Consider the following 47293-nt stretch of genomic DNA (forward strand, 5'->3'; position numbering starts at 1 on the left):
CGCGGCCCCGACTCGGGGATGACCGCCGAGGAGTCGGCGGAGGCCTACGCCGAGGAGCTGCGCCGCGCCGCCCGTCCCGAGGACCACGGGCCGGCGCCCGCGTTCGACCTGCTGATGCTCGGCATGGGCCCGGACGGGCACATCGCCTCGCTCTTCCCCGGCCTGCCCGCCCTGTACGACACCCGCTCGGTGGTCGCCGTGCACGGCTCTCCCAAACCGCCGCCCACCCGCATCTCGATGACCTTCCCGGTCGTCCAGGGCGCGAACGAGGTGTGGGTGGTCGCCGCCGGTGAGGAGAAGGCCGGGGCGGTCCGCCTGGCCCTGTCCGACTCCGGGCCCATGCAGGTGCCCGCCGCCGGCGCCCGGGGCCGCCGCACCCTCTTCCTCCTCGACCGGGCCGCCGCCTCGAAGATCCCCGCCTCGCTGGGCCGGGCCTCCTCTCCCTGACCCGCGGGCGTACGGGTCAGGCGGGCGTGACGGCGGCGGAGACGGCGGCGATCTCGTCCAGGACGGCCTTCCTGCTCTCGGAGTCGAGGCAGGACGCCTCGACCGCGTTGCGCGCCAGGGCGGCGAGGTCCTCCCTGCCCAGGCCCAGGTGGTGGGCCGCCACGCGGTACTCACCGGTCAGGGTGGTGGCGAACATCGGCGGGTCGTCGCTGTTGAGGGTGACGAACAGGCCCTCGGCCAGCAGCCGGGGCAGCGGGTGGTCCTCGATACGGGCGACCTGGCCGGTGCACACGTTGGAGGTGGGGCACACCTCCAGGGGGATCCGCCGCTCGCGCAGGTGGGCGACGAGGCGGGGATCGTCCAGGCAGGAGATGCCGTGGCCGACGCGCTCGGCGCCCAGGTGGTCGAGGACCTCCCAGATCGTCTCGGGGCCGGTCATCTCCCCCGCGTGGGGCAGGCTGCGCAGGCCCGCGGCCGTGGCGGCGCGGAAGGCGTCCCGGAAGGCGTCCCGGTGCTTCGGCCGCTCCTGCTCGATACCGGCCAGGCCGAAACCTACCAAATCATGGGGAGGTTCCTGGAGAGCGTGGTCCAGGGTGACCCGGGCGGCCTCGGCGCCGTACTCGCCCGGGATGTCGAAGATGTAGGCCACCCGCACCCCGTGCTCCTCGCGGGAGCGCCGGGCGGCCAGGTCCAGTGCCGCGGTGACCTCCCGTCTCGGCATGCCCACGACGTGGTGGGCGTACGGGGTGACGGTCAGCTCGACGTGGCGGCAGTTCTGCCGGGCGAGGTCGCGGGCCAGCCCCAGCACCAGGGTCGCCACGTCCTCGGGCTCGCGGACCAGGGCGTTGACCGCCCCGTAGACCCGGGCGAAGTGGGGGAAGTCGCGGAACCGGTAGAAGGCGCGCAGTTCCTCCTCGTCCACCGGCACGCCCCCGCCGGGGTGGCGGCGGGCGAGCTCCAGCACGGTCGGGACCGAGGCGGAGCCGATCAGGTGGACGTGGAGCTCGACTTTGGGCAGCGCGTCGATGAAGGCGTCGATGGTCATGCGGGCGACCCTACGCACGCCGTACCGGCTCCCGAAAGAGAATCCGATCGAATCTCACATCATTATGTAAGCTTTTCCCGCATGGTGGAGCGCGGGCCGCCGGGGCCTCCGGGTGGCCCGTGCGGCGCGGCGTCCTCGCGGGACCGACGCCCGGCGGGGCCCGGAGCATCTGCGCCTGCCCCCGCCGGGAGACGCAGAAAGAGCGGTCTCCCCGGTTCGCGATCCCTGAGCGATCCCGAACCGGGGAGACCACGTGATGGGTTCAACTCGGGGATGCCGTCGCCATCACGCCCACGGCCAGCCTGGCTTCCACCACGCCGGGGTCCTCGGTGTAGTTCAGGGTCGCGCCGAGCGAGACCAGGAGCCTGCGCATGCGCACGTTGTCGGAGAGCAGGGTGGCCCTGACCTCGGCGAACCCGAGGTCGCGGGCCTCGCGGACGAGGATCCGCGCCAGCGCGGTGCCCAGCCCCCTGCCCTGCCAGCGGTCCTCGACCAGGAAGGCGATCTCGGCGATGCCGGGGTCCGGGGTGAACATCAGGTTCGCCAGGGCGACCACCTGGCCGTCGTGCCCGGCGACGACGGAGTGGCCGCGGGTGCGGTCACAGAGCCGGTCGAAGACCTTGGGCGGCAGGATGGGCATCGAGGTGAAGTAGCGGAACCTGCGGGCCTCGGGCGAGCAGCGGTCGTGCAGGTCGCGGACCGCCTCACGGTAGAGCTGGGTGAGCGGCCGGATCTGGACCTCGGCGCCGTCGGAGAGCTTGAGGTCGCGGTCGGCGCCGGTCTGGTCGGCGGGCGGCTGCGCCAGCCGGACGAAGGAGGCGGCGCGGGCGGCCTCGGTCAGGGTGAAGGGCAGTTCGGCGCGGCGCACCCTGATCGCGCGGCGCGGGGCCACGGGCACGGTCAGCAGCGTCGGGTCGGGCAGGTCGCTCATCTCGGACCCGTAGACCCAGCGGGCGTCGTCGGCGCGCAGCAGCTCCGCCAGGAGCTCGGGCAGGCGCCAGGGCGACGTGCGCAGCCGGGAGGCCAGCAGGAGGACCCGCGTGGGCTCGTCGGTCAGCTCGTGGGCGGTGGCGGTGACCACCTGGACCCGCCGGCCACCCGCCGCCTCCAGCGCCTCGCGCACCGCCTCCGCCCCGGCGGGGATGTCCGTGACGAACTCGTCCACCGTGCCGTCGGCATCGGTCTGCACGCTCAGGCCCAGGATGTTGCCGCCCTTGGCCGCCAGGGCGGCGGCCAGCGAGGCCAGGCGACCCGGTCGCTCGTCGACAGTCGTACGAATCCTCAGAAACCCCATCAGAACGCTCCCTTTTGTCAGGGCATAGCCTTACCTGGCCCTGTTACGGAACTGCTACACATGAGTGAGCCCGTCGTTACACCTAGCAAGATCACTCATTACGCGGCAGGACGGCGGTTCTGCAACGGTTTCCGTGGCATGGTGCGCTCCGATACACGGATATAGCAGGATATGAGGCCATGAGTACGCGTGTTCCCCTGGCTGAGGATTTCGTCAACGGAGACGTCTCCTTCTGGTACCGCTCCCTCGGCATCCCCACCCCCGGCACTCCCCTCCCCGGCGACCGCGACGCCGACGTCGCCATCGTCGGGGCGGGCTACACCGGCCTGTGGACCGCCTACTACCTCAAGAAGGCCGACCCCGGCCTGCGGATCGTCATCCTGGAGAAGGAGTTCGCGGGCTACGGCGCGTCGGGCCGCAACGGCGGCTGGCTGGTCGGCGAACTCGCCGGCACCGCCGAGCGCTACGCGAAGACACACGGCGCGCCGGCCGCCAAGCGGCTCCAGCGGGTGATGTTCGAGTCGATCGACGAGGTCATCGCCACCGCCCGGGACGAGGCCATCGACGCCGACATCGTCAAGGGCGGGGTCACCACGGTCGCCACCAACGCCGCCCAGGACCGGCGGCTGCGCGAACTCCTGGCCCACGAGCGCCACTGGGGCTGGACCGAGGAGGACGTCCGGCTGCTGGAACCGGACGAGCGGGAGAGCCGGCTGCGGGTCGCGGGCGCGGTCAGCGCGATCTGGAGCCCGCACTGCGCCCGGATCCAGCCGGCCAAGCTGGCCCTCGGCCTGGCGAGGGCCGTACGGGACCTGGGGGTGGAGATCTTCGAGCGGACCCCGGTCACCGAGATCGTCCCGCACGAGGCCCGCACGCCGCGCGGGACGGTCCGCGCCGACTACGTCATCCGCGCGACCGAGGGCTTCACCGCCGAGCTGAAGCAGTACCACCGGGCGTGGCTGCCGATGAACAGCTCGATGATCGTCACCGAGCCGCTGGGCGACCTGTGGGACGAGATCGGCTGGGAGGGCTGCGAGCTGCTCGGCGACATGGCCCACTACTACATGTACGCCCAGCGCACCGCCGACGGCCGCATCGCGTTCGGCGGGCGCGGCAAGCCGTACCTGTACGGCTCACGCGTCGACGACCGCGGCCACACCCATGAGTGGACGGTCGAGGCGCTCTGGGAGCTGCTGACCGGGATGTTCCCCGCGGTGCGGGCGTCGAAGGTGGCGCACGCCTGGTCGGGGGTGCTGGGCGTGCCGCGCGACTGGTGCTCCACCGTCCACCTGGACCACGCCACCGGCATCGGCTGGGCGGGCGGCTACACCGGGCACGGGGTGACCACGACCAACCTCGCCGGCCGTACGCTGCGCGACCTCGTCCTGCGCCGGGACACGGAGCTGGTCTCGCTGCCCTGGGTCGGCCGCAGGGTGCGGGGCTGGGAGGTGGAACCGCTGCGCTGGATCGGCGTGCACACCATGTACGGCCTGTACCGCCGGGCCGACGCCCGGGAGAAGGCCGGACTGGGGCGGACCTCCGTGCTGGCCCGCGTCGCCGACACCATCACCGGACGCTGAGGAGACGAAGTGAGCGACATCCTGTTCCGCGGCGGGCGCGCCTTCCTCGCCGGCGGCGCCTTCGCCGAGGCGGTACTGGTCCGCGACGGCCGGATCGCGGCGGCCGGGCGGGAGTCCGACGTCGCCCGGCTGGCCTCCCCCGGCCACGAGACCGTCGACCTCGGCGGCGGCCTGCTGACCCCCGGCTTCACCGACGCGCACATCCACCCGGTCCAGGCGGGCCTGGAGCGGGCCAGGTGTGACCTGTCGGAGGTGTACGGGCTGGACGAGTACGTCGGGCGGATCGCCGCCTATGCCCGCGCCCACCCCGGCCGCGAGTGGATCGACGGCGGCGGCTGGGACATGTCCGCCTTCCCCGACGGGCTGCCGCACCGCTCGCAGATCGACTTCGTCGACCGCCCGGTCTACCTGCTCCAGCGCGACCACCACGCCGCCTGGGTGAACAGCAGGGCCCTGGAGCTCGCCGGGATCACCCGCGACACTCCCGATCCGGCCGACGGCCGGATCGAGCGCGACCCCGACGGCACACCGAGCGGGGTGCTGCACGAGGGCGCGATGGACCTGGTGGGCCTGCTGACTCCCCGCCCCACCGCCCGGGACCTGCACGACGCGCTGCTCGACGCCCAGAGCCACCTGTTCTCCCTGGGGATCACCGGCTGGCAGGACGCCGTCGTCGGCTCCTACGCGGGCTCCGACGACCAGCTGCCCACCTACGTCTCGGCCGCGGCCTCGGGCGCGCTCAAGGCCCGGGTGGTGGGCGCGCTGTGGTGGGACCGCACGCGCGGCGCCGAGCAGATCCCCGAGCTCGTGGAGCGGCGCGCGTCGGCCGCGGGCCTGGAGCGGTTCCGCGCCACCTCGGTCAAGATCATGCAGGACGGCATCACCGAGAACTTCACCGCCGCGGTGATCGAGCCCTACTGCCGCTGCGGCGGCACCGGCCTGTCGTACGTGGACCCGGAGCTGCTGAAGGGTTATGTCGCCGAGCTGGACCGGCACGGCTTCCAGGTGCACTTCCACGCGATCGGCGAGCGGGCCGTCCGCGAGGCGCTGGACAGCCTCCGGGGCAGCGACCCGGCCAACCGCCACCACATCGCGCACCTGCAGATCGTCGAGCCGTCCGATGTGCCGCGTTTCGCCGAACTCGGGGTGACGGCGAACCTGCAACCGCTCTGGGCCACCCACCACGCCCAGATGGACGAGCTGACCATCCCGTTCCTGGGCGAGGAGCGGTCGGCGTGGCAGTACCCGTTCGCCGACCTGCGGCGCGCCGGCGCCCGCTTCTGCGCCGGCAGCGACTGGCCCGTCTCCAACGCCGACCCGCTCCAGGGCATGCACGTGGCGGTGAACCGCACCGAACCGGGCAGCTCGGTGCACGCCGGCTACCCGACGGCGCAGACCCCGTTCCTGCCCGGCCAGCGGCTCGACCTGGCCACCGCGCTGACGGCCTACACCGCGGGCTCGGCCTGGATCAACCACGACGACGACGCGGGGACCATCGCCCCCGGCAACCGCGCCGACCTCGTCGTCCTGGACCGCGACCCGTTCACCGAGCCCCAGGCCGACATCTGGCGGACGGAGGTGGCCATGACCTTCGTCGGCGGCGAGCTCGTCCACCGGCGCTGACTCCCGGGTTCGTGCCGGGGCCGGTCGGGAGGGAACGCGGCCGCCGTTCCCCGCCTCCCGGGAGGGCCGCTACCCTCCTGGGAGGAGCCCGGGCGATCCGGAAGCCGGACGGGTTCCCGCCGGGTCCCGCGCCCCGCGCCGGGGGCGGGCACCCGTCCCCAGGGAGGACACCGTGAACGATCTGCCCATCTGCGTGACCTGCGGGGTCCAGTACGGCGGCCCACGCGAGAACTGCCCGATCTGCGAGGACGAGCGGCAGTACGTCGGCTGGGAGGGCCAGCGATGGACCTCCCTGAACGAGCTGCGCCGGGCCGGGCACCGGCCGAGGATCGCCCCGGAGGGCGACGGGGTGGTGGGGGTCGGCGTCGACCCCGCCACGGCCATCGGACAGCGCGCCCTGCTGGTGCGCACCCCCGCCGGCAACGTGCTGTGGGACATGGTCACCCACCTCGACGACGACGTGATCAAGCAGGTCACGGAGCTCGGCGGGATCGACGCCATCGCGATCAGCCACCCGCACTTCTACGGTTCGATGGTCGAGTGGGCGCACGTCTTCGACGCGCCGGTGTACGTCCACGCGGCCGACCGGCGCTGGGTGGCCCGCCCCGACGACTCCGTGGTCTTCTGGGAGGGCGACGCGCTGGAGATCCGCGAAGGGCTGACCCTGGTCAACGCGGGCGTGCACTTCGACGGCGGCCAGGTGCTGCACTGGCGTGACAGCGAGCAAGGGCACGGCGCCCTGTTCTCCGGCGACATCCTCCAGGTGGTGCCCGACCGCCGCTGGGTCAGCTTCATGTACAGCTACCCCAACCTCATCCCCGAGCGCCCCCGGACGGTCCGCCGCGCCCTGTCGCTGCTGGAGCCGTACCGCTTCGAGCGCGTCTACGGCGGCTGGTGGGGGCGGGTCGTGCACACCGACGGCGCCGAGGCCGTCCGCCGCTCCGCCGACCGCTACCTGCGCTTCGCCCTGGACGACGACCGGGAGTGAGGATCCCGGCGCCCGGGACGGGCGCCGGAGCGGCTCCCGCGCCGACCGCCGGGGCCGACGGCCGGGAAAGAGCGGGACAGCCCTCGCTCACCGCGGGATGAGGAACAGATCGCTCTCGCCGGGGGTGAACTCCAGCCGCATCGACTTGTCCTCGCGGAGCTCGATGACACGGTCACCGGCGTCGATGCCGTCGTCACGCGACCAGGTCGCCGGAAGCACGAGCACCCCCTTGCCGGTCCGCACCAGGAGCCTGAGCCCCTCGCAGCGGTAGCGGAAGGCGACGCGCTTGCCCTTCAGCGCGGTGCAGCGCACGCCGGGTGGGAACACGGGATCCTTGTCCGCGTAGACGACCACGCCCCTGCGACCTTCGAGCCGCGCCGCGGTCAGGCGCGCCTCCCGCGTCCCGACGTGCTCGGCGTACTCGTCGGTGGCCGCGAAGACTCCGACGGCCACGAGGAGCGCGACGAGCACCACCGAGAGCGTCCGCAGCCACAGCGGCGCCTGGACGGCGGCCCGTGCCGGGTGACCCGCCCGCCACTCCTGCCGCCCCAGCAGGCCGCAGTAGACGAGCAGGGCGACACCGCAGGACAGAGCGGTGTCGCGGGTCAGGAGGGGAGACGTCCGCACCGGCGTGTCACCGGCGACGGCCAGCGCGTCGAGCACGAGGAGGGCGCTCACGGACGTCACGGTCACCACGCCGGCGCGGAGGATCCTCCGGCCCCGCAGAATCCTTTCGCGGTCGGCGGGGCCGCAGCGGCGACGGCCTCCGATCCTCCGCCGGGCGAGCAGGAGCGCCGCGCCCCCGAGCAGGGCGACGCCTGCCGCGAAACCCGCCTGCGCGATCGCCGGGACTCTCCCCGCCGACCGGTTCAGCGGGGCGTCCGCCCAGATCAGCAGGGCCAGGACGGCGAACGCCGTGAGCGCGGCGGTCGCCGCCCGGACGGCGAGGCGCCCCCGGGGCAGCCGCTGCCCGTGCAGGATCAGCCGGTGTGCTCCGAGGACGAGGAGACAGAGCAGGACCAGGCCGAGCACGACGGTGTAGACGGAGGTGGAACTGCGCAGCAGATATTCCTGAATGCTGAAACCCAGCATGCTGTTGTCGATGCCGAAATAGACGGCGTAGGTCTGAGTGCGTTTCCACCCGAAGTAGAACCCCAACGCGGTGAGAAGGGTGGCCGGCGCGGCGATCAGCCCGATGGCCTCCACCACGTCACGGATCATGAGTGACCCGTCCGCCTGCCCTGGTTCCCCGGCTGATTCAGCCGTATTTGAGGCTGTCGACATCAATGCCCAGAATTCTGATCCACGGCACGAGCTCGGGCGGCGGTGTGTCCGCCTCGCACAGCGGCTGCGTTATCCGCCCGACTCCCGAATTATTGACCTCGTCCACCTCCGCCTGGGCCGCGATGCAGCGCCGTATCCATTCCTTCTGCGCATCGACCCACGCCCTGACCGCCGCCGCGATCTCCTGCGGGACGAAAGAACGGCCCAGTTGCGCCCCCTTGACCGGAGACGTCGAGGGGGGCGGATCGGCGGGCTGCCCCGGATCGGTGGGCGATGCCGGAGGAGAGACGTCTCCCGAAGGGGACGGCGAGGGGTCGGGCGGCGGGGCACTCGGCGTCGGCGTGCCGGTGGGGACGGGGACGTCCTCCACCACGTCGATGGCCTCGCGCTCCAGCTCGTCGCGCTCCTCCTCCGCCTTCTCGGCCTCCCGGTAAGCCTGCCGCACGTGCGACGGCGCGTCTTCGGGAAGCGTGAGCCCCGCCGACGTTCCGTCACCCCCGCAACCGGCGACGAGAAAGGCGGCGCACAGAAAGGCGACGATGGATCGCGACCCCGCGGCACTGCATCCACGCATGCTCTCTCCCACCAGGAAAGCCGGAAAATGCGGTTTCATCCACGACAGAGGGAAAACGTTGGAAAAGCACGGTGTGACACCGGAACAGCGCCGACACGGGTTTCGAACCCCTCAACGGGCCCGCTCTCCCGCCGGAAGCGCCCCACGCCGGCAAAACAAGAGTAATCAGCCGGTCGCATCGGGTAAACCGCTTTATTCCTCACCATCCGACCGCGTGCGCCGGACCGGCGCGGTCCTTCCCCGCGCCGTGGACACCGCATGGAGGACGCACGGGTCGTCGAAGGCGCGAGGCCGGGCGGCCGAGGTGCCGGAGCCGCCCACCCGGGCCGCGTCGCACCCGGCACGGGAGCCTACGCCCGGCACGAGGACTCGCACTCGGCACGCGAAAGGCCTCCGCGGGGGTTCCGCGGAGGCCTTTCACGTACGGCACCGGCCGGGCGCCGCCGGGTGACCCGGGCGGCGGGCGATGCCGGTGGAGGCGGTGCTAGTAGATCGGGCGCGAGGAGGAGCGCAGCCGCTCCAGCGCCTCGGCCAGGATCTGGGCGCCGTCCTTGTCGCTGCGACGCTCCTTCACGTACGCGAGATGCGTCTTGTAAGGCTCGTTGCGCGGCGGCGCGGGCGGATTGGCCTCGTCCTGACCGGCCGGGAGGCCGCACCGGGGGCAGTCCCAGAACTCGGGGATGGCCGCGTCGCTGGCGAAGCTGGGACGCGTCTCATGCATGTTGGCGCACCAGAAGGGGACCCTTACACGGGGAGCCGCCTCGCCGCGCTCCGCCTCCCCCATCGGGCCGGCGCCGACACGGCTGCCACGGATCGCGTTGCCACTACCCACGGATGAACTCCTCGCTCGATGGCCCCGGCACGTAGAGTGCGGGGCACTGAACCACTGTCACGCCTGTCGAGAGCCAGGTCAGGGCTTCAGAAGCAGACCCAGCGCGATGATGCAGACGAACCAGACCACACCGGTGATGATGGTGAGCCTGTCGAGGTTGCGCTCGACCACCGAAGAACCTCCGAACGACGACGAGAAACCGCCACCGAACAGATCCGAGAGACCACCGCCCTTGCCCTTGTGGAGCAGGACGAGCAGCACCATCAGCAAGCTCGACAGGATGAGGGCGATGGAGATTCCGATTGTCACCGTTGACCTGTTCCCTATGTGCGCGTGGCCCGCGTCCGGGCACGACCCTTGTGTGACGCCTGAGGCGTGACGATTCAAACCTGCTCTAAGAGGGTATGACCTGCTGTCAAGTCGTACCCCCCGAATGGCTCAGTCAGCCGGACATTTCACCGAAACGGCATAGTTTAACGAACTCCCCCGGATCGAGGCTCGCGCCACCGACCAGGGCGCCGTCGACATCGGGCTGGGCCATGATGCCGGCGATGTTGTCAGACTTGACCGACCCACCGTAAAGGATACGGACACCCGCGGCCACCTCGGCGTCGTACAGCTCGGCGAGTCGGGCCCGCAGAGCCCCGCAGACCTCCTGAGCGTCCTCGGGAGTGGCCACCTCGCCGGTGCCGATCGCCCACACCGGCTCATAGGCGAGCACAACGGACGCGACCTGCTCGGCGGTGACCTTGCGCAGTGCCCCGTCGAGCTGCGAGACGCTGAAGGCCACCTGCTCACCCGCCTGGCGGACCGGCAGGCCCTCCCCCACGCACAGGATGGGGGTGAGCCCGTGCCGGTAGGCGGCCAGCACCTTGGCGTTGACGACGTCGTCGTCCTCACCGTGGTACTGGCGCCGCTCCGAGTGGCCGATCGTGACGAACGTGCAGCCGAGCTTGGCGAGCATGGCCCCGGAGATCTCACCGGTGTAGGCGCCGCCGTCGTGCTGCGACAGGTCCTGCGCGCCGTAGACGATGCGCAGCTTGTCGCCGTCCACGAGGGTCTGCACGCTGCGCAGATCCGTGAACGGCGGGAGCACGGCGACGTCGACCTTGTCGAAGTCCTTGTCGTTCAGCGCGAACGCCAGCTTCTGGGTGTGCGCGATGGCCTCAAGGTGGTTGAGGTTCATCTTCCAGTTGCCGGCGATGAGCGGCTTGCGGGCTGTGGCGCTCATCGCTCGCTCACGACTCCTCGGTCACCGGTCCGGATCAATTGTCCTCCTCCAGGGCGACGAGACCGGGCAGGGTCTTGCCCTCAAGATATTCCAGGCTGGCGCCGCCACCGGTGGAGATGTGGGAGAACCCGTCCTCCGGGAGACCGAGCCGGCGCACCGCGGCCGCGGAGTCTCCACCGCCGACGACCGTGAAGGCGTCCGACCGTACCAACGCCTCGGCCACCGCGCGGGTTCCGCCGGAGAACGCCTCGAACTCGAAGACGCCCATCGGGCCGTTCCAGAACACGGTGCGCGCGTCGGCCAGCTTGCCCGCGAACAGCTCACGGGTGCGCGGGCCGATGTCGAGGCCCTGCCGGTCGGCCGGGATCGCGGTGACGTCGACCACCTCGTACTCGGCGTCCTCGGCGAACTCCGCGGCCGCCAGCACGTCGACCGGGAGGACGAGCTCCACGCCTCGCTTGGCCGCCTCGTCGAGGAAGCCGCGTACCTGGTCGAGCTGGTCCTCCTGGAGCAGCGACCGGCCCACCTCGTAGCCCTGGGCCTTCAGGAAGGTGTAGGCCATGCCGCCGCCGATGAGAAGCCGGTCGACCTTGGTGAGCAGGTTGCCGATGACACCGAGCTTGTCGGAGACCTTGGCACCGCCCAGCACCACGGCGTACGGCCGGTCGGGGGCCTCGGTCAGCTTCTCCAGCACCTTGACCTCGGCCAGCACCAGACGGCCGGCCGCGTGCGGGAGCAGCCTCGGCACGTCGTAGACGCTGGCGTGCTTACGGTGGACCGCGCCGAAGCCGTCGCCCACGTACAGGTCGGCGAAGGCCGCCAGCCGCTCGGCGAACGCCGCGCGCTCGGCGTCGTCCTTGGACTCCTCGCCGGGCTCGAAGCGCAGGTTCTCCAGGAGGGCCACCTGCCCGTCCTGGAGGGCCTCCACGGTGCCCCGGGCCGACTCCCCGACCACATCGGCGGCGAAGGCGACGTCGGTGCCCAGAAGCTCGCCCAGGCGCCTCGCGACCGGGGCCAGCGAGTACTCCGGGGTGGGCCGGCCCTTGGGACGGCCGAGGTGCGCGGTGACGATCACGCGCGCGCCCTTGCCGGTGAGCTCCCTGAGCGTCGGCACCGAGGCGCGGATGCGGCCGTCGTCGGTGATGACGTCCCCGTCGAGGGGGACGTTGAGGTCGGCACGGACGAGAACGCGCCGACCCGCCACGTCGAACTCGGACAGATCCTTCATCAGAGGTCGCGACCGACCAGCTCGATGAGGTCCGCGAGACGGTTGGAGTAGCCCCACTCGTTGTCGTACCAGCCGACGACCTTGACCTGGTTGCCGATCACCTTGGTGAGGCCGGCGTCCAGGATGCAGGACGACGGGTCGGTGACGATGTCGCTGGAGACGATCGGGTCCTCGGTGTAGGTGAGGTAGCCCTTGAGCTCGCCCTCGGCCGCCGCCTTGAGCGCGGCGTTGACCTCCTCGACGGTGGTCTCGCGGCCGACGTCGACGGTGAGGTCGGTGGCCGAGCCGGTGGGGATCGGCACGCGCAGCGCGTAGCCGTCGAGCTTGCCCTTGAGCTCGGGCAGCACCAGGCCGATGGCCTTGGCCGCGCCGGTCGAGGTCGGCACGATGTTCAGCGCGGCGGCGCGGGCGCGGCGCAGGTCCTTGTGCGGGCCGTCCTGCAGGTTCTGGTCCTGCGTGTAGGCGTGGATGGTGGTCATCAGGCCCTTCTCGATGCCGAAGGTGTCGTTGATGACCTTGGCCATCGGGGCCAGGCAGTTGGTGGTGCAGGACGCGTTGGAGATGATCGTGTGCTTGGCCGGGTCGTACTTGTCGTGGTTGACGCCCATCACGATCGTGACGTCCTCGTTCTTGGCCGGAGCCGAGATGATGACCTTCTTGGCGCCGTTGTCGGCGTGCACCTTGGCCTTGGTGGCGTCGGTGAACAGGCCGGTGGACTCCACGACGACGTCCACACCCAGGTCGCCCCAGGGCAGCTTGGCCGGGTCGCGCTCGGCGAAGGCCTTGATCGCCTTGCCGTCCACGATGATCTCGTCGGCGGTGCTCTTCACCTCGTAAGGCAGCCGGCCGAGAATGCTGTCGTACTTGAGCAGATGGGCGAGCGTAGCGTTGTCGGTCAGGTCGTTGACCGCAACGATCTCGATGTCCTTGCCGCTGGCAGCGACCGCACGCCAGAAGTTGCGGCCGATGCGGCCGAATCCGTTGACCCCTACGCGGATGCTCACGGTGCAGATCTCCTCGTACGTCGGTGCGCCGGTCGGTGGGACCGGCGGCTTGGGGCGGGCTGAAATCTCAACCACGAACCCTATCGGACCCAAATTGGTTTAGACCACTGGTGGGGTGGGCTCTGTTGTTCCTGAACCCATGAACAGGTATCGCCCTGTTCAAGTAAAGTGCCCGACTCGTCACTCCCAACACCTTCACCCCCTGTAGGACCTGCTATGAACGACAACGATCGGCCTTCGGCCGGCGGGCTCATGAGGGGCGCCGCCGCCGGTCTCGCGGGCGCCGTCGCCGGTGCCGCCGGCTACGGCGCGCTCCTCGGCGCCGCCGGGTACGGGGCCGGCTTCGCCGCCGTCGGGGTCGGCCTCCTCACCGGTCTCGCCGCGGCGGCGACCCGCCCCCGAAGCCCGGCGCTGCCGCCGCTGTGCGCCCTGCTCTCCCTCGCGGGCGCGGCGGCCGGGCAGTTCGCCGGACACGTCGTCATCTGGGCGGGCGCGGCGGGCGAGAAGTACGGCACAGCCCTCGCCCAGGTGCTCGACGCCTTCCCCCGCGCACTCAAGGAGGAGCCGGTCTCCTTCCTGTTCTGGGCGGCCGCCGCCTGCGCCGGCTTCGCCGTCGCGCACCGGGGCACCGGATCTGCCCGCGCCGTCTCGACCGTCCCGCAGCCGGACGAGGCGGACCACGCGGGCACCGCCGCCCCCGACCGGCGGCCCTGAGCCGCCCGCCTCCCGTACGACGGCCAGCCCTCCGCCCGGCACGGCCCGCCCTTTCGTCCGTCTGCCCCGGCCGTCCCCCGAACCGCGACCGCCGCCCCGGGACGGCCGGGGCGGTCGGGCCGACGGTCACCGGGCGATCAGGCTGGTCGGGGCGGCCCACGCGGGCCTGTACCGGGCGCCACCCGCCGGACCGGCGGACCCCCGCCGGTCGGGCGCGCCCTCGTCGGCGTCGGCGGGACGCGCGGTCCCTCGCCGGGCCTGCCGCCCGCGGTGGGCGCCTAGGGGGCCAGCATGTCGACGGTGAGGTTGGCCTCGGTGTTGGGGATGCCGATGTCCTGGGCGCGCTTGTCGGCCATGGCCAGCAGGCGGCGGATCCGGCCCGCGATGGCGTCCTTGGTCAGCGGCGGGTCGGCGAGCTGACCCAGCTCCTCCAGAGACGCCTGCTTGTGCTCCACACGCAGACGTCCGGCGATCACCAGGTGCTCGGGGGCGTCCTCACCGAGGATCTCCAGGGCGCGCTGGACCCTGGCGCCCGCGGCGACCGCCGCACGGGCCGAGCGGCGCAGGTTGGCGTCGTCGAAGTTGGCCAGCCGGTTGGCCGTCGCCCGGACCTCACGGCGCATCCGCCGCTCCTCCCAGGCCAGCACGCTGTCATGGGCGCCCAGCCGGGTCAGCAGCGCGCCGATGGCGTCACCGTCGCGAACCACGACCCGATCGACACCGCGGACCTCACGGGCCTTGGCGTGGATCTTCAGCCGCCTGGCCGAACCGACCAGCGCGAGCGCGGCCTCCGGCCCGGGGCAGGTGACCTCCAGCGACATGGAGCGCCCCGGCTCGGTCAACGAGCCGTGCGCGAGAAACGCCCCACGCCAGGCGGCCTCGGCGTCGCAGGTCGCTCCGGCGACGACCTGGCGCGGCAGACCGCGAACCGGACGGCCGTGGTTGTCGATCAGACCGGTCTGGCGGGCGAGCGCCTCGCCGTCGCGGTAGACCCGGACGAGGTAGCGCGAGCCCTTGCGCAGCCCGGCCGGGGCCAGCACGAGCACCTCCGCCTTGTGCCCGAAGACCTCGCCGATGTCCTTGATGAGCCGCCGGGCGGTGACGTTGGTGTCGAGCTCGGCCTCGATCACGATCCGGCCGCTCACCAGGTGCAACCCGCTTGCGAACCGCAGGAGCGTCGACACCTCGGCCTTACGGCAGCAGGGCTTCAGAACCGGCAGCCTGCTCAGCTCGTCCTTGACCACACCCGTCATCGCCATGTGCGTTCGTCCTCCCCCATACAGACCCCATGCGGCCCGAGATACATCAGGCTCACAGAAGTTTCTCGCACTCCTGAGCACCGCTGACCAGGATCAACGCTTCTCACGGAAAATCTCGTCCAGGACGGAGGCAAGACGTTGCGCATCGTGTCGCGGCGACCCGTCCTGTTCGGCGACGGAGGCCAGGACCAGCCGCCCGCCGAACCCGGCGGCGGCCTTCTCCAGCTCCTCCCGGTCGTCGGCCACCCCGGCGTCGGCGAGAACCACGTCGACTTCCAGGGAGGGCGCGTGCTCGCGCAGCACCTCCAGATGCTTCTGCGGGGAGAACCCGTCGGTCTCCCCGGGCTGGGGTGCCAGGTTCAGCGCGACCAGCCGGCGGGCACGCGTGCCGTGCAGCGCCTCGGACAGTTCCGGCACCATCAAATGGGGCAGCACGCTGGTGAACCAGGACCCCGGCCCGAAGATCACCCAGTCGGCGGCGAGGATCGCCTCGACGGCCTCGGGGCACGCCGGCGGATCCGTGGGAACCAGCGAGATGGCCCGGACCCGGCCCGGGGTGAGCGCGCAGGCCACCTGGCCGCGCACCGTGCTCACCCGGCCGTCCAGCTCCACCTCGGCGACGATGTCGAGCGGTACGGACGACATCGGCAGCACCCGCCCGTGCGCGCCGAGCAGCCGTCCGACCCAGTCGAGCCCGGCGACCGTGTCGCCCAGGCGCTCCCATAGGGCCACGATCAGCAGGTTGCCGATCGCGTGACCGTGCAGCTCGCCTTCACTGCGGAAACGGTGCTGGACGACCTCGCTCCAGGTGCGGCCCCACTCGTCGTCGCCGCACAGCGCGGCCAGGGCCATCCTCAGGTCACCGGGGGGCAGCACGCCGAGCTCCCGGCGGAGCCGGCCGCTCGATCCCCCGTCGTCGGCCACCGTGACCACCGCGGTCAGCTGTGAAGTGACCCGCCGTAACGCCGACAGCGAGGCGTACAGCCCGTGCCCGCCCCCCAGCGCGACGACCTTGGGCCCCTCGTTCACTCCCGGCTCGCGCCTGTGCCCTTCACGCACTCCCGGCTCGTACTCGGGCCCCTCGCCCACACCCGGCCCGCACCTGTGCCCTTCACGCACTCCCGGCTCGTACTCGGGCCCCTCGCCCACACCCGGCCCGTACTTGAGACCTTCACTCACTCCCGGCCCACATCCCGATGACTCACCTGCACGTCCATCCCACCCCGGTCCCGCAGCCGCGCGGCGATCTGCTCGGCCATGGCGACGCTGCGATGCTTGCCGCCGGTGCAGCCGACGGCGAGCGTGGCGTAGCTCTTGCCCTCGCGGGTGTAACCGGAGGCGATGATGCCCAGCACCTCCTCGTAAGCGTCGAGGAGCTCCTTCGCACCCGCTTGGTTGAGAACGTACTCCCGTACGGGGGCATCGAGGCCATTCATCGGACGGAGTTCGGGAACCCAGTGAGGATTGGGCAGGAAGCGGCAGTCGACGACCAGGTCGGCGTCGACCGGAAGGCCGTACTTGTAGCCGAAGGAGACCACGTTGACACGGAGCCCGGGCCGGTTCTCGCCGCCGAAGAAGGCGACGATCTTGCCCCGGAGCTCGTGAACGTTGAGGTTGGAGGTGTCGATCACCAGATCGGCGTTCGCTCGGACCTCGCGCAGGATGCCGCGCTCACGCGCGATCCCGTCGACCAGGCGGCCGTCTCCCTGAAGCGGGTGGGGGCGGCGGACGTTCTCGAACCTGCGGACCAGTTCCTCGTCACTGGCCTCCAGGAACACCACGCGCACACCGACACCGCGGCCCTCCAGCTCCTCGATCGCGGTGTTGAGGTCGGTGGTGAAGGCCAGGCTCCGCACGTCGACGACCGCGGCCACCTTGTCGGCGGCGAGCTTGACCCGCCCCGCCTCCTCCGCCATGGCGAACAGCAGGCCCGGCGGCAGGTTGTCGATGACGAACCAGCCCAGGTCCTCCAAGGCCTTGGCGGCGGTGCTCCGCCCCGCCCCGGACATTCCGGTGACGACGACGAAGGCTGTGTCTGTCTCGCTCATGGATTTCGCCCCTTCAAGGCCGACACGATCGTCTCGGCCGTCGAGGGGCCGATCCCTGGGACCTCGCAGATCTGCGCCGCGGTCGCCTCCCGCAGCCGCTTGACCGATCCGAAATGCTTGATCAGCGCCTGCCTGCGGGCCGGGCCGAGGCCGGGGACCTCGTCCAGAGCGCTCTCCTTCACGCTCTTCGACCGCTTGGATCGATGGTAGGTGATGGCGAAGCGATGGGCCTCGTCACGTACTCGCTGCAGCAGGTAAAGGGCCTCGCTGGAACGGGGCAGGATCACCGGCAGGTCCTCGCCGGGAAGCCAGACCTCCTCCAGCCGCTTGGCCAGGCCGCAGACCGCCACGTCGTCCACGCCCAGCTCGTCGAGAGCTCTGCGGGCGGCGGCCGCCTGGGCGGGACCGCCGTCGACGACGACCAGGTGGGGAGGGTAGGCGAACTTGCGCGGCTTGCCGGTCTCCGGATCGATGCCCGGGGTCGCCGTGCCGTCACCGGGCTCCGCCCCGGCGTCGGCGTCGAGGTCACCGGTGGCGGAGCGCTCCTCCAGGTAGCGCTTGAACCGACGTGAGATCACCTCGTGCATGGAGGCGACGTCACCTTCGGTGGACCGCACGGAGAATCTGCGGTACTCGCTCTTGCGAGCCAGGCCGTCCTCGAACACCACCATCGAGGCCACCACGTTGGTGCCCTGGATGTGGGAGACGTCGTAGCACTCGATACGCAGCGGCACCTGGTCGAGGCCGAGGGCGTCGGCGACCTCCTGCAGCGCCCTGCTCCGCGAGGTCAGGTCACTGGCCCGCTTGAGCTTGTGCTGGTTGAGGGCCTCCTTGGCGTTGCGTTCGACGGTCTCCAGCAGTGACCTCTTGTCGCCGCGCTGCGGGACCCTGATCTCCACTCGTGCCCCGCGGTGCTCGCCCAGCAGCTCCGCCACCGCCTCGGCGTCGGGAGGCAGGGCGGGGACCAGCACCTCCCTGGGCAGCGACTCGGCGGCCGCGTCGCCGTACATCTGCAGCAGGAACTGCTCGACCAGTTCGCCGGGGCCCGCCTCCTCGACCTTGTCGACCACCCAGCCGCGCTGGCCCCTGATGCGCCCGCCGCGGACGTAGAACACCTGGACCGCGGCCTCCAGCGGATCCTCCGCCAGGGCGATCACGTCGCAGTCGGTGTTGTCGCCGAGCACCACGGCCTGCTTCTCCATCGCCCGCTGGAGCGCCTGGATGTCGTCGCGCAGCCGGGCGGCCCGCTCGTACTCCTGTTCGGCGGCGGCCTCGCGCATCTCGCGCTCCAGCCGCCTGATGAACCGGCCGGTGGCACCGGCCATGAAGTCGCAGAAGTCTTCGGCCAGCTCGCGGTGCTCCTCGACGGTGACCCTGCCGACGCAAGGCGCGGAGCACTTGTCGATGTAACCCAGCAGGCAGGGGCGGCCGACCTGCCCCGCCCGCCGGAAGACGCCCGTCGAGCAGCTCCTGATCGGGAAGACCCGGAGCAGCAGGTCGACGGTCTCCCGGATCGCCCAGGCGTGGGAGTAGGGGCCGAAGTATCGGGTGCCCTTGCGCTTGGCCCCGCGCATCACCTGGACGCGGGGGAACTCCTCGCCCATGGTGACCGCGAGGTAGGGGTAGGACTTGTCGTCGCGGTATTTGACGTTGAACCGCGGGTCGTACTCCTTGATCCAGGAGTATTCGAGCTGGAGGGCCTCGACCTCGGTGCCGACGACCGTCCAGTCGACGCCGGCAGCGGTCGTGAGCATGGTCTGGGTGCGCGGGTGCAGGCCCGCGAAGTCTGCGAAATAGGAGTTGAGCCGCTGGCGGAGGCTCTTGGCCTTGCCCACGTAGATGACCCGGCCTTCGGCGTCTTTGAACCGGTAGACACCGGGGGACTCGGGAATCGACCCCGGCTTCGGCCGGAAACCCGCCGGACCGTTCACAGATCTCGCCACACGGAAAGCCTATCGGCCCTCACCGACAGGATTCCTGCCCTCGCGACCCCCAGCCGGGACCCCGCCGGGAGATCCCGGGCTCGGCTCCCGCCATGGCGCCGGGGCGGGGTTCCGGAACGCGCGGGCGTGGCCCGATGGCACGCACAGGGCCGAGCGAGATACGCAAGATCCAGCGAAGCATGCAAGAGACGGGTGAAAACCGCGAGACCCGACCACCGAGGCGGTCCCCGGCGGCCGGGTCTCGCCGGTGCTCAGGCGAGGGTGATGGAGTCTCCCTCGACCTTGATCTGCTTCTCCTCCAGCGGCTTCGTCGCCGGACCGTTCGACACGGAGCCATCCTGGATCTTGAACTTGCTGTTGTGGCACGGGCAGACGATCGCGCCGTCCGCGACGCTGTCCACGTCACACCCCTGGTGGGTGCAGACGGAGCTGAAAGCCTTGAACTGCCCGGCCGCGGGCTGGGTGATAACGATCTTCTGGTCCTTGAAGACCTTGCCGCCCCCCTCGGGGATGTCGGAGGTCTTGGCCAGTGCCTGTGCCCCGGAACCGCCCGACTCGGCGCTGGAACCGGCCTCCGGCGCCGACGACGTGCTGGCGGAGGTGTCACCACCCGCGGCCGACTCACCGTACCCCGAGCACGCCGTCAGCACCGCGGTCACACCGGCACCTCCGGCGCCCAGTATCACCGCACGGCGCGTGGTCTCTGTCATGGTCACCTTCCCAGGATCGTCATCATCTTCAGGTACGGCCCGGAGCCGATGACGGTTCAGCATGCCGTACGCCGTGTCAGAAAACTGTGAAGAAATGCACGCACAGCGCATCTTCTGGAACGGTGAGCAGTCGTTCCGGAGGCTTCCCCGGCCGCGGTTCCGGACCGCCCGTCCCCTCACCTGGGAAGACTCTTGCCCGGCCCGGCGCGGCCGCGTCCAGCGGTGAGATCTCGTTCGTCGGGAAGGCCGCGCCCGGCGGTGACCGGCGACGTCAGACCATGACGATCCCGTCGCCGTCGACGCGCAGCGCGAACTCCGCCAGCGGGGCCTCCGCCGGGCCCTTGAGGCACTTGCCGGAGTCGGCGGCGAACTCGCTGCCGTGGCAGGGGCAGCGGATGACGCCGTCACCGACGCGCCCCACCGCGCACCCCCGGTGCGGGCAGCTCGCGGTGAACGCCTTGAACACCCCCGAGGTCGGCTGGGTTATCACGATCTTCCACTTGGTGATCACCTTGCCGCCGCCCACGGGGATGTCCGCGGTCTGGGCGATGACCTTCCCCTTGATCCCCGGCGGCACGATGGCCGGCGCCGGCTCGCCGCTCCCGCACCCGGTCAGCACCGCTCCGCACGCGGCGACCCCCGCGGCGCCGATCACATGCCTGCGCGTGGGCATGGTGGAAACGTCATCACTGCTCATTGCGGCCCTTCTCGCCTGATGTCCCCGCCCTGACGTCCCCGTCGGAACCGAACTCCCGCACCAAGGGTATTGACGGGGGAGCCCGGTCCCGCATCCGGCCTCAGGTGCCCAGGATCTTCCGCAGGAAACGGCCGGTGTGGCTCTCCTCCACCAGGGCGACCTCCTCGGGCGTGCCGGTGGCGATCACGGTGCCTCCCCGGGAGCCGCCCTCCGGGCCCATGTCGATCAGCCAGTCGGCGGTCTTGATCACGTCGAGGTTGTGCTCGATGACGATGACCGTGTTACCGCCGTCGACGAGCCTGCCGAGCACGCCGAGCAGCCGCCGGATGTCCTCGAAGTGCAGGCCGGTGGTGGGCTCGTCCAGCACGTAGATCGTCCGGCCGGTGGAGCGGCGCTGCAGCTCGGCGGCGAGCTTGACGCGCTGGGCTTCACCGCCGGACAGGGTCGTGGCGGGCTGGCCGAGCCGGACGTACCCCAGGCCGACGTCGTTGAGCGTCTGCAGGTAACGCTTGATCGCCGGAATGGAGTCGAAGAAGCCCAGGGCCTCCTCGATCGGCATGTCGAGCACCTCGGCGATCGTCTTGCCCTTGTAGTGGACCTCCAGGGTCTCCCGGTTGTAGCGGGCCCCGTGGCACACCTCGCAGGGCACGTAGACGTCCGGCAGGAAGTTCATCTCGATCTTGAGGGTGCCGTCTCCGGAGCACGCCTCGCACCGGCCGCCCTTGACGTTGAAGCTGAAGCGGCCCTTCTGGTAACCCCGGACCTTGGCCTCGGTGGTCTGCGCGAACAGGTCGCGGACCTTGTCGAAGACGCCCGTGTAGGTCGCCGGGTTGGAGCGGGGGGTGCGGCCGATGGGCGACTGGTCGACGTGCACGACCTTGTCGACCAGGTCCATCCCGGTGACCCGCGAGTGGCGGCCCGGCACGGTGCGCGCGCCGTTGAGCTCCTTGGCCAGCGCGTTGTAGAGGATGTCGTTGACCAGCGTGGACTTGCCGGACCCGGAGACGCCGGTGACCGCGGTGAACACGCCCAGGGGGAACTCGACGTCGACGCCCTTGAGGTTGTGCTCGCGGGCGCCCTTCACCGTGATCTGCCGCTTCCTGTCGCGCTTGCGGCGGGCGGCGGGGATGGCGATGCTCCTGCGCCCCGACAGGTAGGCGCCGGTCATCGAGTCCTCGCAGGCCAGCAGCTCGGAAACCGGACCGGAGACGACGACCTGGCCGCCGTGCTCACCGGCGCCCGGACCGATGTCGACCACCCAGTCGGCGGCGGCGATCGTGTCCTCGTCGTGCTCGACCACGATCAGCGTGTTGCCCATGTCACGGAGCCTGAGCAGGGTCTCCAGCAGGCGCTGGTTGTCGCGCTGGTGAAGACCGATGGACGGCTCGTCCAGGACGTACAGCACCCCGACCAGGCCGGAGCCGATCTGGGTGGCCAGCCGGATGCGCTGGGCCTCCCCACCGGCGAGAGTGCCGGAGGCCCGGTCCATCGTCAGGTAGTCGAGGCCGACGTCGAGCAGGAAGCCCATTCGGGCGTTGATCTCCTTGACCACCCGCTCGGCGATGTGCATGTCGCGCTCGGAGAGCTTCAGCCCCGCCAGGAACTTCGCGCACTCGCCGATCGACAGGGCGGAGACCTCGGCGATCGAACGGCCGTCGACCGTGACGGCCAGGGAGACGGGCTTGAGCCTGGCCCCCTTGCAGGCCGGGCACGGGATCTCCCGCATGTAGCCCTCGTACTTCTCCCGCATGCCGTCGCTGTCGGACTCGGCGTGGCGGCGCTGCACCCAGGGGATCGCCCCCTCGAAGGTGGTGTAGTAGGAGCGCTGGCGGCCGTAGCGGTTGCTGTAGCGGACGTGGACCTGCTCGTCGTGGCCGTTCAGCAGGGCCTTCTGCGCCTTCTTGGGCAGCCGCTCCCACGGGGTGTCGAGATTGAATCCCATGGCCAGGCCGAGCGCCTCGACGAGGCGGACGAAGTAGTCGCTGGTGTGGCCACCGGCCCACGGGGAGATCGCGCCCTCGCCCAGGGTCTTCTCCGGGTCGGGCACGATCAGCTCGGGATCGACCTCCATCCGGACGCCCAGGCCGGTGCACTCCGGGCAGGCCCCGAAGGGCGAGTTGAAGGAGAACGAGCGGGGCTCGAGCTCCTCGAACGACAGGTCGTCGTAGGGGCAGTAGAGGTGCTCCGAGTAGAAGCGCTCGCGGTTGGGATCGTCGTCGGGGAGGTCGACGAACTCCAGCGTGATCGTGCCGCCCGACAGCTGCAGGGCGGTCTCCACCGACCCGGTCAGGCGGCTGCTCGCCCCTTCCTTGACCGCGAGACGGTCGACGATCACCTCGATGTCGTGCTTCTCCTGCTTCTTCAGCGTCGGCGGCTGGTCCAGCCGGACCACCGTGCCGTCGACGCGCGCGCGGGCGAAGCCCTTGGCCTGTAGCTGACTGAACAGCTCGGCGTACTCGCCCTTGCGGCCGCGGACCACCGGGGCGAGCACCTGGAAACGGGTGCCCTCCGGAAGCTCCATCACCCGGTCGACGATCTGCTCCGGGCTCTGCCGGGCGATCGGGCGGCCGCACTGCGGGCAGTGCGGCTTGCCGATGCGCGCCCACAGCAGGCGCAGGTAGTCGTAGACCTCGGTGATCGTGCCGACGGTCGAGCGGGGGTTGCGGCTGGTCGACTTCTGGTCGATCGACACCGCGGGTGAGAGGCCTTCGATGAAGTCGACGTCGGGCTTGTCCATCTGCCCGAGGAACTGGCGCGCGTACGCCGAGAGCGATTCGACATAGCGGCGCTGGCCTTCGGCGAAGATGGTGTCGAAGGCCAGGCTGGACTTGCCCGACCCGGACAGTCCGGTGAAGACGATCAGAGAGTCTCGCGGCAGGTCCAGCGAGACGTCCTTGAGGTTGTGTTCACGTGCGCCACGCACGATGAGGCGGTCAGCCACAGCAGTCCCGACGTCGGTGTTGAAGGGTCAAGAGCGGTCGCGGGAAGACTAGCGAGCGGGTCCGACAATTTTGCGGACCGGCGTCCGGGGGGCGTGGGGTTCCCCGCCCTCCCCAGGGTACGGCCTTCTCCTGCGTCCTAGGGGTCTCTTGTCGTTTCAACCGCGCGAGCACCCCCCGTTATGCCCCCGGCGGCGCCGAGACGGAATGATGAAGGGTGGGGCGGGCCGCGCCCGCTCTGTGCCTTCCCGCGACCCCGTCCGAGGAGAAACCGTGACATACACCGGTGACGTACAGGTCGGCGGCCCCGCCGACGTGCGTGAACTGCCCGCCCTGACGATCTCCAAGCTGGCCGTCGGCCCGTTCGACAACAACGCCTATCTGGTGCGGTGCACCGAGACCGGTGACGGCGTGCTCGTCGACGCCGCCGCCGAGCCCGAGCGGCTGCTGGACCTCATCGGCGACATGCCGATCAGCAAGATCGTCACAACTCACCGGCACGGCGACCACTGGCAGGCCCTGGAGGAGGTCGCGAGGGCGACCGGCGCCTCGGTGGTCGCCCACCCGCTCGACGCGCCCGCGCTGCCGGTCCCGGTCGACCTGGAGGTGGAGCACGGCGACCGGGTCACCGTCGGGGTGGTGAGCCTGGAGGTGATCCACCTGCGCGGCCACACGCCGGGATCGATCGCCCTGTACTACCCGGGTCACCTGTTCACCGGCGACTCGCTCTTCCCCGGCGGGGTCGGCAACACCAACAAGGATCCCGAGCGGTTCACGCAGCTCTTCACCGACGTGTCGGAGCGGATCTTCGACCGGCTGCCCGACGACACCTGGGTCTATCCCGGCCACGGCAGGGACACCACGCTGGGCGCCGAACGCCCCTCACTGCCCGAGTGGCGCGAACGCGGCTGGTGAAACGGACCGCCGCCCGTCCGGGCGGGCGGTCCTCCGCGCCGCCGCACCGCTCGAACGGTGCGGGCGGCCCCGCCCCGGACGGGCGATGAGATGTCAACCGCCCGTCCGCCCGCCGAAGACCCGGAGGATCCGATCCGCCGCGGCGGACGGATCCTCCACCCGTTCCACAAGATCTCCCCAGGACCAGCGGTAGAACCAGCCCGCGGGCAGCGGGACGCAGTCGACGGTCTCGCTGAACATCGCCGTGTCGGGGTCGGTGACCCGCAGCGACGGCGGGCTCCGCCTGAGCGTCGCGTTCATCCCCCTCGCCTCCAGCTCCCGGGCGAGCATGCCGAGGAAGTAGGTGCGGGTGTGCTCACGTGGCTCGGCTGCCATGAGACCATCATGCCCGGCGAGGGGGGGTGCCGGGCCTTCCCGGGGAAACGCGTCTCCGCCGTCCCGCGGCAGTGCCACCGCGCTCCGGGGCGCTCCGGGACGCTCCGTGGCGGTCCGAGCGGGCCGGGACGGCACACGACGGCCCGTACGGGGCGGATAGTGTGCCGGGTACGCGGCACGGCCGGCGCGAACCCACACCGTACGCGCGGGCGGTCGGCGGAGTTCGTGGGTCGCCCGCCCGGCGCGGCCGGCCACGTCACCCGTGACCGGCCGGCGCGTACGATCCGGGCCCGGACCTCGCGGGGTCAGCCGACCCCGGCGGCCGCCTTGCGCTCCTTGCGCTTCTCCCGCTTGAACATCAGGACCCGCAACGGGATGGCCGCCACGATGGCCATCTGCATGACGGCCCCGACCTTGATGAGGGTGTCGCCCCCGGCCAGGCCCGCGGCCCAGATGGTGAGGCAGGCCACGTTGATCATCATCCAGGCGAGCACCACGGCCGCCAGGTTGCCCTTGGGCTTGGGGTATTCGATCCGGCTCACCATGAGGTAGGCCACGCCGAAGATGGGCAGGACCGTCGCGACCGACGGGGGGAACAGCAGCACGACCGAGACCACGGTCATGGCGCCCATGGGGATGGGAAGGCCCATGAAGTCGCCGCTCTTGGTCTTCACGCAGGCGAAGCGCGCGAGCCGGATGACGCCGGCCAGGAGGACGGACGCCGCCGCGGCCATGACCATCATGAACGGGATCCGCTGGTTGAACCCCGCCCAGATGACCACCATGAAGGCGGGCGCGAAGCCGAAACTGATGACGTCGGCGAGGTTGTCCAGCTCGGCGCCCATGGCCGAGGCGCGGAACTTGCGGGCCACCAGGCCGTCGAACAGGTCGCAGGTGGCGCCGATCAGCAGGAGCACCACGGCGGTGCCGAAGAACCGGGGGTCGGCGGCGAAGGGCTTGCCTTCCTGCAGCGAGCTGATGGCCGACCAGGCGAGCACGCAGACGGCGAGGAAGCCGCACAGGGCGTTACCGAGGGAGAGGGAGTCGGCGGCGGACAGACGGAACGCCTTGCCCACGGGACCTCGTGGCTCGTCGTCCGTCTCGTCCATCGGCCAGCTCGCGTCAGCCGTGGTCAAGACTCGTCACCCCCGCGACGGTGCGCTCACCTACGGAGACAGCGGGCGAGATCCCCTCCGGAAGGTAGACGTCGACCCGCGAACCGAGCCTGATCAGCCCGATCCGCTCCCCCTTGGCGACCTTCGCCCCCTCGGCCACGTAGGGCACGATGCGACGTGCGACGGCACCCGCGATCTGGACGAACTCGATGTCGCCGAGGGCGGTGTCCAGATGCCACACGACGCGCTCGTTGGTGTCGCTGTCCTTGTTGAACGCGGGCAGGTACCCCCCGGCCACATGCTCCACCGAGGTGACCGTACCCGCCAGCGGCGCCCGGTTGACGTGCACGTCGAGCGGGCTCATGAAGATCGCAACCCTGGTGCGGCCGTCCGGCCACGGATCGATGCTCTGCACCACGCCGTCGGCCGGCGACAGGATCCGCCCGGAGCCGGGCGTGCGCTCGGGGTCGCGGAAGAACCAGAGCATCCCGCCGGTGAGCGCGGTCAGCGGCACCGCCGCCAGGGCCCAGCGCCGGTCACGGCCGCCGAGGAGAGATGTCACGGCGGCGGCCGCCGCAGTCGGGAGCAACCACGGGGAGACGCCACGTGCCAGGCCCATCCGGCGGCCTGGCTGGTGGCTTGCTGAATCGTGGGACACAGGGAACCTTTTGTAATGTCATGCGGCATTAGACCGGTATGTCTACCCGCCCTGGGGCAGGATGCTACCCATCTCTCAGCCCTTATACGGCGCAACGAGACAAGCAAAGCGCCTTGCACGCCAATTCGCTAGCCCCGCTCGACACTCGCCGGGGTGGTGTTTTCCTTGCCCTCCCGGATGTCACGCCGGGACTTCATCAGGCTGGCCACGGTGGTGATCACCATGGTGACGACGATGACCGACAGCGACAGCCAGATCGGGATCGCCGGTGCCCAGGCGAAACCGCTGCCGTGCAACGCCTCGAGGATCAGCTTAACCCCGATGAATCCGAGGATGAACGCGAGACCGTAGCTCAGGTAGACCAGGCGCTGCAGGAGGCCGCCCAGCAGGAAGTAGAGCTGGCGCAGGCCCATCAGGGCGAAGGCGTTCGCGGTGAAGACGATGAAGGCGTCGGTGGTCAGGCCGAAGATGGCCGGAATGGAGTCGAGCGCGAACAGCAGGTCGGTGGTGCCGATGGCGATCATGACGATCAGCAGCGGGGTGACCATGCGCCTGCCGTCGACCTTGACGACGACCTTGGAGCCCACGTAGTCGTCGGTGTGCGGCAGCACGCGGCGCGCCCAGCGCAGGACCGCGTTCTCGGAGACCCCCTCCTCCTCGTCGTGGCCGTGCTGGCGGACCAGCTGCACCGCGGTGTAGATGAGGAACAGGCCGAAGACGTAGAACAGCCAGCTGAAGCTGTTGAGCGCGGCGGCGCCGATGGCGATGAAGATGCCGCGCATGACCAGCGCCATCAGGATGCCCACCAGCAGCACCTTGTGCTGGTACGCCTTCGGCACCGCGAAGCGGCTCATGATGATGTAGAAAACGAAGAGGTTGTCGACGCTCAGGCTGTACTCGGTGAGATAGCCGGCGAAGAACTGGCCCGCGGGGGTCGGACCCGCGAGGATCCACATCCCTATCCCGAAGATCACCGCCAGGGTGACGTAGAAGCCGACCCAGAACCCAGCCTGCTTGAAGGAGAACTCACGAGGCTCACCCCGGTCGACCACCCAGAGGTCGAAGGCCAGGACGACCAGCAGACCTCCGATGACGGCGATCCATGCCCAGACAGGAACAGTCACAACTGATAAACCTCCGGCGGCGCGCACGACAGACTGCCGGAGGTCTCTCCCGCCCGGTTGAAACACAGCCAACGGAACGGACCGACAGCCCCGGGGGCCTCGTGGGGTGAGACAACACCGTGATGACGAGACTGTCGCGAAGGGATACTCCCCCCCTAACCACGCCAGTATAGGTGTACGGCCTGGTGTCACCTAATCCAACAGGGCGCCACAGCCCGTTGTTCCCGGCGCTCCGCCTCCGGCGTCCGGAGCCTCGTCCCGGCCGGCGGAGCCTTGTCCCGGCCGGTGACGCCCGGGAGACCTTCGCCCCTCCGACGTCCGAGACATCACCCGTCCAGAGCCGGGCCATTCACCCTTCCGGGCCCGGGAGCACCCGCCCCTCCGAATTCAGGGGCGCCCGTGCCTCCCGGGCCCGGGGACGCTCACCCTCTCCGCGGGAGAGTCCCGTACACCGCCAGCACCGCCTCCAGCGCCTCCCGCTCCCCGGGCAGCTCACGACCTCGCCCCGCGGCGGCCTCCGCCAGCCGGGTCACGAGGCCGTCGTCGGTGAGGACCCGCGCGACCGCGCCGCGCATCGCGGCGACGTCACCGTACGGCACCAGCAGCCCGGCTTTCCCCAGCATCGCCGGAACACCTCCCACGGCGGTGGCGACGACCGGGGTCCCGGCCCGCAGCGCCTCCTGCACGGTGAGCGGCTGTCCCTCCCAGCGGCTCGGCACCAGCAGAGCCCTGGCCACCCGGAGCAGGTCCCCGACGTCGTCCCGGTTGCCGAGCAGCCGCACCGGCAGGCCCTCCCGGTCGATCCGCCGCTGCAACTCCGCCCGGAGCGGCCCCTCCCCCGCGATCAGGAACACCACCTCACGCGCGGCCGTTCCGTCGCCGCCCTCCGGCACGATCCGCCCGGTCTCCGCGCCCTCCCCGGCCCCTCCGGCGGAGCCTTTCGCGGGCTCCTGCGGCGTACCACCGAACACGGGCGCCCCGATGTCGCGCTCGTCCGCGAGATGCGCGGCTCCCGTCACGGCCCCGGACGCGAAGACCTTCGCCACGTCGAGGAGGGTCTCCAGGCCCTTCTGCTGGGCGAGCCTGGCGACCGTCAGGATGACCGCCGCGTCGCCCGTGCCGAGTTCCGCCCGGATCGCCCCGGGCCGGCGCCCCGAGGAGGGCAGCGCGGGCGCGGGGACGACGGCGGTCTCGACGTACCGGGCGCCGAGACGGGTCATCCGCTCTCCCAGATCGGGAGAGACCACCAGGATCCGGTCGGCGCGGTGTGCCGTGATCCGCTCCAGAATTCCGTAAATCGCACCGATCGCGCCCCCCGCGGTGGCGGCGTTGTGCAGGGTCACCACCAGGCCGGTCCCGGTGCCGGCCAGGGCGAGCGCGGCCAGCGCCCCGGCCCGCAGCCCGTGGGCGTGCACCGCGTGTGCCCCGCGCAGGGCCCTGAGCATCCGGATCGCCCGCAGGTCGTTGCGCGGATGGGGCCGGTCGGAGATCGGCACGGGGACGAACCGGGCGCCGAGCGCGGTGAACCCGAAGGTCTCCTCGGTGCTCGGCGGCCCGGCCACGACCACCCGCCTGCCGGCGCGGGTCAGGCCCGCCGCCAGCATCGCCACGTGCCGCCCGACCCCGCCGGCGCTCGTGCCCAGCACGAACGCCACCCGTTCCGCCCCGTCAGCCGGCGAAACTCCGTACGTCACCGGAACAGCCCTCTCCACGGAGACATCCCCTTTCCGCATCGCACCCCGGCCACCGCCGTCGCCCGGCCACCGCCGTCGCCCGGCCACCGCCGTCGCCCGGCCCGGCCGCCGCGACGGCCCGCTCACGGCACGCACCCGGACACCTGCTCCGGTCCTCGTGCGGGCCCGCCCTCTCACCTCAACCACCGGCACGAATGCTCAACCACCGGCACGGACGCCCGCGCGGCCCTCTCAACGGATCCCCGCACCGGCTCTCCTTCCCGGCCACCGGCACGGACTCCCGCCCGAGCCCGTCCCCGGACCAGGGCTCCGGGTCCTCGCGCCGATCCGGCGTCTCAGCCATCGACCGGGGCTCCCTCCCGCGTGGGCTCCCGGCGGAACCTGGCGAGCAAGGACCGGGCATCCGGCCGATCGATCACGACCGCCACGACCGTGAACGCCACCCCCCCGGCCAGCGCGGCGACCACCCCGACCGCCACCGACGCCCACTTGGAGACCTCGCCGAAGGCCGCGACGCACGCCGCCCCGGCACCCCAGGCCGCGCCACCGCCGGCCAGGGCGGCGAGGAGGGCCCGCCACACACCGTCCAGCGAGGCCGCGCCCCTGGCCCGGAGCACGGCGAGGGCCAGCAGCAGGCCGCCCACGGTCATGCCGACCGTGCTGCCGAGCGCCAGCCGTCCGACCACGTCGGCGGGCTCATCCGCGGCCCGGGCGAGCAGGATCTGCGCGACCAGCGCGACCGCCCACCCGGCCGACGAGGCGGCGGCCGCCACCCGTCCCCGGCCGCAGGCGTACAGTACCCGGGCGAGGTGCAGCATGAGCGCGTACCCGACCAGACCGGGCGCGAACAGCGCGACCGCCGCGGCCATCTCGGGCTCGGCCGCCGCCCCGCCGGGAGTGTCCACGAGGAAGACCCGCGTCACCGGTGCGGCGACCGCCGCCATCACCCCGGCGGCGAGCCCCGTCACCAGCAGGATGACCCGCGTGGTGGACGATGTCAGCGCGTCGAACCCGGGCAGGTCCCCCTCGGCGGCCCGGGTGGACAGCACCGGGAACGAACTGGTCGCGATCGGCACCACGAGCACGGCGTAGGGCAGCTGGTACAGCGCCCAGGCGTAGGTGTAGACGCCGATGGCCCCCTTGCCGCCGAGGTCGTTGGACAGAAGGACCGCGACGACGAGCGCGACCTGCTGCGCGACCAGCACGGCGAGCCCCGCGGTGGCGAGTCTGCGCGCCTGGGCCGCGACACCCGGGGGGAAGGACAGCGAGGGCCGCAGCCGGAGCCGGAGCCGGGCCACCGGCCCGATCACGGTGAGCACCATCGCCGCGGCGGCGACGGTCGCGCCCAGGGCGAGGGTCAGCTCCCCGGCCCCGGACAGGTCCGCCAGGTCCTCGGCGCCGCCATCGCCGACCTGCTCGAACGCCAGGTAGGAGGCGACGATGAGCAGGCTGGAGACCAGCGGCGCCAGAGCCGGGCCCATGAATCGCCGGTGCGCCTGGAGGACGCCGTACAGCACCACGGCGAGCCCGAAGAAGATCATCCGAGGGGCGAACAGGACGAGCATGTCCGTGCCGACCTCGACGACCCGGGCCATGTCGCACTCGGGAAGGTTCCCGACGAGCAGGGTCACGATCGGCCCCGCGAACGCGACGATCAGCAGGGTCAGCGGCACCATGACCAGCGTGACCCAGGTGAGCAGCGCCGAGGTGATCCTGCCGACCTCCGCCCTGGCCTCGGGGTCCGCCTCCGCCCGGGAGGCCGCCGAGGCCAGCACCGGCACCACCATCCCGGCCAGCGCACCACCCGCCACCAGCTCGAAAACGATGTTCGGCACGTAGTTGGCGGTGTTGTACGCGCTGCTCAGGCAGAGGTTCCCGACGCTCTGCGACTGGAAGAGGTAGCGGCCGAACCCCACGGCCCGGGCCAGGACGGTCACGACTCCGATGAGGATCGCCGCTCCCGCGACCCCCTGGCCGATCCTTCTGATCATCGGTTGGCGGGGGGCTGCTCCACGGGGCGGCGGCCGAGCATGTCGATGCGGTTGAGAACGGGGTTGCCCGCGATCACCTTGGTGAAGCTGACCTTCTCGGAGGCGGCGGTCAGCGCGACGACGGTGCCGAGCACGGCCAGGCGGCCGGGGCGGCCGAGGGTGACCGAGGCGGCCAGGCCCAGGAGCGCGCCCAGCGCGTTGGCGCCGGCGTCACCCAGCATGGCCCGCTCGCCGAGATCCTCGGGGAGCAGCGCAGCGGCGGCTCCCATGGGGATGGCGGCCAGCGCGGCCGGGACGGGGTCGTCGCGGCGCAGGCCCGTGGCGAGCAGGGACGCGCCGGTGAGGAGACCGACCTTGACGGCACGGCCCGGACGCAGGTCGAAGAGGTTGGCCAGGTTGGCGGAGCCCGCGATCAGCGCGGCGTCGACCGGGACGTCGAGGGGCGAGCGAGCGGTCACCGCGGCGGCGGCCAGGCCGGTCACGCCGATACCGAGGAGCTTCACAGCCCCGCTGGTGACCTCACCCTTGGCCAGGGCGCTCAGGTGCCCCTTGAACCCCTTGGAGGACGTCGCACCGTACAGGTCGTCGTAGGCGCCGAGGCCGCCGCTGCCCGCCACGGCCAGCAGCGCGGCCGCGCGGACCCTGCCGGGCAGGCCGGGGAGCGCCGCCGCCGCGGCCCCCGCGCCCGCGACGAACGCCGGACCCTCCAAGAGGGTGATGGGCTCACCGCGGTGGTTCGTGCGGGCCCAGGTCTCCGCGTCGCCGACCGGGGGCCTGCGGGTGAAGGCGGCGTACGCGGCGCGCGCGGCGACCGCACCGAGAACCGCGCCGGCGAGGGCGCCGAGAAAAGCGCGACGAGCCATCGGATCATCCTCCGGAGGTGGCCGTGGTGGCCGTGGTGGCCGAGGGGGTGGGCGACGGGCTGGGCGCGACGCCCGCGACGCCGGGGCCTATGCCGTACTGCCCGGCGATCCCGGACAGTTGCTCTCGGAGAGCGTAGACCACCACGACCCGTCCCATGGGCATATCGGCGGTGTCGACGGTGGAGACCTTCTCCGTGAAGGCGGCGTCCTCCCGGAGCGCGGCGATGACCCCGCCGGCGGCGGTGGCGGTCTGCGTGCCGGCGAGCACCGTACCCAGAGAGGCGTCGTCGAGGCCGAGCGCCGTCGCCACGATCGCACCGGCCTGCTCGCCTGCGGTGTCCCCGGTGTACGGCTCCGCGGGGGCGGTCAGCACGGCCAGCTCGGCGCGCTTGGCGGGCTCGTCGGCGACGGTGAGCAGGCCGCCGCGCTGGAAGGCGTCGAGGATGCCGGGACCGGCCGGGTGCTCCTTGCCGACCTGGGCGGGATCGTTGGTCACGATCGCCTCGGCGAGCACCTCGGCGGCCTTGCCGTGGGCCGTCGCTCCGGCGGGGAAGACCGTCTCGGCGGGCTTGGCCCCGGTGGCCAGCTTGTCGACGAAGACCGACTGGGTGGGGTCGACGTACCGCTCGGTGAGGGTCACCCGGCCGGTCACGGTCGCCCCGGCCTCGCCGATCACCTGCTGCACCGCGTCACGTGTGCTCGCCGTGGTGCCCGGAGCCTCGACGATCACCACGGTCTTGCCCGCGAGCGCATCCTTGACGAGCCGGGCGGAGTCGGCGGCCACGAAGGCGTCGTTGCCCGCCTCGCGCTTCTGCAGGGCCTCCACCTGGGCGCGGAGCTCGTCGTTGCCCTCGCGGAGCTGGTTGGCGAGAGACTCGCTCGCCTTGATGACGGGGTCTTCGAGCAGGGTGGTGCCCAGGACGATGCCGACCGAGAGCGCGAGGAAGATCGCGACGATGGAGACGAGGTGATAGCGGAAATCGATCACGAGAAGAGTCCGACCAGCCAGAAGATGAAGCCGTTCCAGACGTCGCGGACGCTGTCCAGCCAGATCTTGCCCACCGGGGAGACGACGATCGCCACCCCCATGGTGATCAGCGCGGTGGCGACGAGCAGGAGCAGGGACGGAGTGGAGATCCGGCTGCGGTAGAGCCGGCTGACGCCCTTGGCGTCGATGAGCTTGCTGCCCACCCGCAGGCGGGTGAGGAAGGTGCTGGCCATGCCCGACCGCCCCTTGTCGAGGAACTCCACCAGGGTCGCGTGCGTGCCGACGGCGACGATCAGGTCGGCGCCCTTGTCGTCGGCGAGCAGCATCGCGATGTCCTCGCTGGTGCCGATCGCCGGGAAGAGCACGGCGGTGCGGCCGAGCTGCTGCACCCGTTCCAGGCCCGGTGCCCTGCCGTCGCGGTAGGCGTGCACGACCAGCTCGGCGCCGGACGTGAGCGCCTTGGTGGAGACCGAGTCGAAGTCGCCCACGATGATGTCGGGCAGGTATCCGGCCTCCAGCAGCGCGTCGGCGCCGCCGTCCACCCCGATCATGACCGGGCGATATTCGCGGATGTAGGGGCGGAGGGCGGCGATGTCCTCCTTGTAGTGGTAGCCGCGGACCACGATGAGGACATGCTTGCCCTCCATCTCGGTCCGGATGTCGGGCACGCCGACCCCGTCGATGAGCAGGTCGCGCTCGCGGCGGACGTACTCCATGGTGTTGGCCGCGAACGCCTCGATCTGCACGGTCAGCCCGGCCCGCGCCTCAGTCATCGCGGACTCGACGGACTCGGGCGTCTGCACGTCACCCTTGCCGACCACCTCGTCGTCGAGATAGACGACGCCCTCGTGGAGCCGGATCAGGTCACCATCCTTGATCCGCTCGAACAGCTCGGGGCTGGCGTTGTCGATGAACGGCACCCCGGCATCGACGATGATCTGCGGGCCCAGGTTGGGATAGCGGCCGCTGATGCCCGCGGCAACGTTGACCACGCCTGCCGCGCCGCACGCGACAAGCGCCTCCGCGCTCACCCGGTCAACGTCGACGTGATCGATAATCGCGATTTCCCCGGGCCTGAGGCGCTTGGTCAGCCTCTTGGTCCGCCGATCGATTCTCGCCACTGCCGTCACCCCGGGAAGGTCCGTGACCTTCCTGCGGCGGAGGTACCCGGTGAGCTTGTTCTGAAGCCCGTCAATCGGCACCTTCATCACGACCATCCTGCCAGAGCGAACGACCGGGCGAGCCAAACAGACGACGGCGTGTCAGATTCGTCATCGGAGATCACCCGGAGCCCCAGCTCCCCCGGGGCAGCGGGATTAATCCTGCCAAGGCTTGCCGGAAGAGGACGACCAAACCTTCCCTCCGGCGCTCGGACGGCCCGCGCGGCCTCTCCGAGCGCCACCGGGAAGGACCGTCTTCACCTGCGGAAACGGCCGCCTCCCCGCGGCGGCGGCGACCGGCGTCACCGCCGGGAGGAGGCCGCGCCCACCGGGGAAGGTGATCGATCTCACCTGCGGAAGCGGCCTCTCCTCGACGGCGCCTTCCGCACCGGCGGCACAGACCTCACGGCGAGGCGGATCACACCTTGTCGGCCGCGGCGATCGCGAGCAGCTCTTCCGCGTGCGCGCGGCCCAGCTCCGAATCCTCGAGGCCGGCGAGCATGCGGGACAGTTCCCGTGCCCGGCCGTCCTTGTCGAGTGCGATCACGCCACTGCGCACCACGCTGCCGTCGTCGGACTTCTCCACGACCAGGTGCTGGTCGGCGAAGGCCGCGACCTGCGGCAGGTGGGTGACGACGATCACCTGGGAGGTGCGGGCCAGACGCGCCAGCCTGCGGCCGATCTCCACCGCGGCCTTGCCGCCCACACCCGCGTCGACCTCGTCGAACACGAACGTCGGGACCGGGTCGGCACCGGCGAAGACCACCTCGATGGCGAGCATCACCCGGCTGAGCTCGCCACCGGAAGCGCCCTTGTTCAACGGCAGGGGCGGCGAGGCGGGATGCGGCGACAGGCGTAGCTCGACCTCGTCGACGCCGTACGGGCCGAACTCTCCGGAGACGGTCAACGAGACCACCACCCGGGCGTGCGGCATCGCCAGCGCGGTCAGCTCTTCGGTGACGGCCTGCCCGAACCGCTCGGCGGCGGCGGTCCTGATACGGGTCAGCTCGGCGGCCAGCTCGGTGAGGCGCCCGGTCAGCTCCTCGTGCTCGCGGGTCAGCTCGGTGACGCGGTCGTCGTCGCCCTCCAGCTCGGCGACGCGGGCCGCGGCCCGCGCGGCCCAGGCAAGCACCTCGGCGGTGTCGGCGCCGTACCTGCGGATCAGGTGGGTGAGCACGGCACGCCGCTCCTGCACGGCCGCGAGCCTTCCCGGGTCGGCCTCGACCGACTCGGCGTACGCGGCCAGTTCGGTGGCGACGTCGGCGATCAGGTAGCCCGCCTCGGCGAGCCGGTCGGCGATGCCGCCCAGAGCCGGGTCGAAGTCGCGGACCGACTCGACGGCCGTACGGGCCTCGCCGACCAGCGCGATGGCGTCCGGCAGGTCCTGCTCGCCGGACATCGGATCGCCGAGCAGCGCCCGGTGCGCCGTCTCGGCCGCGTTCCTGAGGGCATCGGCGTGGGCGAGCCGTTCCTCCTCCTCGCGGAGCTCGGCCTCCTCACCGGCCTTGGGATCGGCCCTCTCCACCTCCTCGAGGCCGAACCTGAGCTGGTCGGCCTCCTGGGCGCGTTCTCTGGCCCGGGTGGTGATCTCGGCCAGCTCCTCGGCCACCTGCCGGTGGCGTCTGTAGGCCTGCTCGTAGGCACGCAGCGGCTTGACCAGTTCCTCGCCCGCGTAGCGGTCGAGGGCGGCGCGCTGGCGACCCGGCTGGAGCAGCCGCTGCTGGTCCATCTGACCGTGCACGGCCACCAGGTCGTCGGCCAGGTAGGTGAGCGTGCCGACCGGCACGCTGCGCCCGCCCAGCCAGGCGCGGCTGCGCCCCTCGGCGGAGACCGTGCGCGCGATGATCAGCTCACCGTCCTCGATCTCGCCGCCCAGATCCTGGACCTGCTGGGCGACCCGGCCCGCCGGGTCGATGACGAGGGTGCCCTCGATGGTCGCCTTGTCGGAGCCCGGACGGACCCGTGCGGGGTCGGCCCGGCCGCCGAACAGCAGCCCCAAGCCGGTCACCACCATGGTCTTGCCCGCACCCGTCTCGCCCGTGACCACGGTGAATCCAGGCGATAGCACCAGGACGGCCTCGTCGATCACACCGAGCCCCTGGATGCGGACCTCCTCGACTCTGGGTCGCACTGGTCCCTCCCGTCACATCGAATTCACCGAACATCAGTGCGGTGCGCGGGCACGATCCTACGCTCTTGGGGCGACGATCGCCCGAACGAGCTACGGCCTCACGCGGCCGCGCCAGCCCTGTACCGGCAGGTCGAACTTGGCGACCAGCCGATCGGTGAACGGCGCCCCGGAATCTTCCAGACCGTGCAGCCGCGCGAGCCGTACGGGCTGTTCCGCCCGGCGCAACTCGATCCGTGTCCCGGCGGGCAGATCGAACCTGCGGCGCCCGTCGCACCACAGCACCGCTCCGGCCGCCTCGATTTGGACCTCCAGCGCCAGCCGGGAGCGGGGCGAGACCACCAGCGGCCTGGCGAACAGTGCGTGGGCGCTGATGGGGACGAGTAACAGCGCCTCCACCTCCGGCCAGACGACCGGTCCACCGGCCGAGAAGGCGTACGCGGTGGAGCCGGTCGGGGTCGCGCAGATCACCCCGTCGCATCCCCAGCGCGACAACGGTCTGCCGTCGATCTCGGCGACCACCTCCAGCATGCGCTCGCTCTTCTCCACGGTCGCCTCGTTGAGCGCCCACGTGTCGGCCAGCACCGTGCCGTTGAGGCGGGCGGTGACCTCGATGGTCATCCGTTCCTCGACGTCGTACCGCCCCTGCACCACGCAGTCGACCGCCCCCGCCAGATCCTCCACCTCGGCCTCCGCCAGGAATCCGACGTGGCCGAGGTTCACACCCAGCAGCGGCACCCCGGCCGGACGGGCGAGCTCGGCGGCCCGCAGGAGGCTGCCGTCGCCACCGAGGACGATCATCATCTCGGCGTCCTCGACCGCCGCCGAACCCGCGGGCACCACATCCGCGCCCGCGCACGCGATCTCCTCGGCTTCGGCGTTCAGGACACGCACGGTCAGCCCGGCGTCCACCAGCCTCCGGATCACCAGGCGAGCGCTGTCGACGGCCGCCTCCCGCCCGGTGTGCGCGGTGACCAGCACGGTGCGCTTGGCAGTCATGTATCACTCTCTCGCTTGACGTGCTCGCCACCCTGGAAGAGATGGCGGTTCTCGTCCGTGCCGCATGGGTTCATGTGGCGTCTCGATGGCTTCCTGCTTCACCGCCGTGTGCCTGGACGCGTCCAGGTCTTACCTCGGCCTCACAGGCGTTTTCCGTCTCCGCCCGCCCGGCGGCGACCGTCACGCTGTGTCCACCGTGACGCTTCGGAGCCTCCGGGCTCACCCCTTGCCCCGCACATCGAACACGTTACCGAGCGGTGACGCAACGCGCGGCGGAAAGCGGCGGATTCACGCCGGCGCCCTCGTGCCCCGCAGGGCGCGTACACGTGTCGGCCATCACCCCAGGCACGAAGCCCCGAGCACGGACCGGCATGCCCCCCGGCCCGCTACCGGGGGCCCTCCGCCACCGCTCGCTCGATCTCGGCGCCGAGGTCGGCCACCGGCGGGGCGCCTTCGCCCTTGCCCAGCCAGATGACGTACTCGACGTTCCCCGACGGCCCGGGCAGCGGGCTCGCGGTGACGCCTCGCACGGTCAGGCCGAGTGATCGCGCGGCTTCGGCCACATCACGCACGGCCTGCGCCCGCAGTGCGGGGTCGCGGACCACGCCACCCGCGCCGACCCGCTCCTTCCCGACCTCGAACTGGGGCTTGACCAGCATGGCGAAGTCGGCGCGCTCGGCGGCGCACAGGACCAGGGCGGGCAGCACCAGGCGCAGGGAGATGAAGGAGAGGTCACCGACGATCAATGTGGGAGCCTCACCGACCATGTCGGGGGTCAGGTCCCTGACATTGACCCGCTCCATGACGGTGACCCTGTCATCGGTCCGCAGCGACCATGCGAGCTGGCCGTAACCGACGTCGACGGCGAGGACGTGCGCCGCGCCGTTGCGCAGCAGCACGTCGGTGAAGCCCCCGGTCGAGGCCCCCGCGTCGAGGCAGCGGCGCCCCGCGACGGTGAGGCCGCGCGGCCCGAAGACCTCCAGGGCGCCCAGGAGCTTGTGCGCTCCCCGGGACACGTAGTCGGGCCCCTCCACGCTCTCCGCGACCACGATCGCCGAGGCCGTGTCGACCTGGGTCGCGGGCTTGGCCGCCACCCGCCCGCCGACGCTGACCCGGCCGGCCTCGATGAGCTGGGCGGCCTGCTCCCTGGACCGGGCCAGTCCGCGCCGGACGAGTTCGCTGTCGAGGCGCGCGCGGCGGGTCACCGGGGCTGGTCCGGAGTGTCGTCCACCACGGCGAGCGCCTGCTCCAGCCCGGTGAACACCTCCTCGAAGACGTCCACATGCGCCGAGACGGGCAACTCGCCGAGACGGGCCAGCCCGCCCAGCGCGGCGTCCGCCCGCTCGTCACCCGTCTCCTCCAGTAGATCTGTCATGCGCTCCCTCCGGAACCGTTCCTGACCATCTCGGCCGACCTGGTCGCCGTGCCCGTCTCGGTGGGCTTGGCGACCTCGGTGGTCCTGGCCGTCGCGGCCGCCCTGGCCGCACCGGCGGTGTCGACCGTCTTCCCGCCGCTGCCGCCTCCCCCGCGGGCGCGGCTCGCGCGCCACCTTGCCCGCGGCTCCCCTGACCGTATCGGAAGCCGCGGCCCCCGTCGCCTCGGCACCGCTTCTCCGCGCCCTCCGCCGGGTCCCTCCCCCGCTCCCTGCCCCGCCCGGGTAGCCCCTCGAACCGCCGGCGCCTCCGTGAAGGCTCCTCCCACGGCGGCGAGCCCGGGTCCGGCTTCGCCACTCGGCCCTGAGCCCTGGCCCGCCACCCGGGCCCGGGTTTCCGGCCCCGCCGCTCGGGCTCGGAGACGGCCCACCTCGTCACCCACGGGCCGGGCCGAACGCGCCGAGCATGCGTTTCGCCCCGGCTGCGGTGATGATCTCTCCGAGCCGGCGGCGACCGTCCTCGCCCCCGGCGACGAACCCCCGGCCGCCCTACCGGCCCGGTCGGGCATCTGCGACCAGCCGGTTCCCCCGGATGCAGGGAGATCGCGAACTATTACGCGTGCCTTGCTCGTTGTCATCTCATCGACATCTTCCCGGCCCTCGAAAGACCAGGCCCCCGGACCGGAGGCGGACGGCTCGCGGGTCACCCCCCGCCCAGCGACCGGAGGGTTCCCCGCGCCGCCGTCCCGCGCCACGGAGCGGTCGAGCGACACCGGCCTGCGTGTCGCCGCCCCGGCCGTCTTGCCCGGCCTCACCGGGGCCGGGAGACCGGAGCGCGGGATCGATCCGTGTTTCCTCCCCGTCCCGTAAGACAGGGCATCCACGGTGGAGATGCTCGGTGAGACCGATGGCCGCCCGCGCGTACCCCGCAATACACCGAGCACCATGGTCGAAGCCCCCTTTTCCCGGCACACCCCCGGGCGCCGGATTGCACGTCCCCCCATGTGGAACGCTACCGTCCGTATCTGCAGAGGATTCGGACCGGTCCAGGAGAGAGGAGCGCCACGCGATGGCGACCGTCGACGAGTGCCGGGCGGCACTGCGCAAACTCGGCGAGCAGTTCGACGAGGTTGACGAGGAGAGCCGCGCCAGACACGTGGTCGAGCGCGACATCAGCTGCCACATCCGAGACCTCGGCGTCACCTTCTACGGCCGGCTCCACCACGGCGGCCTCGGACCGTTCGACGACACGCCCCCCGCCGACGGCAAACCGGCCGACGTGAAGCTGACCCTCGGCAGTGACGACCTCGTCTCACTGGTCAACGGAGAGCTCGACATGGGGCGGGCCGTGTTCAGCGGCCGGGTCAAGATCGATGCCAGTTTCGGCGACCTCCTGCGACTGCGCAAGCTTCTCTGAGGCCTGCGCGGGCTCCTCGTGAAGGGCACCCGGAGCTGAAACAACGCCCAGACCGGGATGAGACGCGAGACCGGGACCACCCGGCTCCAGGCTCACCGTCCGAGACGGGAGGCCCGACTCTGGGACGTGGCGGAGACCGGGGCGGACCCGGCCCTGGGACGTGGCTGAGACCGGGACATACCCGGCCCTGGGACATGGCGAAGTTCGGGGCGGACCCGATTCTGGGACGTGGCGGAGACCGGAGCATGACCGGAGGCCGGGACAGCGCTCAGGCGAGGGCGCACCGGTTTCCCAGGGTCACGTCCGCGAGGAGCGATCGCATCCTGAAGAGCAGGTCACGTGCGCGGGGAGAAGGAGGAGCCGAGGGCGGCCTTGACCGCGTCCTCATCGGCGCAGCCCTCTCCCACGGCTTCCCAGGTCACGGCGCAGGCCACGCGGAGGCCGTCGAGCGGCTCCCCCCGGCCGTCAAGAACGAGGTGGTCACCGTCCCAGCGGGCGTTCCACCCCTCGCAGGTCCACCAGCCGCCTTCGCCGCGGCGCACCTCGGGGTAGGGAAAATGCAGGGCGGACAGGTCACCGGCGATATAGGTGGGCCTGTGACGCGGCGCGGCGGTCAGCAGGTCGAGCGGGGTCGCCACCCCGGTCAGAACCAGCAGGCTGTCAACTCCCGCGTTGGCCGCCCCCTCGATGTCGGTGTCGAGCCGGTCGCCGACCACCAGGGGGCGCCGCGATCCGGTCCGCAGCATCGACTCGCGGTGCAGCGGCGGCTCGGGCTTCCCCGCGACGATCGGCTCGACACCGGTCGCCGTGGCGATGACCCGGATCATCGCCCCGTTGCCGGGGAGCTCGCCTCGGCCGGTCGGCATGGTCGCGTCGGCGTTGGCCGCCACGAAGAGGGCGCCCTGCCGCACAGCGAGCACGCCTTCGCTCAGCAGCGCGTACGAGAGGTCGGGCGCGATGCCCTGGACCACCGCGACCGGGGCATCCAGAGCGGTGCTGACCGGCCGTAGGCCGTGGGCGCGCAACGCGGTGCGCACCCCCATACCCCCAACCACCAGCACCCGGGCGCCCGGTCCGACCCGCTCGGCCACGAGCCGCGCCGCAGCCTGAGCCGAGGTGACCACGTCGTCGGGGGTCGCCGGAGCGCCCAGCGCGCTCAGGTGCTGGGCGATGGCTCCGGGGGTGCGCGAAGCGTTGTTGGTGACGTAGGCGAGGCGCACGCCGCGCTCGGCCGCCCGACGCAGGGCTTCGGGAGCCTTCGGTACGGCGTTGCGCCCCAGATACACCACCCCGTCGAGGTCGAGGAGAAGGGTGTCATACGGGTCGATCAGTGTCTGTATGTCCACTGCCCCATTTCATCACCCACGCGGATCACATCCGGCGGGCCCGCAGGGTGGCGCGTACGCTCTTCAAGGCCGACACGTAGTGTCGCTGGTCGGGGCGCATCGCGACCGCGATCGCCAGGGGCTCCTGGGCGCCCTCCATGTCGCCGGCCCGCCACAGGGCGAGCCCGAGTCCGAAATAGGCGTAGTCCTCAGCCGGATTGGCGTCGATGATCCAGCGGAAGCTGTCGGCGGCATCAGCATACTGGCGGGAGTTGAACTGCGCGCGAGCGAGCGCCTCGCGGACGCTGCGCGACCCCGGTTCGGCGTCCGCCGCGCGTTCCAGCAACGCGGCAGCCGCCGCCGGGCTGCCTTCCGACAGGAGTTTCATCCCTCGTTGAAACCAGTCATAGACGTCCCCGACCGGACCGCCCGCCTCGGGGCTGGGGGAATCAGACGGGCCGCCACGTCCTTGGACCATTATGTGAGGCCTCCTTCATCGACAGATAACGGATCTGACCGATTCCCTGACAAACCGGGGGCAGCTGCAGCCTCGGAGCGGCTCCCGGACGTTTCAGGCCTTTATGGGAACATGCCCTTTGTGGCGAATCCTGAACTGCCGGTGCCGGATGGGCTGGTGCTACGCCCGTTCCGGGGCGTGCGGTTCACGGTCGACGATCTCGCTGCGGTCACCTCCCCGCCATACGACCTCATCGACGAGGCCGGAGTGCGGGATCTGCTGGATGCCCACCCCAACAACGTGGTACGCCTGATCCTTCCCGGCACCGACCGCCATCGGTACGCCGAGGCCCGGGAGACGCTTCGGCAGTGGCTCTCCTCCGGAGTGTTGGCCGCCGACGAGACACCCGCCGTCTACGTCTACGAGCAGTCGGGCCCGGAAACGCTGCAGCGCGGGCTCATCGGCGATGTCGGCCTGGCCGGTCCGGAACTCGGCATCGTCCTGCCCCACGAGAACGTGATGCCCGGTCCCGTCGCTGACCGGCTGGCCCTGATGCGCACCACCGAGGCCAATCTGGAGCCCATCTTCCTGCTCTATGACGGCGCGGGCGGCGCCGCCAGCCGCCTGGTTGACGAGGTCGCCACCACCCGGTCCCCTCTGGCGGAAGCCAGGACCCGCGACGGCGTCAGGCACCGGTTGTGGGCCGTCACCGACCCGGACGAGCTCGCCGTCCTCGACGCCGACCTCCGCCCCCGCCAGGCTCTCATCGCCGACGGCCACCACCGCTACGCCACCTACCTCGCGCTGCAGAGAGAGCACCGCACCGGGGAGACGGGCACCGCGGGAACAACCGTCCCCGATGGGCCGATCACCACCCCCGACGCATCCGTCACCATCTCCCACACATCCATCACCACCCCCGATAGGCCCATCACCGCCTCCCACACAGCCGTCACCACCTCCGACGCGTCCGCCCTCACCTCCGGTGCGTCTGCCGTAACCGCCTCGTCTGCCACACCCGCCGTATCCGTTTCGCCCCCGGTGTCCAACGCAGGCGTGGAACCCGGGCCGTGGGACTTCGGCCTCGCGCTCCTGGTCGACTCCAGCGCCTATCCCCCCGATCTCAAGGCGATCCACCGGGTCATCCCCGGGCTCCCACTCGACGAGGCACTGGCCGGAGCCAGGAACTCGTGGCAGGTACGCGAGCACGCGACTCTCGCCGCCGGTCTGGCCGCGCTGGAGAAAGCCGACGGACCCGCCTACCTGCTGTCGGCCGGAGACACGGCCTACCTGCTCACCGATCCCGACCCCGCCCAAGTGGAGCAGGCCATGCCGCCCGACCGCTCGGCCGGGTGGCGGTCGCTGAACACCTCCGTCCTCGCGGAGTTCCTCCTGCCGAAGGTCTGGGGAATGGATGACGACGAGCGGACGGTGCGCATCGTGCACCACGACCCTGAGGCCGCTGTGCGGCTCGCGCGGCAGACCGGGGGAACCGCGGTGCTGTTGCGCCCGCTTGCCGTCGACGACGTGCTCGCGGTCGCCGCGCGGGGGGAACGGGTGCCCCGCAAGTCCACCTCCTTCGGCCCCAAGCCGCTGACCGGCATGGTCCTGCGCACGCTCATGCGGGAGCACAACATCCGGCCCTGAAGAGGGATGCGGGGCCGGTGCACCCGGGCGGCCCCGCGCCCCAGGCGGCCCCGAGCACGCGAGCGGCGCCCTGAGCATGCCACGGCCGCAAGCACATCGGCGGCAGCCCTCCTGTCCGGAAAGCACCCGGGAACATCCCGCGGCAACACCACCCGCCCGGAAAGCACCCGAGAACATCCCGACCGCCGACCGGCGGCCAGGGCCCGAACAAGGCCTCGACCACCGCCTCCAGAATGCGCGCGGGGGTGGAGAACGAGACCTCGGAAGGCCGTCGGCCCGTCTCCTGACCGAGTACATCCGATGAGCCGGATCCGAGTTCCCGCCGCACCGCATGAGGCGCATCCGGCACCGAGCACCTGGCCGGCGCCTCGGCGATCCTGCGGTTGACGGCACGGAATCTCCGAACCGGCTCACTAGCCGGGAACGGACATCTCGTCACGTCTCGCAACCGACCTCGGGGCAGCTCGCTTCTCCAGACCGTGGTCGCATCGATCACTCCGGTCGTCACAGCGCGGATCGGAGTCACCGGGCCGGCGAGGGGCGCCCGGTCGACCGCAGTCATCACGTTGACTGCGATCATCAGATCGACCGGAGTCACCGGGCCGGTCGGCGGCCCGGTCGGCGGCCCGGTCGGCGGCGAAGCCGGAATCGGGCGCATCTTCCACGGGGTGCATGAGAGAGCGCACCGACCGGGGGCCGGCCGGGACCCGAGGCGGAACCTTCTCGTCACCGCTCAGGACCACGGTGACCCGGCGTTCGAGACGCCTTGCCGAACACACCTCGACCTCGTACCCGGACGATTTGGAGCCCTCGCTCCCCCACCATCGACGGCGCAGCGCACCCGTCACCTCCACGATGTCGTCGGGCAGCCAGTCAGCCACGACCTCGGTGATCTCGGGATCGAACGACACGCACGGAATGGTGTCGACCCGGGCCCCACGACCACGCTGCCGCCGCCGGACGATCACCCGCCAGGTGCCGAGAACACTCCCGCTCTGCAACGATCTGATGTGCGCCGCTTCGGGCAGGCGACCTACCAGGGTGACCTCGTTGCGATCCATCGGATCCTCCTTCGATCTCTGCTGACCGAAGACGACTCTCTACGATGTGAGCTGTGCCGGAATGGCCGAACGCTGTTCTGGGGACATCGGTTCCAGTTCGGAGGTGGCTTGTGGACAACATCACCGACCTCGGCGGAGGCGTTTATGAGATCGACACAAGGATGGCCGGATACTCCGGTATCACCGCGGGATACCTGATCCTCGGAGACCGCCCCTGCCTGGTGGAGACCGGTACGTCCACCTCCGCCCCGGTGGTGCGCGACGCTCTGACCTCCCTGGGCGTGGGTCCGGGCGATCTCGCCACGGTCGTCGTCACCCACATCCACCTGGATCACGCCGGCGGGGTGGGAGACATCGCCGGCTTCTACCCCCAGGCGGAGATCGTGGTGCACGAGAAAGGCGCCCGGCACCTCGCCGACCCGTCGCGGCTGATGGCCAGCGCACGAATGGTCTGGGGCGACAGGCTGGACACCCTGTTCGGCGAACTCTCCCCCACCGACGCCTCCCGCATCCGCGCGCTCGGCGATACCGGAGCCATCGACCTCGGCAACGGCCGCACGCTGAGCAGCCACTACTCGCCCGGACACGCCAAGCACCATGTGGGCCTGATCGACTCCGGCACCGGCGACCTCTACGTCGGAGACGCCGCCGGGGTCTATCTGCCGCAGACGGGCGACCTGCGCCCCGCCACGCCCCCGCCGGACTTCGACCTGCAGACCGCACTGGACTCGATCGCGCTGTTCGAGGCCCTGGGTCCGCAACGGCTGCTCTTCAGCCACTACGGCCCTGTTACGGACGTCAAGGAGACGCTGGGACGATCCGCCGAAGAACTACGCGTCTGGGTTGATCTGACCCGCCAGGCCCACTCCGAGGGCATGGATCTTGACCACGCGGTCGCCATGGTCAGGGACCGCACCCGCGAGCGTTACGCGGCGCTGAAAGCGGACGAGGCGACCGCCGAACAGTTCGAGCTGCTGAGCGGCGCCCCGTCCAACGTGGCCGGCATCCTGCACTGGCTGGACCGGGTCCAGCCATAGGAACCCGGGCCGGGGCCGTCCCATGCCCGTCTCAGATGAACCGTTCCGGGTGGAACGTTTTGTTCACCCGAGGCTCACCTGAGACGGGCGGGGACTACTTCCTGCTGGCCTTGTCCTGCTCGCCAGGACCGTCCTCGTCCGTGGCAGTGTCGCCGAGAACGTCACCGAAGTCGGGCTCGATGAAGGCCGGGGTGACGCCGACGTCGATCTTTCCGGATGTTTCCTGCTCGTCGGACTCCTCTGACGGCTTCTCGTCAGCAGTCCCTTCCCCGACAAGCTCGGTCTTCAGGACGTCGCTCTCCTCAGCGTCCCGAACGTCCTCCACGTCGTTCCGGAAGGCATCCGCGATCAGGGACTCCTCCTCGTCGAGGTCGTCTTCATCCTCGATCTCCGCGTCGAGGGCCGCCACGTCGTTGATTTCCACCTCGTCATCGAGATCGTCCTCATCGTCGACGTCGTACGTCTCCGGTCCGGCGTCGCCCCCGGAAGGCGATTCGGTGGAGAGGTCCTCATCCGTGTAGTCCTCGTCGTCGAAGTCCTCTTCGAGGTCCTCGATGACGGCACCGGTCAGCTCCGCGTAGCGCTCGGCCGCCTCGGTCTCGCCGTCCTCGTCGAAGGCCATCGCCCGGCCGAACCAGTCGGTAGCCGCCGCCTCGTGACCCGCGTCCGCCAGCGCATCGGCGTAGGCGAAGGCGAGACGTGCCGACCAGGGGTGCGGACGGGTGTCACGCAGTTCGGGAAGACGCTGCAGGGTGATGACCGCGGCGTCCTTCTGCCCGAGGTCCCGGCGGGCGCCGGACTCCACGATGGCGAGCTCGATCCTGCCGGTGCGGTCGAGCCGTTCGGCTTCCTTGGAGCGGACCAGGTCGAGCGCCCGCTCAGGACGACCCAGTCCCCGCTCGCAATCCGCCATGATCGGCAGGAACGCGTCCGAGCCCGTCATACGGCGGGCCGCGCGCAGATCGCTGAGCGCCTCAGCGAAGTGCCCGGCGCGGTACGCGGCGATACCGACGGCCTCGCGAACCACACCGATCCTGGCAGCGAAGCGGCGAGCGACCTTGGTGTGCTCGTACGCCCGCTCGGGCTCGTCCTCCGCCAGGGCCCGCTCCGCCGCCACGAGGTGGCGGGAGATCAGGTCGGCGAGGTCGAGCGGGAGGGAGCGCAGCTCCTCACGGATCTCCTTGTCGAGCTCCTCTGCGGTGATGTCCGGGGCGAGCTCGGGCAGTTCCTCCCGCTGACGGCTCGGAGTCCCCTCCGGACCGCCGGTGCGGTCTTCCCGAGAGCGACCGTAGCGGGTGCGGGAACCGGGATCCTCACGGCGGAACGCGCCACGGTCGCCGAAGGGGCGGTTGCCGCGGTCGTCACGCTCGAACCGGGGACGATCCTCACGACCATACGAAGGACGCTCACCGCGGTCGAACGACCGCCGCTCACCGCCACCGGGACGAGAACCGTACCGGCCACGAGCCTGGTCACGATCACCGTACGAACGACGCTCACCACGGTCATCACGCTCGAACCGGGGAC

Annotated in this window: 42 protein-coding genes (1 of these 42 cut by a window edge); 9 read left to right on the forward strand and 33 right to left on the reverse strand. The window is 71.2% G+C overall.

The window, feature by feature from the left end:
* A protein-coding gene (gene pgl, locus ABD841_RS10690) for a 6-phosphogluconolactonase (protein WP_344970214.1) crosses the window boundary here: on the forward strand, window positions 1–447 show its 3' portion. Its footprint begins 324 nt before the window's first position; only the last 447 of its 771 coding nucleotides appear in the window; the start codon falls outside the window, past its left edge; it ends in the stop codon at window positions 445–447.
* A gap of 16 nt (window positions 448–463) precedes the next feature.
* Here pgl and add read toward each other — a convergent pair whose 3' ends face one another.
* Entirely contained in the window at window positions 464–1492 is a 1029-nt protein-coding gene (gene add, locus ABD841_RS10695; RefSeq protein ID WP_344970216.1) for an adenosine deaminase, read from the reverse strand.
* 262 nt (window positions 1493–1754) lie between these two features.
* A complete protein-coding gene (locus ABD841_RS10700; RefSeq protein ID WP_344970218.1) occupies window positions 1755–2786 on the reverse strand; it encodes a GNAT family N-acetyltransferase in 1032 nt (343 codons plus the stop codon).
* Between the two features lie 179 nt (window positions 2787–2965).
* Here ABD841_RS10700 and ABD841_RS10705 point away from each other — a divergent pair, with 179 nt between their 5' ends.
* The 3 genes from ABD841_RS10705 (at window position 2966) to ABD841_RS10715 (ending at window position 6977) form a co-directional block, all read left to right on the forward strand.
* Window positions 2966–4366 carry an NAD(P)/FAD-dependent oxidoreductase gene (locus ABD841_RS10705; RefSeq protein ID WP_344970219.1) on the forward strand — a complete coding sequence of 467 codons (1401 nt, stop codon included), beginning with the start codon at window positions 2966–2968 and terminating at the stop codon, window positions 4364–4366.
* A gap of 9 nt (window positions 4367–4375) precedes the next feature.
* The gene (locus tag ABD841_RS10710; RefSeq protein ID WP_344970221.1) at window positions 4376–5989 is read left to right on the forward strand and encodes an amidohydrolase; all 1614 of its coding nucleotides are present in this window, start codon (window positions 4376–4378) and stop codon (window positions 5987–5989) included.
* A 172-nt stretch (window positions 5990–6161) separates the two neighbouring features.
* Complete coding sequence (locus ABD841_RS10715; RefSeq protein WP_344970223.1) at window positions 6162–6977, forward strand: MBL fold metallo-hydrolase; 816 nt, start codon at window positions 6162–6164, stop codon at window positions 6975–6977.
* Window positions 6978–7064: 87 nt separating this feature from the next.
* On the opposite strand, the gene ABD841_RS10720 is transcribed toward ABD841_RS10715, so the two are convergent.
* From ABD841_RS10720 to gap, 7 genes are all read right to left on the reverse strand, one after another.
* A complete protein-coding gene (locus ABD841_RS10720; RefSeq protein WP_344970224.1) occupies window positions 7065–8186 on the reverse strand; it encodes a hypothetical protein in 1122 nt (373 codons plus the stop codon).
* 49 nt (window positions 8187–8235) lie between these two features.
* Complete coding sequence (locus tag ABD841_RS10725) at window positions 8236–8835, reverse strand: hypothetical protein (RefSeq protein WP_344970226.1); 600 nt, start codon at window positions 8833–8835, stop codon at window positions 8236–8238.
* Window positions 8836–9319: 484 nt separating this feature from the next.
* Window positions 9320–9667 carry an RNA polymerase-binding protein RbpA gene (locus ABD841_RS10730; protein ID WP_084008585.1) on the reverse strand — a complete coding sequence of 116 codons (348 nt, stop codon included), beginning with the start codon at window positions 9665–9667 and terminating at the stop codon, window positions 9320–9322.
* Between the two features lie 78 nt (window positions 9668–9745).
* Window positions 9746–9976 carry a preprotein translocase subunit SecG gene (secG, locus tag ABD841_RS10735; protein WP_344970231.1) on the reverse strand — a complete coding sequence of 77 codons (231 nt, stop codon included), beginning with the start codon at window positions 9974–9976 and terminating at the stop codon, window positions 9746–9748.
* Between the two features lie 133 nt (window positions 9977–10109).
* Window positions 10110–10898 (reverse strand): triose-phosphate isomerase, encoded by a 789-nt coding sequence (gene tpiA, locus ABD841_RS10740; RefSeq protein ID WP_344970233.1) that lies wholly within the window; start codon window positions 10896–10898, stop codon window positions 10110–10112.
* A 34-nt stretch (window positions 10899–10932) separates the two neighbouring features.
* On the reverse strand, window positions 10933–12126 hold the full coding sequence (locus ABD841_RS10745; RefSeq protein WP_344970234.1) for a phosphoglycerate kinase: 1194 nt from the start codon (window positions 12124–12126) through the stop codon (window positions 10933–10935).
* A complete protein-coding gene (gene gap, locus ABD841_RS10750; RefSeq protein ID WP_344970236.1) occupies window positions 12126–13130 on the reverse strand; it encodes a type I glyceraldehyde-3-phosphate dehydrogenase in 1005 nt (334 codons plus the stop codon). The genes ABD841_RS10745 and gap overlap by 1 nt, the downstream gene beginning before the upstream one ends.
* Before the next feature lie 216 nt (window positions 13131–13346).
* Here gap and ABD841_RS10755 point away from each other — a divergent pair, with 216 nt between their 5' ends.
* Complete coding sequence (locus tag ABD841_RS10755; protein WP_344970237.1) at window positions 13347–13844, forward strand: hypothetical protein; 498 nt, start codon at window positions 13347–13349, stop codon at window positions 13842–13844.
* A gap of 278 nt (window positions 13845–14122) precedes the next feature.
* On the opposite strand, the gene whiA is transcribed toward ABD841_RS10755, so the two are convergent.
* The 7 genes from whiA to uvrA form a co-directional block, all read right to left on the reverse strand.
* Window positions 14123–15103 carry a DNA-binding protein WhiA gene (whiA, locus tag ABD841_RS10760; RefSeq protein ID WP_344970239.1) on the reverse strand — a complete coding sequence of 327 codons (981 nt, stop codon included), beginning with the start codon at window positions 15101–15103 and terminating at the stop codon, window positions 14123–14125.
* Between the two features lie 93 nt (window positions 15104–15196).
* A complete protein-coding gene (locus ABD841_RS10765; RefSeq protein ID WP_344970284.1) occupies window positions 15197–16132 on the reverse strand; it encodes a gluconeogenesis factor YvcK family protein in 936 nt (311 codons plus the stop codon).
* 146 nt (window positions 16133–16278) lie between these two features.
* Complete coding sequence (gene rapZ / locus ABD841_RS10770) at window positions 16279–17151, reverse strand: RNase adapter RapZ (RefSeq protein ID WP_344970240.1); 873 nt, start codon at window positions 17149–17151, stop codon at window positions 16279–16281.
* The gene (gene uvrC, locus ABD841_RS10775; protein WP_344970285.1) at window positions 17148–19082 is read right to left on the reverse strand and encodes an excinuclease ABC subunit UvrC; all 1935 of its coding nucleotides are present in this window, start codon (window positions 19080–19082) and stop codon (window positions 17148–17150) included. Before uvrC ends, rapZ begins: the two co-directional genes overlap by 4 nt.
* Before the next feature lie 263 nt (window positions 19083–19345).
* Complete coding sequence (locus ABD841_RS10780; RefSeq protein ID WP_344970242.1) at window positions 19346–19804, reverse strand: Rieske (2Fe-2S) protein; 459 nt, start codon at window positions 19802–19804, stop codon at window positions 19346–19348.
* 271 nt (window positions 19805–20075) lie between these two features.
* On the reverse strand, window positions 20076–20501 hold the full coding sequence (locus tag ABD841_RS10785; RefSeq protein WP_344970243.1) for a Rieske (2Fe-2S) protein: 426 nt from the start codon (window positions 20499–20501) through the stop codon (window positions 20076–20078).
* Between the two features lie 100 nt (window positions 20502–20601).
* A complete protein-coding gene (uvrA, locus tag ABD841_RS10790) occupies window positions 20602–23442 on the reverse strand; it encodes an excinuclease ABC subunit UvrA (RefSeq protein WP_344970244.1) in 2841 nt (946 codons plus the stop codon).
* Window positions 23443–23713: 271 nt separating this feature from the next.
* Here uvrA and ABD841_RS10795 point away from each other — a divergent pair, with 271 nt between their 5' ends.
* The gene (locus ABD841_RS10795) at window positions 23714–24355 is read left to right on the forward strand and encodes an MBL fold metallo-hydrolase (protein WP_344970246.1); all 642 of its coding nucleotides are present in this window, start codon (window positions 23714–23716) and stop codon (window positions 24353–24355) included.
* 93 nt (window positions 24356–24448) lie between these two features.
* Here the strand turns inward: ABD841_RS10795 and ABD841_RS10800 are convergent, their stop codons facing one another.
* The 13 genes from ABD841_RS10800 to ABD841_RS10860 all read right to left on the reverse strand — a co-directional run bounded on the left by ABD841_RS10800 (window position 24449) and on the right by ABD841_RS10860 (window position 38825).
* Entirely contained in the window at window positions 24449–24730 is a 282-nt protein-coding gene (locus ABD841_RS10800; protein ID WP_344970248.1) for a hypothetical protein, read from the reverse strand.
* A 305-nt stretch (window positions 24731–25035) separates the two neighbouring features.
* On the reverse strand, window positions 25036–25866 hold the full coding sequence (gene pssA, locus ABD841_RS10805; RefSeq protein WP_344970249.1) for a CDP-diacylglycerol--serine O-phosphatidyltransferase: 831 nt from the start codon (window positions 25864–25866) through the stop codon (window positions 25036–25038).
* Entirely contained in the window at window positions 25853–26464 is a 612-nt protein-coding gene (locus tag ABD841_RS10810; protein ID WP_344970251.1) for a phosphatidylserine decarboxylase, read from the reverse strand. Before ABD841_RS10810 ends, pssA begins: the two co-directional genes overlap by 14 nt.
* Window positions 26465–26631: 167 nt before the next feature.
* Window positions 26632–27627 (reverse strand): TerC family protein, encoded by a 996-nt coding sequence (locus tag ABD841_RS10815; protein WP_344970252.1) that lies wholly within the window; start codon window positions 27625–27627, stop codon window positions 26632–26634.
* 422 nt (window positions 27628–28049) lie between these two features.
* Entirely contained in the window at window positions 28050–29321 is a 1272-nt protein-coding gene (locus ABD841_RS10820) for a glycosyltransferase family 4 protein (RefSeq protein ID WP_344970254.1), read from the reverse strand.
* 335 nt (window positions 29322–29656) lie between these two features.
* A complete protein-coding gene (gene murJ / locus ABD841_RS10825; protein ID WP_344970256.1) occupies window positions 29657–31312 on the reverse strand; it encodes a murein biosynthesis integral membrane protein MurJ in 1656 nt (551 codons plus the stop codon).
* Entirely contained in the window at window positions 31309–32175 is an 867-nt protein-coding gene (locus ABD841_RS10830; RefSeq protein ID WP_344970257.1) for a hypothetical protein, read from the reverse strand. The genes murJ and ABD841_RS10830 overlap by 4 nt, the downstream gene beginning before the upstream one ends.
* A 4-nt stretch (window positions 32176–32179) precedes the next feature.
* Window positions 32180–33163, reverse strand: a complete 984-nt coding sequence (locus tag ABD841_RS10835) for a copper transporter (RefSeq protein WP_344970259.1) — start codon at window positions 33161–33163, stop codon at window positions 32180–32182.
* Window positions 33160–34371 carry a putative cytokinetic ring protein SteA gene (gene steA / locus ABD841_RS10840; protein WP_344970260.1) on the reverse strand — a complete coding sequence of 404 codons (1212 nt, stop codon included), beginning with the start codon at window positions 34369–34371 and terminating at the stop codon, window positions 33160–33162. The genes ABD841_RS10835 and steA overlap by 4 nt, the downstream gene beginning before the upstream one ends.
* A gap of 370 nt (window positions 34372–34741) precedes the next feature.
* Entirely contained in the window at window positions 34742–36454 is a 1713-nt protein-coding gene (recN, locus tag ABD841_RS10845) for a DNA repair protein RecN (protein WP_344970262.1), read from the reverse strand.
* A gap of 90 nt (window positions 36455–36544) precedes the next feature.
* Window positions 36545–37450 carry an NAD kinase gene (locus ABD841_RS10850; RefSeq protein ID WP_344970263.1) on the reverse strand — a complete coding sequence of 302 codons (906 nt, stop codon included), beginning with the start codon at window positions 37448–37450 and terminating at the stop codon, window positions 36545–36547.
* A gap of 386 nt (window positions 37451–37836) precedes the next feature.
* The gene (locus ABD841_RS10855; RefSeq protein WP_344970265.1) at window positions 37837–38655 is read right to left on the reverse strand and encodes a TlyA family RNA methyltransferase; all 819 of its coding nucleotides are present in this window, start codon (window positions 38653–38655) and stop codon (window positions 37837–37839) included.
* Entirely contained in the window at window positions 38652–38825 is a 174-nt protein-coding gene (locus ABD841_RS10860) for a hypothetical protein (protein WP_344970266.1), read from the reverse strand. The genes ABD841_RS10855 and ABD841_RS10860 overlap by 4 nt, the downstream gene beginning before the upstream one ends.
* 1066 nt (window positions 38826–39891) lie before the next feature.
* Here ABD841_RS10860 and ABD841_RS10865 point away from each other — a divergent pair.
* Entirely contained in the window at window positions 39892–40239 is a 348-nt protein-coding gene (locus ABD841_RS10865; protein WP_344970268.1) for an SCP2 sterol-binding domain-containing protein, read from the forward strand.
* A 335-nt stretch (window positions 40240–40574) separates the two neighbouring features.
* Here ABD841_RS10865 and ABD841_RS10870 read toward each other — a convergent pair whose 3' ends face one another.
* The gene (locus ABD841_RS10870) at window positions 40575–41585 is read right to left on the reverse strand and encodes an HAD-IIA family hydrolase (protein WP_344970270.1); all 1011 of its coding nucleotides are present in this window, start codon (window positions 41583–41585) and stop codon (window positions 40575–40577) included.
* A gap of 25 nt (window positions 41586–41610) precedes the next feature.
* Complete coding sequence (locus tag ABD841_RS10875) at window positions 41611–41952, reverse strand: tetratricopeptide repeat protein (protein WP_344970271.1); 342 nt, start codon at window positions 41950–41952, stop codon at window positions 41611–41613.
* A 201-nt stretch (window positions 41953–42153) separates the two neighbouring features.
* Between ABD841_RS10875 and ABD841_RS10880 the strand changes: the two genes are divergently transcribed.
* Entirely contained in the window at window positions 42154–43668 is a 1515-nt protein-coding gene (locus ABD841_RS10880; RefSeq protein WP_344970274.1) for a DUF1015 family protein, read from the forward strand.
* A gap of 413 nt (window positions 43669–44081) precedes the next feature.
* On the opposite strand, the gene ABD841_RS40825 is transcribed toward ABD841_RS10880, so the two are convergent.
* The gene (locus ABD841_RS40825; protein WP_425581972.1) at window positions 44082–44729 is read right to left on the reverse strand and encodes a single-stranded DNA-binding protein; all 648 of its coding nucleotides are present in this window, start codon (window positions 44727–44729) and stop codon (window positions 44082–44084) included.
* Window positions 44730–44839: 110 nt separating this feature from the next.
* On the opposite strand from ABD841_RS40825, the gene ABD841_RS10885 reads away from it, so the two are divergent.
* Window positions 44840–45766 (forward strand): MBL fold metallo-hydrolase, encoded by a 927-nt coding sequence (locus ABD841_RS10885; RefSeq protein ID WP_344970275.1) that lies wholly within the window; start codon window positions 44840–44842, stop codon window positions 45764–45766.
* 94 nt (window positions 45767–45860) lie between these two features.
* On the opposite strand, the gene ABD841_RS10890 is transcribed toward ABD841_RS10885, so the two are convergent.
* Window positions 45861–47293: hypothetical protein (locus ABD841_RS10890; RefSeq protein WP_344970277.1), on the reverse strand; the 1433-nt coding region annotated here is incomplete at its 5' end.

It is taken from the genome of Streptosporangium fragile (assembly GCF_039534445.1).
In the GTDB taxonomy this organism is placed as follows: Bacteria; Actinomycetota; Actinomycetes; order Streptosporangiales; family Streptosporangiaceae; genus Streptosporangium; species Streptosporangium fragile.

Coding starts and splice junctions, on each gene's coding strand:
- add (WP_344970216.1), bottom strand. CDS start 1,492: ATGACCATCGACGCCTTCATCGACGCGCTGCCCAAAGTCGAGCTCCAC.
- ABD841_RS10700 (WP_344970218.1), bottom strand. CDS start 2,786: ATGGGGTTTCTGAGGATTCGTACGACTGTCGACGAGCGACCGGGTCGC.
- ABD841_RS10705 (WP_344970219.1), top strand. CDS start 2,966: ATGAGTACGCGTGTTCCCCTGGCTGAGGATTTCGTCAACGGAGACGTC.
- ABD841_RS10725 (WP_344970226.1), bottom strand. CDS start 8,835: ATGCGTGGATGCAGTGCCGCGGGGTCGCGATCCATCGTCGCCTTTCTG.
- tpiA (WP_344970233.1), bottom strand. CDS start 10,898: ATGAGCGCCACAGCCCGCAAGCCGCTCATCGCCGGCAACTGGAAGATG.
- ABD841_RS10745 (WP_344970234.1), bottom strand. CDS start 12,126: ATGAAGGATCTGTCCGAGTTCGACGTGGCGGGTCGGCGCGTTCTCGTC.
- ABD841_RS10755 (WP_344970237.1), top strand. CDS start 13,347: ATGAACGACAACGATCGGCCTTCGGCCGGCGGGCTCATGAGGGGCGCC.
- whiA (WP_344970239.1), bottom strand. CDS start 15,103: ATGGCGATGACGGGTGTGGTCAAGGACGAGCTGAGCAGGCTGCCGGTT.
- rapZ (WP_344970240.1), bottom strand. CDS start 17,151: ATGAGCGAGACAGACACAGCCTTCGTCGTCGTCACCGGAATGTCCGGG.
- ABD841_RS10780 (WP_344970242.1), bottom strand. CDS start 19,804: ATGACAGAGACCACGCGCCGTGCGGTGATACTGGGCGCCGGAGGTGCC.
- ABD841_RS10785 (WP_344970243.1), bottom strand. CDS start 20,501: ATGAGCAGTGATGACGTTTCCACCATGCCCACGCGCAGGCATGTGATC.
- ABD841_RS10800 (WP_344970248.1), bottom strand. CDS start 24,730: ATGGCAGCCGAGCCACGTGAGCACACCCGCACCTACTTCCTCGGCATG.
- ABD841_RS10810 (WP_344970251.1), bottom strand. CDS start 26,464: ATGGGCCTGGCACGTGGCGTCTCCCCGTGGTTGCTCCCGACTGCGGCG.
- murJ (WP_344970256.1), bottom strand. CDS start 31,312: ATGATCAGAAGGATCGGCCAGGGGGTCGCGGGAGCGGCGATCCTCATC.
- ABD841_RS10830 (WP_344970257.1), bottom strand. CDS start 32,175: ATGGCTCGTCGCGCTTTTCTCGGCGCCCTCGCCGGCGCGGTTCTCGGT.
- steA (WP_344970260.1), bottom strand. CDS start 34,371: ATGAAGGTGCCGATTGACGGGCTTCAGAACAAGCTCACCGGGTACCTC.
- ABD841_RS10850 (WP_344970263.1), bottom strand. CDS start 37,450: ATGACTGCCAAGCGCACCGTGCTGGTCACCGCGCACACCGGGCGGGAG.
- ABD841_RS10860 (WP_344970266.1), bottom strand. CDS start 38,825: ATGACAGATCTACTGGAGGAGACGGGTGACGAGCGGGCGGACGCCGCG.
- ABD841_RS10865 (WP_344970268.1), top strand. CDS start 39,892: ATGGCGACCGTCGACGAGTGCCGGGCGGCACTGCGCAAACTCGGCGAG.
- ABD841_RS10875 (WP_344970271.1), bottom strand. CDS start 41,952: ATGAAACTCCTGTCGGAAGGCAGCCCGGCGGCGGCTGCCGCGTTGCTG.
- ABD841_RS10880 (WP_344970274.1), top strand. CDS start 42,154: ATGCCCTTTGTGGCGAATCCTGAACTGCCGGTGCCGGATGGGCTGGTG.
- ABD841_RS40825 (WP_425581972.1), bottom strand. CDS start 44,729: ATGGATCGCAACGAGGTCACCCTGGTAGGTCGCCTGCCCGAAGCGGCG.